50 protein-coding genes, 1 other RNA gene and 1 riboswitch (1 of these 52 running past the window's edge) are annotated in these 56,723 nt (G+C 58.5%); of the genes, 21 read left to right on the top strand and 30 right to left on the bottom strand.

What is annotated here, in order from left to right; genetic code table 11:
- Nucleotides 1-342: 342 nt before the first annotated feature.
- An RNA gene (gene rnpB / locus AB4P91_RS10805) (RNase P RNA component class A) lies at nucleotides 343-696 on the bottom strand.
- Between the two features lie 73 nt (nucleotides 697-769).
- Entirely contained in the window at nucleotides 770-1,675 is a 906-nt protein-coding gene (rsmI, locus tag AB4P91_RS10800) for a 16S rRNA (cytidine(1402)-2'-O)-methyltransferase (protein WP_150592668.1), read from the bottom strand.
- 178 nt (nucleotides 1,676-1,853) lie between these two features.
- Between rsmI and AB4P91_RS10795 the strand changes: the two genes are divergently transcribed.
- From AB4P91_RS10795 to AB4P91_RS10780, 4 genes are all read left to right on the top strand, one after another.
- Nucleotides 1,854-3,665 (top strand): penicillin-binding protein activator, encoded by a 1,812-nt coding sequence (locus tag AB4P91_RS10795; RefSeq protein WP_395604764.1) that lies wholly within the window; start codon nucleotides 1,854-1,856, stop codon nucleotides 3,663-3,665.
- A complete protein-coding gene (locus AB4P91_RS10790; RefSeq protein ID WP_150592666.1) occupies nucleotides 3,665-4,027 on the top strand; it encodes a YraN family protein in 363 nt (120 codons plus the stop codon). The genes AB4P91_RS10795 and AB4P91_RS10790 overlap by 1 nt, the downstream gene beginning before the upstream one ends.
- 104 nt (nucleotides 4,028-4,131) lie before the next feature.
- Nucleotides 4,132-4,725 (top strand): phosphoheptose isomerase, encoded by a 594-nt coding sequence (locus AB4P91_RS10785; protein WP_008082788.1) that lies wholly within the window; start codon nucleotides 4,132-4,134, stop codon nucleotides 4,723-4,725.
- Nucleotides 4,722-5,300: a BON domain-containing protein gene (locus AB4P91_RS10780; RefSeq protein WP_150592665.1), complete on the top strand. Its 579-nt coding sequence runs from the start codon at nucleotides 4,722-4,724 to the stop codon at nucleotides 5,298-5,300. The genes AB4P91_RS10785 and AB4P91_RS10780 overlap by 4 nt, the downstream gene beginning before the upstream one ends.
- A gap of 88 nt (nucleotides 5,301-5,388) precedes the next feature.
- Here the strand turns inward: AB4P91_RS10780 and AB4P91_RS10775 are convergent, their stop codons facing one another.
- The 7 genes from AB4P91_RS10775 to rplM all read right to left on the bottom strand — a co-directional run bounded on the left by AB4P91_RS10775 (nucleotide 5,389) and on the right by rplM (nucleotide 10,276).
- A complete protein-coding gene (locus AB4P91_RS10775; protein WP_150592664.1) occupies nucleotides 5,389-5,802 on the bottom strand; it encodes a ClpXP protease specificity-enhancing factor in 414 nt (137 codons plus the stop codon).
- Nucleotides 5,803-5,818: 16 nt separating this feature from the next.
- A complete protein-coding gene (locus AB4P91_RS10770; protein ID WP_047303097.1) occupies nucleotides 5,819-6,436 on the bottom strand; it encodes a glutathione S-transferase N-terminal domain-containing protein in 618 nt (205 codons plus the stop codon).
- A 146-nt stretch (nucleotides 6,437-6,582) separates the two neighbouring features.
- The gene (locus AB4P91_RS10765; RefSeq protein ID WP_395604763.1) at nucleotides 6,583-7,365 is read right to left on the bottom strand and encodes a cytochrome c1; all 783 of its coding nucleotides are present in this window, start codon (nucleotides 7,363-7,365) and stop codon (nucleotides 6,583-6,585) included.
- Nucleotides 7,365-8,576, bottom strand: coding sequence for a cytochrome bc complex cytochrome b subunit (locus tag AB4P91_RS10760; RefSeq protein ID WP_150592662.1), 1,212 nt, complete (start codon nucleotides 8,574-8,576; stop codon nucleotides 7,365-7,367). The genes AB4P91_RS10765 and AB4P91_RS10760 overlap by 1 nt, the downstream gene beginning before the upstream one ends.
- A complete protein-coding gene (petA, locus tag AB4P91_RS10755; RefSeq protein WP_007917031.1) occupies nucleotides 8,576-9,169 on the bottom strand; it encodes a ubiquinol-cytochrome c reductase iron-sulfur subunit in 594 nt (197 codons plus the stop codon). Before petA ends, AB4P91_RS10760 begins: the two co-directional genes overlap by 1 nt.
- Nucleotides 9,170-9,440: 271 nt before the next feature.
- The gene (gene rpsI / locus AB4P91_RS10750) at nucleotides 9,441-9,833 is read right to left on the bottom strand and encodes a 30S ribosomal protein S9 (RefSeq protein ID WP_008080273.1); all 393 of its coding nucleotides are present in this window, start codon (nucleotides 9,831-9,833) and stop codon (nucleotides 9,441-9,443) included.
- A gap of 14 nt (nucleotides 9,834-9,847) precedes the next feature.
- A complete protein-coding gene (gene rplM / locus AB4P91_RS10745; RefSeq protein ID WP_007917032.1) occupies nucleotides 9,848-10,276 on the bottom strand; it encodes a 50S ribosomal protein L13 in 429 nt (142 codons plus the stop codon).
- A 245-nt stretch (nucleotides 10,277-10,521) separates the two neighbouring features.
- On the opposite strand from rplM, the gene AB4P91_RS10740 reads away from it, so the two are divergent.
- Nucleotides 10,522-11,562 (top strand): NADP(H)-dependent aldo-keto reductase, encoded by a 1,041-nt coding sequence (locus AB4P91_RS10740; RefSeq protein WP_395604762.1) that lies wholly within the window; start codon nucleotides 10,522-10,524, stop codon nucleotides 11,560-11,562.
- 105 nt (nucleotides 11,563-11,667) lie between these two features.
- Here AB4P91_RS10740 and AB4P91_RS10735 read toward each other — a convergent pair whose 3' ends face one another.
- Complete coding sequence (locus AB4P91_RS10735) at nucleotides 11,668-12,804, bottom strand: acyl-CoA dehydrogenase family protein (protein ID WP_150595794.1); 1,137 nt, start codon at nucleotides 12,802-12,804, stop codon at nucleotides 11,668-11,670.
- 250 nt (nucleotides 12,805-13,054) lie between these two features.
- Here AB4P91_RS10735 and AB4P91_RS10730 point away from each other — a divergent pair, with 250 nt between their 5' ends.
- Nucleotides 13,055-13,951 carry a GlxA family transcriptional regulator gene (locus AB4P91_RS10730; protein ID WP_191624011.1) on the top strand — a complete coding sequence of 299 codons (897 nt, stop codon included), beginning with the start codon at nucleotides 13,055-13,057 and terminating at the stop codon, nucleotides 13,949-13,951.
- 245 nt (nucleotides 13,952-14,196) lie between these two features.
- On the opposite strand, the gene AB4P91_RS10725 is transcribed toward AB4P91_RS10730, so the two are convergent.
- On the bottom strand, nucleotides 14,197-14,427 hold the full coding sequence (locus AB4P91_RS10725) for a hypothetical protein (protein ID WP_395605013.1): 231 nt from the start codon (nucleotides 14,425-14,427) through the stop codon (nucleotides 14,197-14,199).
- On the opposite strand from AB4P91_RS10725, the gene AB4P91_RS10720 reads away from it, so the two are divergent.
- The 4 genes from AB4P91_RS10720 to AB4P91_RS10705 all read left to right on the top strand — a co-directional run bounded on the left by AB4P91_RS10720 (nucleotide 14,320) and on the right by AB4P91_RS10705 (nucleotide 19,438).
- Nucleotides 14,320-16,080 carry a flavin monoamine oxidase family protein gene (locus tag AB4P91_RS10720; RefSeq protein ID WP_395604953.1) on the top strand — a complete coding sequence of 587 codons (1,761 nt, stop codon included), beginning with the start codon at nucleotides 14,320-14,322 and terminating at the stop codon, nucleotides 16,078-16,080. The genes AB4P91_RS10725 and AB4P91_RS10720 overlap by 108 nt on opposite strands.
- A gap of 195 nt (nucleotides 16,081-16,275) precedes the next feature.
- Nucleotides 16,276-17,163, top strand: coding sequence for a nitrilase family protein (locus AB4P91_RS10715; protein ID WP_150592659.1), 888 nt, complete (start codon nucleotides 16,276-16,278; stop codon nucleotides 17,161-17,163).
- 126 nt (nucleotides 17,164-17,289) lie between these two features.
- On the top strand, nucleotides 17,290-18,387 hold the full coding sequence (locus AB4P91_RS10710; RefSeq protein ID WP_395604952.1) for a hypothetical protein: 1,098 nt from the start codon (nucleotides 17,290-17,292) through the stop codon (nucleotides 18,385-18,387).
- A 67-nt stretch (nucleotides 18,388-18,454) separates the two neighbouring features.
- Nucleotides 18,455-19,438 carry an asparaginase gene (locus tag AB4P91_RS10705; RefSeq protein ID WP_395604761.1) on the top strand — a complete coding sequence of 328 codons (984 nt, stop codon included), beginning with the start codon at nucleotides 18,455-18,457 and terminating at the stop codon, nucleotides 19,436-19,438.
- Nucleotides 19,439-19,498: 60 nt separating this feature from the next.
- Here the strand turns inward: AB4P91_RS10705 and zapE are convergent, their stop codons facing one another.
- The 3 genes from zapE to AB4P91_RS10690 form a co-directional block, all read right to left on the bottom strand.
- Nucleotides 19,499-20,593 (bottom strand): cell division protein ZapE, encoded by a 1,095-nt coding sequence (zapE, locus tag AB4P91_RS10700; protein ID WP_150592656.1) that lies wholly within the window; start codon nucleotides 20,591-20,593, stop codon nucleotides 19,499-19,501.
- Between the two features lie 90 nt (nucleotides 20,594-20,683).
- On the bottom strand, nucleotides 20,684-22,039 hold the full coding sequence (locus AB4P91_RS10695; protein WP_150592655.1) for a tryptophan--tRNA ligase: 1,356 nt from the start codon (nucleotides 22,037-22,039) through the stop codon (nucleotides 20,684-20,686).
- Nucleotides 22,040-22,063: 24 nt separating this feature from the next.
- Nucleotides 22,064-22,693, bottom strand: coding sequence for an alpha/beta hydrolase (locus AB4P91_RS10690; RefSeq protein ID WP_042562198.1), 630 nt, complete (start codon nucleotides 22,691-22,693; stop codon nucleotides 22,064-22,066).
- Nucleotides 22,694-22,837: 144 nt separating this feature from the next.
- On the opposite strand from AB4P91_RS10690, the gene AB4P91_RS10685 reads away from it, so the two are divergent.
- On the top strand, nucleotides 22,838-23,272 hold the full coding sequence (locus tag AB4P91_RS10685) for a YhcB family protein (RefSeq protein WP_042561009.1): 435 nt from the start codon (nucleotides 22,838-22,840) through the stop codon (nucleotides 23,270-23,272).
- Between the two features lie 252 nt (nucleotides 23,273-23,524).
- On the opposite strand, the gene AB4P91_RS10680 is transcribed toward AB4P91_RS10685, so the two are convergent.
- Nucleotides 23,525-24,256, bottom strand: coding sequence for an OmpA family protein (locus tag AB4P91_RS10680; protein ID WP_150592654.1), 732 nt, complete (start codon nucleotides 24,254-24,256; stop codon nucleotides 23,525-23,527).
- 114 nt (nucleotides 24,257-24,370) lie between these two features.
- The gene (locus AB4P91_RS10675; RefSeq protein ID WP_150592653.1) at nucleotides 24,371-25,015 is read right to left on the bottom strand and encodes an MBL fold metallo-hydrolase; all 645 of its coding nucleotides are present in this window, start codon (nucleotides 25,013-25,015) and stop codon (nucleotides 24,371-24,373) included.
- A 204-nt stretch (nucleotides 25,016-25,219) separates the two neighbouring features.
- Here AB4P91_RS10675 and AB4P91_RS10670 point away from each other — a divergent pair, with 204 nt between their 5' ends.
- The gene (locus AB4P91_RS10670) at nucleotides 25,220-32,491 is read left to right on the top strand and encodes a M10 family metallopeptidase C-terminal domain-containing protein (protein ID WP_395604760.1); all 7,272 of its coding nucleotides are present in this window, start codon (nucleotides 25,220-25,222) and stop codon (nucleotides 32,489-32,491) included.
- Between the two features lie 101 nt (nucleotides 32,492-32,592).
- Here the strand turns inward: AB4P91_RS10670 and AB4P91_RS10665 are convergent, their stop codons facing one another.
- The 5 genes from AB4P91_RS10665 to AB4P91_RS10645 form a co-directional block, all read right to left on the bottom strand.
- On the bottom strand, nucleotides 32,593-35,325 hold the full coding sequence (locus tag AB4P91_RS10665) for a LuxR C-terminal-related transcriptional regulator (protein WP_395604759.1): 2,733 nt from the start codon (nucleotides 35,323-35,325) through the stop codon (nucleotides 32,593-32,595).
- Nucleotides 35,326-35,636: 311 nt separating this feature from the next.
- The gene (locus tag AB4P91_RS10660; protein WP_150595802.1) at nucleotides 35,637-37,001 is read right to left on the bottom strand and encodes a DUF1329 domain-containing protein; all 1,365 of its coding nucleotides are present in this window, start codon (nucleotides 36,999-37,001) and stop codon (nucleotides 35,637-35,639) included.
- Nucleotides 37,002-37,028: 27 nt separating this feature from the next.
- Nucleotides 37,029-38,918 carry a DUF1302 domain-containing protein gene (locus tag AB4P91_RS10655; RefSeq protein WP_150592650.1) on the bottom strand — a complete coding sequence of 630 codons (1,890 nt, stop codon included), beginning with the start codon at nucleotides 38,916-38,918 and terminating at the stop codon, nucleotides 37,029-37,031.
- A gap of 337 nt (nucleotides 38,919-39,255) precedes the next feature.
- Entirely contained in the window at nucleotides 39,256-40,938 is a 1,683-nt protein-coding gene (locus AB4P91_RS10650; protein ID WP_395604758.1) for a fatty acid--CoA ligase, read from the bottom strand.
- A 144-nt stretch (nucleotides 40,939-41,082) separates the two neighbouring features.
- On the bottom strand, nucleotides 41,083-41,712 hold the full coding sequence (locus AB4P91_RS10645) for a LysE family translocator (protein WP_150592648.1): 630 nt from the start codon (nucleotides 41,710-41,712) through the stop codon (nucleotides 41,083-41,085).
- Between the two features lie 242 nt (nucleotides 41,713-41,954).
- On the opposite strand from AB4P91_RS10645, the gene AB4P91_RS10640 reads away from it, so the two are divergent.
- The 3 genes from AB4P91_RS10640 to AB4P91_RS10630 all read left to right on the top strand — a co-directional run bounded on the left by AB4P91_RS10640 (nucleotide 41,955) and on the right by AB4P91_RS10630 (nucleotide 44,788).
- Nucleotides 41,955-42,920, top strand: a complete 966-nt coding sequence (locus tag AB4P91_RS10640) for a 2-hydroxyacid dehydrogenase (RefSeq protein ID WP_395604757.1) — start codon at nucleotides 41,955-41,957, stop codon at nucleotides 42,918-42,920.
- A gap of 32 nt (nucleotides 42,921-42,952) precedes the next feature.
- Complete coding sequence (locus AB4P91_RS10635; RefSeq protein WP_150592646.1) at nucleotides 42,953-43,951, top strand: class I SAM-dependent methyltransferase; 999 nt, start codon at nucleotides 42,953-42,955, stop codon at nucleotides 43,949-43,951.
- A gap of 40 nt (nucleotides 43,952-43,991) precedes the next feature.
- A riboswitch (yybP-ykoY riboswitch) is annotated at nucleotides 43,992-44,114 on the top strand.
- An 89-nt stretch (nucleotides 44,115-44,203) separates the two neighbouring features.
- The gene (locus AB4P91_RS10630; RefSeq protein ID WP_115148164.1) at nucleotides 44,204-44,788 is read left to right on the top strand and encodes a TMEM165/GDT1 family protein; all 585 of its coding nucleotides are present in this window, start codon (nucleotides 44,204-44,206) and stop codon (nucleotides 44,786-44,788) included.
- 148 nt (nucleotides 44,789-44,936) lie between these two features.
- On the opposite strand, the gene AB4P91_RS10625 is transcribed toward AB4P91_RS10630, so the two are convergent.
- The 4 genes from AB4P91_RS10625 to AB4P91_RS10610 form a co-directional block, all read right to left on the bottom strand.
- Entirely contained in the window at nucleotides 44,937-45,755 is an 819-nt protein-coding gene (locus tag AB4P91_RS10625; RefSeq protein WP_150592645.1) for a M48 family metallopeptidase, read from the bottom strand.
- Between the two features lie 305 nt (nucleotides 45,756-46,060).
- Nucleotides 46,061-46,684, bottom strand: coding sequence for an SOS response-associated peptidase (locus AB4P91_RS10620; RefSeq protein WP_150595805.1), 624 nt, complete (start codon nucleotides 46,682-46,684; stop codon nucleotides 46,061-46,063).
- Between the two features lie 37 nt (nucleotides 46,685-46,721).
- Nucleotides 46,722-46,982 carry a putative signal transducing protein gene (locus AB4P91_RS10615; protein ID WP_047303124.1) on the bottom strand — a complete coding sequence of 87 codons (261 nt, stop codon included), beginning with the start codon at nucleotides 46,980-46,982 and terminating at the stop codon, nucleotides 46,722-46,724.
- Between the two features lie 9 nt (nucleotides 46,983-46,991).
- The gene (locus AB4P91_RS10610) at nucleotides 46,992-47,174 is read right to left on the bottom strand and encodes a CPXCG motif-containing cysteine-rich protein (protein ID WP_042561023.1); all 183 of its coding nucleotides are present in this window, start codon (nucleotides 47,172-47,174) and stop codon (nucleotides 46,992-46,994) included.
- Nucleotides 47,175-47,316: 142 nt separating this feature from the next.
- Here AB4P91_RS10610 and AB4P91_RS10605 point away from each other — a divergent pair, with 142 nt between their 5' ends.
- Nucleotides 47,317-48,480, top strand: coding sequence for a 1-acyl-sn-glycerol-3-phosphate acyltransferase (locus AB4P91_RS10605; protein ID WP_191623996.1), 1,164 nt, complete (start codon nucleotides 47,317-47,319; stop codon nucleotides 48,478-48,480).
- A gap of 90 nt (nucleotides 48,481-48,570) precedes the next feature.
- Here the strand turns inward: AB4P91_RS10605 and AB4P91_RS10600 are convergent, their stop codons facing one another.
- On the bottom strand, nucleotides 48,571-48,849 hold the full coding sequence (locus AB4P91_RS10600) for a hypothetical protein (protein WP_150592642.1): 279 nt from the start codon (nucleotides 48,847-48,849) through the stop codon (nucleotides 48,571-48,573).
- 191 nt (nucleotides 48,850-49,040) lie between these two features.
- Between AB4P91_RS10600 and AB4P91_RS10595 the strand changes: the two genes are divergently transcribed.
- Entirely contained in the window at nucleotides 49,041-49,247 is a 207-nt protein-coding gene (locus AB4P91_RS10595) for a hypothetical protein (RefSeq protein ID WP_150687033.1), read from the top strand.
- 280 nt (nucleotides 49,248-49,527) lie between these two features.
- Here AB4P91_RS10595 and AB4P91_RS10590 read toward each other — a convergent pair whose 3' ends face one another.
- The gene (locus tag AB4P91_RS10590) at nucleotides 49,528-50,112 is read right to left on the bottom strand and encodes a YajG family lipoprotein (RefSeq protein ID WP_007912832.1); all 585 of its coding nucleotides are present in this window, start codon (nucleotides 50,110-50,112) and stop codon (nucleotides 49,528-49,530) included.
- 205 nt (nucleotides 50,113-50,317) lie between these two features.
- Between AB4P91_RS10590 and AB4P91_RS10585 the strand changes: the two genes are divergently transcribed.
- A complete protein-coding gene (locus AB4P91_RS10585) occupies nucleotides 50,318-50,551 on the top strand; it encodes a hypothetical protein (protein ID WP_042561026.1) in 234 nt (77 codons plus the stop codon).
- A gap of 709 nt (nucleotides 50,552-51,260) precedes the next feature.
- Nucleotides 51,261-52,769: a malate dehydrogenase (quinone) gene (gene mqo / locus AB4P91_RS10580; protein ID WP_042561027.1), complete on the top strand. Its 1,509-nt coding sequence runs from the start codon at nucleotides 51,261-51,263 to the stop codon at nucleotides 52,767-52,769.
- A gap of 78 nt (nucleotides 52,770-52,847) precedes the next feature.
- Here mqo and AB4P91_RS10575 read toward each other — a convergent pair whose 3' ends face one another.
- Together AB4P91_RS10575 and AB4P91_RS10570 are read right to left on the bottom strand one after the other, a co-directional pair.
- Nucleotides 52,848-53,135: a PA4642 family protein gene (locus AB4P91_RS10575; protein WP_150592641.1), complete on the bottom strand. Its 288-nt coding sequence runs from the start codon at nucleotides 53,133-53,135 to the stop codon at nucleotides 52,848-52,850.
- Between the two features lie 359 nt (nucleotides 53,136-53,494).
- On the bottom strand, nucleotides 53,495-54,052 hold the full coding sequence (locus tag AB4P91_RS10570; RefSeq protein ID WP_042561030.1) for a hypoxanthine-guanine phosphoribosyltransferase: 558 nt from the start codon (nucleotides 54,050-54,052) through the stop codon (nucleotides 53,495-53,497).
- Between the two features lie 177 nt (nucleotides 54,053-54,229).
- Here AB4P91_RS10570 and upp point away from each other — a divergent pair, with 177 nt between their 5' ends.
- Both upp and AB4P91_RS10560 read left to right on the top strand, forming a co-directional pair.
- The gene (gene upp, locus AB4P91_RS10565; protein ID WP_395604756.1) at nucleotides 54,230-54,868 is read left to right on the top strand and encodes a uracil phosphoribosyltransferase; all 639 of its coding nucleotides are present in this window, start codon (nucleotides 54,230-54,232) and stop codon (nucleotides 54,866-54,868) included.
- A 2-nt stretch (nucleotides 54,869-54,870) separates the two neighbouring features.
- Nucleotides 54,871-56,145: a uracil-xanthine permease family protein gene (locus AB4P91_RS10560; RefSeq protein ID WP_150592640.1), complete on the top strand. Its 1,275-nt coding sequence runs from the start codon at nucleotides 54,871-54,873 to the stop codon at nucleotides 56,143-56,145.
- Between the two features lie 104 nt (nucleotides 56,146-56,249).
- Here the strand turns inward: AB4P91_RS10560 and hemH are convergent, their stop codons facing one another.
- Nucleotides 56,250-56,723: the final stretch of a ferrochelatase gene (gene hemH / locus AB4P91_RS10555; RefSeq protein WP_150595808.1), read on the bottom strand. The gene runs 552 nt beyond the window's last position; 474 of the gene's 1,026 nt are visible here — the last part of the coding sequence; its start codon lies off the right edge, out of view; the stop codon is at nucleotides 56,250-56,252.

Below are 56,723 nucleotides of genomic sequence, written 5' to 3'. Positions count from 1 at the left end.
CGCCACTTGTGCACACTATAGGAATGCGGCCACCACACCGTCAAGGCGCGGATTAAAGGAAAAGCCTTACAGAACGGAGATTTAGGAGCATAAAAGGAGGAGTAACGAGAATCTGACGGAGACTTTTGACCCATAACTTGATGCAGCACTGAAAGCTGCGCTCGAAAGTTAAAGTAATTTGTTAAGAGTAAGATTTTTTCGGTATTACAAAAGCGCTTCTGCTGTTGATTGAAGCAGGGTGGGAAAAGGCTATTACTGCAATTGCCGCTGCCGAACTTTCAGAGCAGGCCTGCTGATATTACACAGCCCCGATGCCATTGATTCAAGCAGGGAAAGAAAAAGGTGGAGAGTCGATCTGTAAGCCGGGTTCTGTCTTGAACAGTCATTCGTCTACGATGGCCATCACTGGACATCTTTAGCAACCTACCCGGTCCCAGCGCGGGCCACGCCTTGGGACCCTATTTGGTCTTGCTCCAAGTGGGGTTTACCTAGCCACGAACTGTTGCCAGACGTGCGGTGCGCTCTTACCGCACCTTTTCACCCTTACCGGCGCCGAAGCACTTAGGCGGTTATTTTCTGTGGCACTTTCCGTAGGCTCACGCCTCCCAGGCATTACCTGGCACTTCGCCCTATGGAGCCCGGACTTTCCTCCCCCCCCTAATTTTCATAGAGGGCAGCGACTGTCCGATCGACTCTCCGCCGCGAAGGTTAACGGCAGAGCGAGCGAAGAACAAGCGCTAAAAGCCTCAAGACCGCTATGGGCGACGGCTTACACGTCTTTCTGTTTATCCAGCGCGACCTGATACAGGACGTTTTTACGCTCACCGGTGATCTGCGCTGCCAGCGCGGCGGCACGCTTGAGCGGCATCTCTTCGAGCAACAGATTGAGGATGCGCATAGCTTCGCTGCTGACCGCGTCCTCGCTCTCAGGAGCGGTCCAGCCGGCGACCAGCACCACGCATTCGCCGCGCTGCTGATTGCTGTCGGACTCGACGAATGCGCGCAACTCAGCCAGCGGCAGCCCCTTGAGCGTTTCAAAAGTCTTGGTGATTTCACGGGCCAGCAGTGCCTGCCGCTCGCCACCGAACACTGCTTCCATGTCCTGCAGACATTCCAGAATGCGGTGCGGGGCTTCGTAGAAAATCAGCGTACGCGGCTCTTCCTTGACAGCTTCAAGTCGCGCCTTGCGCCCAACTGACTTGGCCGGCAGAAAACCTTCGAAGATGAATCGATCAGACGGCAGGCCCGCTGCCGACAATGCTGCGATCAAAGCGCAGGCACCCGGCACCGGCACCACATTGATCCCGGCAGCACGGGCCTGACGCACCAGGTGATAACCCGGATCGGAAATCAGCGGCGTGCCCGCGTCGGAAATCAGCGCGACGCTATCTCCCGCCAGCAGACGGGTGATAAAGCGGCTACCTTCATCTCGTTCGTTATGTTCGTGGCAAGCGGCCAACGGCGTCGAAATACCGAAGTGCTGCATCAGTCGTTGCGAGTGACGCGTATCTTCGGCAGCGATCAGCGCCACTTCACGGAGGATTTTCAGTGCCCGGGCGCTGATGTCGTCCAGGTTGCCGATGGGCGTCGCCACCACATAAAGCGAGCCGGCAGCGGAATTCAGGGAACCTGGAGCAGTCAAAGCGCACACCTCATGATCGGTAAAAACCGGCATTGTAACGCGTCACGAGGCTTGCGACGTCCTCTGCTGGCCTGCGGTTTTTGCGCGCAGTCATGCGACGCTGCAACATTTACTTCAGCTAAATTGACCGATTCACGCCAGCAACATCGCGCCCCGGCCAGTGCTTGGGTACAATTCCACGCTAATTTGATCGAGTATCAGGAACACTTACATGATCGCTTGCCTGCGGCTGTTCACTGCCCTCTGCCTCGCTGCCCTTTTGGCGGCTTGCGCCAGCTCCCCTTCCTCCAGCCTTGGCGAACTTCCACGGACTCCGGACGCCAGCATCGAGCAACTGCTCGAACAGGCTTCCCAGGCTAAAACCCCGGAAAAAGCTGCCCTGTTACGCTTGAGCGCAGCAGACCTGGCTTATCGCCAAGGCAATGCCGGGCAGTCTGCGCAGATCCTGCAACAAGTGCCGGTGGAGCAACTCAAGCCGGGCCAGCAGATTTTTGCCGTTACGCTGTCCGCCGAACTGGCGATGACGCGTAATCAGCCAAAAGCGGCGCTGACCGCCCTGAGCCATCCAAGCCTGCAGAAACTGGGTGAAATGCCGGAAGAGCAACAGGTCCGCACCGGCACCGTTCATGCCCGCGCCCTTGAAGCCGATGGCCAGACCCTGGCTGCCGCCCGCGAGCGCATCTTCATTGCGCCGATGCTGAAAGACGAAGCGGCGAGCAAGAACCATGAAGCGATCTGGACATTGATCGCCTCGCTGCCAACCGATCAACTGCAGCCGAACACCACAGATGACCTCGGCGGCTGGATGGGTCTGGCGCTGGCCGTGAAAACCGCCGGCACGCTCGAACAGCAACAAGCTGCAATCGATACCTGGCGCGCGCAGAATCCAAAGCACCCGGCTGCAATCAACTTGCCGCTGCCGCTGACCAAGCTCAAGGAACTGGCCAGCCAGCCGTTGAGCAAAATCGCCCTGCTTCTGCCACAGGACGGCCAACTGGCGTCGGTCGGCAAAGCACTGCGCGAAGGTTTCATGGCGGCGCACTATCAGGCCCAACAGGCCGGGCAGAAGCCACCAGCGATCGAGTTTTATGACAGCTCGAAACTGACCTCCATGGACGAGTTCTACCGCAAGGCTCAGGCAGACGGCGTGCAACTGGTCGTCGGCCCACTGGAAAAAACACTGGTCAAACAACTGAGCACCCGCCCGCAACTGCCGATCACCACCCTCGCGCTGAACTACAGCGAAGGCGATCAAGGTCCGGCGCAGCTGTTCCAGTTTGGCCTTGCCGCTGAAGACGAAGCCCGCGAAGTATCCCGCCGCGCCCGCGCCGACGGCCTGCACCGCGCCGCGATCATGGTGCCGAAAGGCGAATGGGGCGAACGCGTCCTGCGTGCGTTCAGCCAGGATTGGCAAGCCAATGGCGGCAGCATCGTCGCCACCGAGCGTGTCGACCAGCCAGTGCAACTGGCCCAGCAAATTGCCGACATGTTCCAGCTGCGCCAGAGCGAAGCCCGCGCCAAGAGCCTGCAAAATGCGGCAGGCACCAACGTCGCCGCTCAGCCATCGCGCCGCCAGGACATCGAGTTCATCTTCCTCGCCGCGACCCCGCAACAGGCGCAGCAGATCAAGCCGACCCTGAATTTCCAGTACGCCGGTGACGTCCCTGTCTATGCGACCTCGCACGTTTACAGCGCCAGCGGCGATGTGAACCAGTACAACGACATGAACGGCATCCGCTTCTGCGAAACGCCTTGGCTGCTGGAAACCAGCGATCCGCTGCGCCAGCAAGTCACTGCGCAGTGGCCACAAGCCGCCGGCAGCCTTGGGCGCCTGTACGCCATGGGCGTCGATGCTTATCGTCTGGCACCGCGCCTGGGCCAACTCAAAGCCTTGCCGGACAGCCGCATCGAAGGTCAGTCAGGCAGCCTCAGCATGACTCAGACTCAGCGTATTGTGCGCCAGTTGCCTTGGGCTCAGTTTGTCAGTGGTCAGATTCAGCGCCTGCCGGACACCCAGCGCTGATGCCTGACAGGTCACGCTCGCAAAGCGGTAAGGATGCCGAGCGCCAGGCGCTCGAACATCTACAAAATCAGGGCCTGCGCCTGCTGGCGCAGAACTGGTTATGTAAACGCGGCGAGCTTGATCTGGTCATGCTTGATGGCGATACAGTAGTATTCGTTGAAGTTCGCTACAGAAAAAACACTCAATGGGGTGGTGCGCTCGCTAGCATCGATGGGCGCAAGCAGCAGAAACTGATTTTCGCTGCGCAGTATTTTCTTCAGCGCGAGTCGCGTTGGGCCAATTCCCCCTGCCGCTTCGACGTGGTGGCCATCGATAGCCATCCGAGTCAGCTGAACTGGTTGCAGAATGCTTTCGACAGTTGATTGCTTGCCGCCAACCCGGATATCTCCACCCGACAACTTTTGCTCTTTGCTTTGCGGGCTGCACATTCATGTGCCGAACAGCCGCGCTACTTAAGGTCACACAGATGGACATGCAATCGCGAATTCGCCAGCTTTTTCAGGCCAGTATCGACACCAAGCAACAGGCGATGGACGTACTTGCACCGCACATCGAGCAAGCCAGCCAGATCATGGTCAACGCCCTGCTCAACGAAGGCAAAATGCTTTCGTGCGGCAACGGTGGCTCTGCCGGCGACGCCCAGCACTTCTCCTCGGAACTGCTCAACCGCTTCGAGCGCGAGCGCCCGAGCCTGCCGGCCATCGCCCTGACCACCGATACGTCGACGATCACCTCGATCGCCAACGACTACAGCTACAACGAAGTGTTCTCAAAGCAGATCCGTGCACTCGGTCAGCCAGGCGATGTTTTGCTGGCGATTTCGACCAGCGGTAACTCGGCGAACATTATTCAAGCGATCCAGGCCGCACATGATCGCGAAATGATTGTCGTAGCTTTGACCGGACGCGATGGCGGCGGCATGGCGTCACTGCTGTTGCCCGAGGACGTCGAGATTCGCGTACCGGCCAACGTCACTGCACGTATTCAAGAAGTCCACTTGCTGGCGATCCATTGCCTTTGCGATCTGATCGACAGCCAACTGTTCGGGAGTGAAGAATGACCCCTAATCGCCTTGGCCTTCTGGCCTTGACTCTGTGCCTCGGCATCAGCGGCTGCACTTCGGTGGTGAATGCCAGCCGTGAAGCGCCGATTGATGACGACCGCGGCACTCGCACCTTCGGCAGCAAGATCGATGACTCGCTGATCGAAACCAAAGTGGGCGTTAACGTGGCCAAGGCCGACCCGGCGCTGGACAACGACTCGCACGTGGTAGTCACCAGTTTCAACGGCGTCGTGCTGCTGGCTGGCCAGACACCGCGCGCAGACCTCAAGGCCAAGGCCGAACAGGCCGCTGCCAACGTTCAGCGCGTGAAGAAGGTGCACAACGAGCTGCAAGTGCTGCCACCCTCCTCCCTGCTGGCGCGGCAGAATGACACGTGGCTGACCACCAAGATCAAGACCCAGATGCTCACCGACGCCAGTATCCCCGGCTCGCGCATCAAGGTGGTGACCGAGAATGGCATCGTCTATCTGCTGGGCCTGCTGACCAAGCAGGAAGCCACTCAGGCGACCAATCTGGTGCAGGGCGTGTCGGGCGTGCAGAAGATTGTGAAGCTGTTCGAATACATCGACTGATTTCTTCCTCGCAGGAGCCGCCTTCGGCAGCCCCTACAGGTTTGAAGCAGGCAATAAAAAAGGCGATCCATCTGGATCGCCTTTTTTATTACTTCACCACCTTCAGACTTGGCCGGCCGCTTGGGCGCGGTGGCTCGCTGTCCGGTGGCGGCAGGTCATCGTCCTGCTCGATATCGTCTTCGTCACCCATCGGCGACTCGATATCGAACACCATGCCCTGACCGTTCTCCCGAGCGTAAATACCCAGGATGGCGCTGATCGGCACATACAGACTGTGCGGGACACCACCGAAGCGACCCTCGAAGGTCACCACGTCGTTGTCCATGTGCAGATGCCGCACAGCGCTTGGCGAGATGTTCAGAACAATCTGCCCGTCACTGGCGAAACCCTGCGGCACCTGCACGGCTGGGTACTCGGAATTAACCAGCATGTGCGGGGTGCAATCGTTATCCACAATCCACTCGTAGAGCGCGCGGACCAGATAAGGTCGACTGGAGTTCATAACGGCTCCTTAAGCCTTAGCGCATGTCGCGTTCGACACCAGACAGACTCGCCTGGAAAGCCTCACGCGCAAACGAGCGCTCCATGTAATCAAGCAACGGCTTGGCAGGCCGCGGCAGTTCAATACCCAGAATCGGCAAACGCCAGAGTATTGGCAATAGGCAGCAATCCACCAGACTTTGTTCCTCACTCAGGAAAAACGGCTTGTCGGCAAACAGCGGCGACACGCCAGTCAGGCTTTCGCGCAATTCCTTGCGCGCCACGACGCGCGCGGCCTCCTTGCTTTTAGGATCCAGAATCAGATCCACCAGACCACACCAGTCACGCTGAATGCGATGAATCAGCAGTCGGCTGTTGGCACGTGCCACCGGGTAAACCGGCAGCAACGGCGGGTGCGGGTAACGCTCATCCAGATACTCCATCACCACGGTCGACTCCCACAACGCCAGGTCACGATCGACCAGCGTCGGCAGACTTCCGTAAGGGTTCACCTCAATCAGTTTAGGCGGCTGACGACCAGCTTCCACATAAATGATCTCGGCGCTGACACCCTTCTCTGCAAGCACGATGCGCACTCGGTGGGAATAGTGGTCGGCGGGGTCGGAGTAGCAGGCCAACCGATTGGTCACGCCCATGGCGATCCTCCTCGCTTGTTGAAATTATCGGAACCGGAAAAACGCGCGCGCCCAGAGGGCGCCTCCCGCAACACCTGGCTTACCAGGCGCTACGTTGTCGGAGGCGCCCTTGGGCGCGCGCGATTAACAGCAATGCTTGAAGCGTATCAGTGCACGTCTTTCCAGTATTCACGCTTGAGCAAATAGGCGAACACAAAGAAGAACGCCAGGTACAGCAAAACGTAAGTACCGATGCGCTGATGTTGCAGCTTAACCGGGTTAGCCGAGTAAGCCAGGAAGGTTACCAGATTCTTGACCTTCTCATCGAACTGCTCTTCATTCAGAGCACCGGATTTCGGCACGATGGTCAGTTGATCGCACGCTTCATGAGTCAGAGGCGTACCGGTCAGCGGATCATATTGCTTCTTGCCGTTCTCGACGATCTGCACCTGTTTGCAACCTACGACCTGACGACCTTGCAGGCCGACCAGCACGTTAGGCATGCCAACGTTCGGGAAGACCTTGTTGTTCACGCCCCATGGACGTGCAGGGTCTTCGTAGAACGACTTCAGGTAACCGTAAAGCCAGTCAGTGCCACGAACGCGAGCCACCAACGTCAGATCCGGCGGCGCTGCGCCGAACCAGGTCTTGGCGTCGGCCGGCTGCATGCCGATGTTCATGTGGTCACCGATCTTGGCGCCAGTGAACACCAGCTTCTCCAGCATCAGTTCGTGGGGCACGCCAAGATCATCGGCAACCCGCTCGTAACGCTGGAACTTGGCACTGTGGCAACCCATGCAATAGTTGGCAAAGGTACGCGCACCATCCTGCAGCGCAGCCTTGTCGCCGACGTCAATGTCGACTGTTTCCAGCTCCGGACCACCGTGTGGTGCCGCGAAAGACAGAGCAGGCAAAGCAGCAAAAATCAGAGCAAAAAATAACTTTTTCATCAGCCAGTCACCCTATCCGGAACCGGTTTGGTCTTCTCGAGCCTGGTGTAGAACGGCATCAGAATGAAGTAGGCGAAGTACAGGAAGGTGCAGACCTGCGACAGCAACGTGCGACCCGGGGTTGGCGCCAAAACGCCGAGAATGCCGAGGATCACGAACGAAATGCAGAACACCACCAGCCAGATTTTGCTCAGCCAGCCTTTATAGCGCATCGACTTGACCGGACTGCGATCAAGCCACGGCAGGACAAACAGCACTGCAATGGCCGCGCCCATGGCGATAACGCCCATGAGTTTGTCCGGGATCGCCCGCAGGATCGCGTAGAACGGCGTGAAGTACCAAACCGGCGCAATATGCTCTGGCGTCTTGAACGGGTTGGCCGGTTCAAAGTTCGGCTTTTCGAGGAAATAGCCGCCCATTTCCGGGAAGAAGAACACGATAAAGCAGAAGATGAACAGGAACACCACAACGCCGACAATGTCTTTCACGGTGTAGTACGGATGGAAAGGAATGCCATCCAGCGGGATGCCGTTTTCGTCTTTGTGCTTCTTGATATCGACGCCGTCAGGGTTGTTCGACCCCACTTCATGCAGCGCCAGAATGTGCAGCACCACCAGACCGAGAATCACGATCGGCAAGGCCACAACGTGCAAGGCGAAGAAGCGGTTCAGGGTGATCCCGGAAATCAGGTAGTCACCACGAATCCATTGGGTCAGGTCGTCGCCGATCAGCGGAATCGCACCGAACAGCGAGATGATCACCTGCGCCCCCCAGTAGGACATCTGTCCCCACGGCAGCAAATAACCCATGAAGGCTTCGGCCATCAGCGCCAGATAGATCAGCATGCCGAACACCCAGACCAGCTCACGCGGTTTCTGGTACGAACCGTAGAGCAAGCCACGGAACATGTGCAGATAGACCACGATGAAGAACGCCGAAGCGCCAGTCGAGTGCAGCAGACGCAGGATCGAGCCGTACTCGACGTCGCGCATGATGTATTCAACGGAAGCGAACGCTTCTTCTGCCGACGGGGTATAGCTCATCGTCAGCCAGACACCGGTGACGATCTGATTAACCAGAACCAGCAGCGCCAGCGAGCCGAAAAAGTAGAAGAAGTTGAAGTTTTTTGGAGCGTAATACTTGCTGAGATGGTCTTCCCACATTTTTGTGGCGGGGAAGCGCGCATCAACCCAATCCATGAACTTGCTCATCACGCTTTCTCCGTATCGACGCCAATGACAATCAGGTCATCGGTCTCATAGGAATGCGGGGGAACTGGCAGGTTCAAAGGCGCAGGTTGCGACTTGTAGACGCGGCCAGCCAGATCGTAGTGGGAACCGTGGCAAGGGCAGAAATAACCGCCCACCCAGTCTTTACCCAGATCCGCAGGTGCCACTTCGGGACGGAAGGTCGGTGAGCAACCCAAGTGTGTGCAAATCCCGATCAGCAGGAGAATTTCCGGCTTGATCGAACGCACCTCAGGGTCGACATAGGTGGGTTGCGTGGAGTTTTTGGAGGTCGGATCGGAGAGTTGCCCCTCGATCTTTTTAAGATTCCCCAGGATTTCCTCGGTACGGCGGACAATGAACACCGGCTGGCCGCGCCATTCAGCAATCATCTGCTGTCCTGGCTCGATTTTGCTGACATTCACTTTCACCGGTGCACCAGCGGCTTTCGCCTTGGCACTGGGAAACCATGACCCCACGAACGGGACCGCAGCCCCCACCGCTCCTGCAGCACCCACCACGGATGTGGCTGCTACCAAGAAGCGACGCCGGCCTGCATTCACGCCGTCATTGCTCATTCAGTCCTCTCCCATCAGCTTTTGTGGCCTGTTAAATCAGGCGTCTACTAAATAAATCAATGTTACTTATAAAAATTTTGCCGAGATGGTAATGAAAAGCCCCAGTTCTGACAAGGGAATTACCCGGAGCTCTCCCCCTCAAGCCTTGCAGTATAGGGGTTCTACGAATGTGGCAAGTTGTCACAGCGCAATTCTTTTGATAAATCGCAGGCATAAAAAAAACGCCCGCTTCCGTGAGGAGGCGGGCGTTCTTTTGAACGCGGAAGCGGAATTAACGCTTCGAGTACTGCGGACGCTTACGCGCTTTACGCAGACCAACTTTCTTACGTTCAACTTCACGGGCGTCGCGAGTCACGAAGCCAGCTTTGCGCAGAGCGCCACGCAGGGTTTCGTCGTAGTCCATCAGAGCGCGAGTGATGCCGTGGCGGATTGCGCCAGCCTGACCACTTACACCACCACCGATCACGGTGACGTAGATGTCGAACTTCTCGACAGTCTCAGTCAGCTCCAGCGGCTGACGAACTACCATGCGGGCAGTTTCGCGGCCGAAGAAGTTTTCCAGCGAACGGTTGTTGATGGAGATATTACCAGTACCCGGACGCAGGAAAACGCGTGCGGTTGCGGTCTTGCGACGGCCAGTGCCGTAATTTTGAGTCGCCGACATAATGTACTATTCCGTTAAAACTTCAGTTCTTGGGGCTGCTGAGCAGTATGTGGGTGTGCAGCGCCCGCATAGACTTTCAGCTTACGGTACATGTCGCGACCCAGCGGGTTTTTAGGCAGCATGCCTTTAACCGCGGTCTCGATCACGCGCTCAGGGGCTTTAGCGATCAGCTTTTCAAAGTTGATCGACTTGATGCCGCCCGGGAAACCGGAGTGGGAGTAGTACATTTTGTCAGTGGTTTTAGCACCGGTAACACGAATCTGCTCAGCATTGATTACGACGATGTAGTCGCCGGTATCAACGTGAGGAGTGTACTCAGGCTTGTGCTTGCCACGCAGACGGCTCGCGATTTCGGTGGCCAGACGACCCAGGGTCTGACCAGCAGCGTCGACGACAAACCAGTCGCGCTTTACTGTTTCTGGTTTAGCAGTAAAAGTTTTCATTCTTTATAGCCTCAGGGGCCGCCCTGTAAATTAGACGGCGGATCTTACTGAATAGTGCGTACTTTGACAAGTCAAAGGCAGCCGGATACAGACGCTTTCGGGGGCTCGGGTCGGCGCGTCCGTTCAACGGCAAGATTCTTCGGCGGCGGCGCATCACTTCCACTGCAGAAAGAGGTCGGCAATTATGCAGATTGCGAAAAATATTTCAACCTGCTTTTATGATTGTTTTGCCCAAGGAGCACCCGATGGACTATCGCCAGCTAGGCCGTACCGACCTGAACGTGAGTGCAATCTGCCTCGGCACCATGACCTGGGGCGAGCAAAACACTGAAGCTGAAGCCTTCGCCCAGATCGAGCGGGCCAAAGAAGCGGGGATCAATTTCATCGACACCGCCGAAATGTATCCGGTGCCGCCGAAAGCCGAAACCTACGCCACCACCGAGCGTTACATCGGCAATTACTTCAAAAGCCGTGGTGATCGCGCCGACTGGATCCTGGCCAGCAAGATCGCCGGCCCCGGCAACACCATCGACTACATCCGCGACAAAAACCTGCGCCACAACCGCCAGCACATCACGGAAGCGGTGGATGCCAGCCTCAAGCGTCTGCAGACCGATTACATCGACCTCTACCAACTGCACTGGCCGGAGCGCAGCACCAACTTTTTTGGACAACTGGGCTACAAACACAAGATCGAAGCCAGCCTGACGCCACTTGAAGACACCCTCGAAGCACTCGACGAGCAAGTGAAGGCCGGCAAAATCCGCCACATCGGCCTGTCCAACGAAACGCCGTGGGGCACCATGCGCTTCCTCGCCCTGGCCGAAGCACGGGGCTGGCCACGCGCCGTGTCGATCCAGAACCCGTACAACCTGCTCAACCGCAGCTTCGAAATTGGCCTGGCAGAAATCGCCATCCGCGAACAATGCGGCTTGCTCGCCTATTCGCCGCTGGCGTTCGGTTTCCTGTCCGGCAAGTACGAAGGTGGCGCGCGCCCACCAAAAGGTCGTCTGAGCCTTTACAGCCGCTTCAGCCGCTATTTCAACGCGCAATCGGAGGCGGCGTGCAGCCGTTATGTCGCGCTGGCCCGTGAACATGGTCTGGATCCGGCGCAAATGGCCTTGGCGTTCGTGACTCAGCAGCCGTTCGTCACCAGCAACATCATTGGCGCGACGACGCTGGAACAGCTGGACAGCAACATCGCCAGTTTCGATCTGAAGCTGTCGGATGAACTGCTGGCGGGGATCGAGGCGATTCACAAGGATCATCCGAACCCTGCGCCGTGATCGTTTGATGCACTGCCTTCGCGAGCAAGCTCGCTTCCACGGGAGATCACCGTACCTGTGGGAGCGAGCTTGCTCGCGAAGGGGCCTGTCAATTCACTGCAAAACTCAAAGCGACCGCGCAATGATCTCCTTCATGATTTCATTGGTGCCGGCATAAATCCGCTGCACCCGCGCATCCGCCCACGCCCGAGCCACCGGGTATTCCCACATGAACCCGTAACCGCCGTGCAACTGCACGCATTCGTCGAGCACCTTGCATTGCAGGTCAGTGCCCCAGTACTTGGCCATCGCCGCCGTCGGCACGTCGAGTTTGCCTTGCAGATGCAACTCAAGACAGCGATCAACGAACACGCGACCGATCTGAATTTCCGTGGCCATTTCCGCCAGTTTGAAGCGGGTGTTCTGGAAATCGGCAATCGCCTTGCCGAATGCCTTGCGATCACGGGTGTAATCGATTGTCCACTGCAACGCGGCTTCTGCCGAAGCGAGACCGCCAATCGCTACGGTCAGGCGCTCTTGCGGCAATTCCTGCATCAGGTAAGCGAACCCTGCCCCGGCCTGCCCCAGTAAATTTTCCTTCGGCACGCGTACGTCCTGGAAGAACAATTCCGACGTATCCTGGGCCTTCATTCCGACCTTCTCCAGGCGTTTGCCCTTCTCGAAGCCCGGCGTATTCGCTTCCACCAGAAACAGGCTGGTGCCCTTGGCGCCGGCCTTTGGATCGGTCTTGGCGACGACAATCACCAGATCAGCGAGAAAGCCGTTGGTGATAAAGGTCTTGGAGCCATTGATCACGTACTCGTCACCGTCCAGCACGGCGGTGGTCTTGACGCCTTGCAGATCGGAACCCGCGCCGGGCTCAGTCATGGCAATGGCCGTGACCATCTCGCCGGACACCAGTTTCGGCAGGTATTTGTGCTTCAGCGCTTCGCTGCCGTAGTGCAGGATGTACGGCGCAACAATGTCCGAATGTAACGAGAAACCGATGCCGGTCAGACCCAATCGCCCAACCTCTTCGATCACCACCGCGCTGTAAAGAAAGTCCGCCCCCAAGCCTCCGTACTCTTCCGGCAGATGCGAGCAGAGCATCCCCGCCTCCCCTGCCTTGTTCCAGAGTTTACGGTCGATGTGGCCTTGTTTCTCCCATTCCCCGTGAAACGGCACCGCCTCTTTTTCGAGGAAGGTTCGTACGCTGTCGCGGAACAATTCGTGCTCGGAACTGAACAAGGTTCTGGGGATCATGCGGCACCTTTCATTCTTGTTGGAGGGCTGTGACCTTCAGAGACTAAGCCTACCCTCCGATAGAGGACACTGGACACATCCGACAAAAAATAAGACGATCCAGCCGTCTGGTGACCACTTTCCCTTATAAAAACAAAACAAAAGTTGAATTATGTCCAAGCACGTCTCCACGCCCTTGCGGCGCGTCAGCATCCTGGCGATCGACCAGGTTTTCGCCTACACACTCATGCAAGCCAAAGACTTCTTCCATGTGGCGAGCCTGCGTTACGGCAAACAACTGGGCCAAGGCCTGACTCCGGCGTTCGAAACCCGCCTGGTCAGCCCCGATGGCAAACCGGTGAAAAGCTTCAGTAATGTGGTCATGCCAGTGGACGGCGGCCTGGAAAATACCGATATCATCATCCTCCCGGCGTTCTGGGACGATTTCGACACGCTGTGCACCCGCTACCCGCAAATCCTGCCGTGGCTGCGTGAGCAACACGCTCGCGGTGCCGTCCTCTGCGGAGAAGCCACCGGGGTGTTCTGGCTGGCCGAGGCCGGCCTGCTCGATGGCAAGGAAGCTACGACCTACTGGCGCTTTTTCAACGCTTTCACCGAGCGCTTCCCGAAGGTCTACCTCAATCAGGACAAACACCTGACCGACGCGGACAATCTCTACTGTGCCGGCGGTACCACCTCGGCCTGCGACCTCTACATCTACTTGATCGAGCGCTTCTGCGGCGCCAACGTCGCACAGGCTGTAGCGCGCGACATCCTCTACGAAGTACAGCGCAGCTACTCGCCGGGCCGCATCGGTTTTGGCGGGCAGAAGCTGCATCAGGACGTGATCATCCTGCAGATCCAGCACTGGCTCGAAGAGCACTTCGCCGACAAGTTTCGCTTCGAGGATGTCGCGCGCGAGCACGGCATGAGCATCCGCAATTTCATGCGCCGCTTCCAGACCGCCACCGGGGACAAACCCCTGCACTATCTGCAACGCCTGCGCATCGAAACGGCCAAGGGATTGTTGTCCGCCAGCCGCAAGAGCATCAAGACCATCAGTTATGAAGTCGGTTATGACGATGCGAGCTTCTTCGCGCGGCTGTTCCGTCAGCACACCGAATTGTCGCCGAACCAGTATCGGCAGCAGTTTCAGCAGGCTGCATAAACACAATCAGACAGACGTCCATGTGCGAGTAGTGCTTTCACATGGACGGCTCCTGGCGTTTTTTTTCCCACATAAACCAGCGAAAACAGATCAGCTTCCCGCCCTCTTTTACGACTGTCCATACATGGCTTCGCCGCACAGACTCCTTCACATGCACACCGCATCAAGGAAGATGAACAGTGACCATCGGATCCAGTTACAACTACCCATCACAGGCCGCTGGCGTTGAGGTTCGCAAAAAACGCTCAACGCCATCCAAATGGAAGCCCCGCTTTCCCAATCCTCCCGACTTGTGCTTTGACTATCGCGCATTGGTCGAACAAAAAGCCGGCATCGCTCGCGCCACTGACCCACAACACCGGATCTGCATCATTGGCGCTGGCGTCACCGGGCTCACAGCCGCCCGAGAGTTGCTGCGCTGCGGCTTCAGGCATATCACGCTGATCGAACAATCCTCCCGCATAGGCGGCAGGCACCTGACCGTTCCGGGCAGCCCTCAATCCAGCGCGAGTCATACGCCGTTTGAAATGGGCGCGATGCGCATGCCGCTGTTCAACCGCGAAGGCGAGTTGCCGACTGAGGGTCGATCGCTGATGGCCTATTACGCGAAGACCTTTGACTTGTCGCTGTCGGACTTCGCCAACCCTGGCAGCCAGTGGGTCAAATCAACCGGCATTTACCTGCGCGAGGGCTGTCTGGCGGTCGAAGCGGCACCGCAAATGCTGATCTGGAAAAATACCGACGGCCAGACGCCGCCTCCCAGCGATGAACTGCAAGCGGTGTACGCCAAGTGGAGGGCTTTCGCCGACCGCATGACCCGGCATGTCGCCGAAATGTACGCGGGCGAGCACTGGGAGGCCGCTTGGGCCGCAATCGTCGAAAAATACCATGCCGTATCCTTCCGCGAGCTGGTTGGCATGCCTGCCTTGCAGCGCTGGAATCGCGACGCCCCCGGTGACTTTGGCGGGATGGGCATGTCGGCAAAGGAGTCGGCCATTTTCTATGCCATCGGGATTGGCGACGGTAGCTGGGGAGCCTTCTATGACGTGTGCGCGTTATATCCTCTGCGCACGGCCATATTTGGTTTCAGCAGCCAGTTGCAATTAGTGCATGGCCGAGTGGATGAACAAGGCGACCCGTTGCCTGACTCACCCCTTGTGAACAGCAATGCGGTGTTCGATTCGACTGGCCTGCCGTTTGATAAACCACGCTATCTGGGGCTCGCTGCGTTGAGTGAATGCCTGATGTTCATCAAGGCCGACGAGTCCACTCAATCGTTTTATGAGCACTGCCAGCAAAGCAGTGAAGGCCTGTTGACCGACTGCGCCGTCAGCAGATTGAAAAAACTCGGCAGTGGAAAAATCCGCGTCTACTTCAACCGCAAACATAGCCAGCCCGAGTTGACCCAGGAACACTTCAATGACTTTGATTCAGTGATCATGACGCTGCCCTCATGGTTGATCGAGACCCGAGTCAAGCTGGAAGACTTCACGCCTCAGATGCTGCCGTTCGAAACCATTAACGCGTACAAAACCGCGCACTGGGAAACCAGCTGCAAGGTCTACGCACCGCTGAAAAAATCCTTTTTGTCGGGCAATACCACCATTCCCCAAGTGATTGTCACGGACAGCTTTATCCATGACGTTTATACCTACCGCTACAACGAGAACTACAGCTACGACTGCATTCTTTTGAGTTACACCTGGGAGGACGATGCAACCAAACTTTCCTGCTTCAGCGATAAGGAACTGGTCGCAAAGTGCGCAGAAGAACTGGACAGAATCCTCATGAACTCCAGCAATATTCAACAACGTATTTCCCCGTACATTGGCCTGCAGCAAGCCGTCGTACAGCGCTGGATGACTGATAAAAATTCGTTGGGGTGCGCCAAGCTTTACCGTCCCGGGACTTACCACGATGCCGTCCGCTTGCTGAAATACAACCGAGACTATTCAAAGTCTTCGGGCCTGTATTTATCGGGGGAGTCATTTTCGGTCGATGCCGGTTGGACCGAGCCCTGCTTTCGCGGCGCAGTAGATGCAGTCATCCATATTTGCGACAAGACCGATGCGAGTTTCAACGGCGGCTTCACCATGAATGACTACCCGCATTTTCACCACACCACCTGATTTTCTGCGCACGCCATCCACTGTTCACGAACGTCCCGGCAGCAGGCCGAAGATTTTGTGTGAACGCAGGACTACGCGTCCTAGGAGAAAGACTACGACTTAACCGGAAACCGCCGACTTACGCTTTGCGCTCGACTCGACTCTTATGACCCCGCCATTCAACGGCGTGAAAACAATAATAAGAGGTCATGAAAAATGAGTGAATCCACAAGCCCTGTTCGTGTTGCGGTCGTGCAATTCGATCCGCAGGTCGGCACGCAAAACCGCGCGGCAAACTTGAGTACCAGTCTGGAGTTGGCGCTGGAAGCGGTTAACAACGGCGCAAACCTTATCGTTTTGCCCGAACTGACCAACACCGGTTATTTCTTTCAGAACCGGCAGGATGCGTTTGACCATGCCGAAGCGGTTCCAGAAGGGCCGAGTGTCGGCAGTTGGGAAGATTTCGCCCGTCATCATCAGGTTTATCTGGTAGCCGGGCTGACCGAGCGCGAGGGATCGAAGCTTTACAACACTGGCGTGCTAGTGGGGCCTGACGGGTTTATCGGCAAGTACCGCAAGGCTCATCTCTGGAACCTGGAAAAGCTCTGGTTTACTGCCGGCGACTCGGGCTTCCCGGTCTTCGACACGCCTATCGGTCGCATTGGATTGCTGATCTGCTGGGACATCTGGTTTCCCGAAGTCCCGAGGATTCTGAGTCAGCAAGGCGCAGACATCATTTGCAGCCTGAACAATTGGGTCTGGACTCCACCCCCGTTGTTCGATGACGCCGGCAAATGCATGGCCTCGTATCTGACCATGACCGCCGCGCATGTCAACAATGTGTTTATCGCGGCGGCGAGTCGAATCGGTGAAGAGCGCGGCGCTCGATACCTTGGATGTTCATTGATCGCCGGCACCAACGGCTGGCCGATCGGCCGCGTGGCATCTGCCGACCAGCAGGAAATTCTCTATGCCGATATTGACCTGACCAGCGCTCGCAGCGCGCCCATCTGGAACGACTTGAACGACCTCCATCGGGATCGTCGCTGCGATGTCTACGACCGAATGCTCGGCTACACCCAGCATCCGTGCCTTCCGCGCTAACCGGGGGGCCGAGCAATGGGAACTATCCACGCAAAACCACGGAAACAAATCGCCGCCAGAACAGTGCTCGACAGCATGATGATCGGATTGCTGCTGAGTGCTACAGCGCTGATTGTCTGGCTCTCAATGAACAATCACTCACTTTGGTCAGCACACTGGCCGGATTATGGCCACATGGTCTCGAGTCTTCCTGAACCGACCGCCTGGCTGCGCTGGGTGTTGGGAGATATCAGCGAGGTGGCATTTTATAAACACGAGTTCGCATCCATTGGCCTTTTGGCAGGTGCTTATCTGGGTTACTGGGCGAACCGAACGGGGAAATCCTGGCAAGGCTTTACCATCTGTTACGGCAGCGGACTATGGCCGTGGCTCGTCACCAGTTCGTTGCTGGGTCTGGTACTGAGCAATCTCCTGTGGGGCTGGACCGTCACCGCCACGAGCTGGCAACCCACGTTTGCGGCATTTGTGTCGTTGCCCGCGGCGATGGTTCTGATGTTTGGGGGTGGCTGGAAGGTCGCGATCAATGGCGCAATCATGGGAGCCCTTTTCGTGACGCCCATGTGCATGCTGATCGTGAATTACGTCTGCAATCCCCTCGGACTGCCCGTGGTGATCGGCAATGTATCGGGCATGGCAATCGCCAGCATCGGCGCCTTCATACTCTGCCGCTGCGTGCCGAGTCTGGTGACATCCGCGGCGCCCGAACAAGTCGCCGAGGAAGCCAGCAGCCCTGTGACCGCCAAGGCTCCCGATTATGGTGTGGTCTGGAGCATTCGTCGGGTCTTGGCGGACTTCTCCGAAGCGCCTTTTTTCGGCAATGAATGGGCCAGTCTGGGGCTGATCGTCGGCGCATTGCTGGCGTTTACCCTGAACCCGCTGAGCCCTGCCTATGGCACCGGTTTGCTGCCGCAACTACTGGCGGGCCAGGCATTGACCTCGGCACTGGGCGTGCTGATCTGGCGCAGACAATGGATAGCCCGAGGCTGGTACCCGACCTATGTGCCGCTGGTATCCGTCGTTCCGGCAGCGATTTTGACCTACGGCGGCGACTGGCAAGTGATTGCCTCAAGCGCATTGCTCGGCGCCCTGATCGCGCCACCGCTGGCTTGCGCCCTCGCGCAGCGAGTGCCGGGGCACATGCACGGTTTCATCGGGAATGTGTTGTCCATGGCCATCAGCACGCTGCTGATCCTTCCGCTCGTCGGCTGGCTGGCAAGCCGCTGACGTCCCCCTTCCCGGCTGGCGCTTGAATCCAATTCAGGAGCCGCCGGTTTCCTTTGCGAGGTATCACATGGACTTGCCCAAACTGGCCATTGCCGCACTCGGCGGTACTGTCAGCATGCAATCGCTACAAAGCGGCGAAGGTGTCGTTCCATCGGTGTCCGGCGAGGCGCTCCTGAACACGGTGCCGGAACTGAAAACGCTTGCGCAGTTGACGGTTGAGACGCTCGGACTGTTGCCCGGCGCCTCACTTGATTTCGAATATCTGCTGAACGTGTTGTGCTGGGCGAACTTTCAGATCAATCAAGGTGCGGCAGGCGTCATCATTGTTCAAGGCACGGACACGCTGGAGGAATCCGCCACTTTTTTTGATCATCTGTGGGAACACGACGAACCGCTGGTGCTGACGGGGGCCATGCGCTCGGCGGCCCAGGCGGGTGCCGATGGCCCGGCAAACCTGCTGGATGCCGGCCGCGTCGCACTGGCGCAAAGCAGTCGGAGACGCGGCGCCCAAGTGGTTATCCAAGGGCAGATTCACCGGGCGAGCGCCGTGCGCAAAGTCGACGCCATGGCGCTGCACGCGTTCGCATCGCCTGTGACCGGTCCTGCCGGCCTTCTAATGGAAGGTGTTGTGCGTTATTTGCAGCCGCCGTTTGCACGCCAGGTCTTGCCCGTGCCGCAAAACACCAACCAGACAATCGCCTTGCTGGAAGCGTCGCTTTCTGCGGACAGCCTGCTGCTGGAAAATGTCGTCGCGCTGGGCTATGACGGGCTGGTGATCGCCGGATTCGGTGCCGGACATGTGTCCGCACACTGGGCCAACGTCATCGAAACCATCGCCCGACACATTCCGGTGATCATCGCGACACGCACCGGCGGTGGCTCCACGGCACGGTCAACCTACGGCTTTGAGGGCAGCGAAATCGATTTGCAGCGCAAGGGTGCCCTGATGGCCGGGTTCGCCTGCCCGCGCAAAGCGAGGATTTTGCTCTGGCTGCTGGTCGGGTGCCGACAGCAACAGCATCTGGCGTCTTACCTCGATCAAACCGGTTGACCACACGCGCAAAAAAAAAGGCCTGCAATTGCAGGCCCTTTTTCTGAATTCGAGATCTACTTAAGGCTTGTGCGCCCGCGACAGGAATTCGTGCGACTGCATCTCCAGCAGGCGACTCAACGTGCGCTGGAACTCGAAGTTCAGGCGCCCGCCGGTGTACAGATCCTTCAACTCGACTTCAGCAGAGATGATCAGCTTCACGTTCCGGTCGTAGAACTCGTCAACCATGTTAATGAAGCGGCGAGCGATGTCGTCGGTGGTGACGCTCATCTGCTCGACACCGCTGAGCAGGACGGCGTGGAAGATTTTGCCCAGTTCGATGTAGTCGTTCTGGCTGCGCGGGCCGTCGCACAGTTCGCGGAAGTCGAACCAGGCCACGTCATCACACGTGCGCAGGGCGCGGATCTCACGATTTTCAATGATCAGCACGTCGTTTTCCACCGCCGCCGTGCATTCCGGTGTCAGTGCCTTGAAGCTCTTGCGCAGGCTTTCGTGAGCGGCTTCGTCGAGCGGATAGTGGAACAGCTCCGCTTGTTCGAGGTGACGCAAACGGTAGTCGACGCCGCTGTCGACGTTGACGATTTCAGTGTGCTGCTTGATCAGCGCAATGGCCGGCAGGAAGCGCGCGCGTTGCAGGCCGTCCTTGTACAGACCATCGGGAACGATGTTCGAGGTCGCGACCAGGGTCACGCCGTTCTTGAACAACTCTTCCATCAGCGTGCCGAGGATCATTGCGTCGGTGATGTCAGAGACAAAGAACTCATCGAAGCAGATGACCCGCGACTCAGTCGCGAAACGCTTGGCGATGATGGTCAGCGGGTTTTTCTCGCCGCCGAGGGTTTTCATCTCTTCGTGCACACGCTTCATGAAACGGTGGAAGTGCGTGCGGGTCTTTTCCTTGAACGGCAGCGCTTCGAAGAAGGTGTCGACCAGGTAAGTCTTGCCGCGACCCACGCCGCCCCAGAAATACAGACCCTTGACCGGCGTCTGATCCTTTTTGCCAAACAACTTGCTCAAAAGACCCGGCTTGCTCTGATCGGCGGCAATCAGATCCTCGTACAGGCGCTGCAAATGACGCACAGCAGTTTCCTGCGCGGCGTCATGGAAGAAGTCCGGGCGTTTCAGATCAGCTTGATATCGTTCTAGGGGCGTCATAATTCGTTAGCAAGGCAACAAAAACGGGCCGTCACTGTAGCGACGGCCCATGGGAATGGCAATCAGCCCTTGGTCGGGCCGAGCCGCTGATTATTCCTGTACCGGGGTCAACGCGATGCGCAGGGCCTCGATGGCCGCGTCCCGCGCCGTGCTGTCAGCGAATGCCGGGCTGTCGCCAATGCACTCGCCTTCCAGCCACACGCTGAAGCTCAAGTCTTCGCTGCGCACGTCCAGAGGCTGACCGGATTGCAGTTGCTTGGTCACCTGGCCAGCGGTTTTGCCATCAGCGAAGTTGCGCGACAGCAGCAATTGCTCGCCATCGGCCGCCAGCAGACGGAAACGGAAACTGCCGTCGTCTTCGCGGAAACTGACGAAGCGCGCGGCTTTTACGGCTTTCTTCTTGGTGGTCGCAGCCACCTGAACCTGATTGACAAACGAACGCAGGCCCACGGCTTCACGCAGTTCGTTGAGGAACGGCGTTGCCACGGCACGGGCCTTTTTCGCGCCTATCTGCAGGATGTCTTCCAGATCCGCGGGACGCTCGATCAACTGATGATACTTGTCGCGCGCCTCGCCCAGTTCGTTGTCAAGCAACTGGAACAGGCGGTTCTTCGCCTCGCCCCAACCCAGGCCACCGAGCAGTTGACTGCGGAATTCGTCAGCCTGTGCTGGCGTGGCGAAGGCCTGAAACAGAGTGAACAGGTGGGAGTTGTCCGGGTCCTTGGCTTCGCCTGGCGCTTTGGAGTCAGTGACGATCCGCGAGATCGCGTCCTTCATCTCTTTGGCGCTGGAGAACAATGGAATGGTGTTGTCGTAGCTCTTCGACATCTTGCGACCGTCGAGGCCAGGCAACGTCGCCACGCTTTCTTCGATCAGCGCTTCAGGCATGGTGAAGAATTCTTTGCCCTGACCAAACAAGTGGTTGAAGCGCTGGCCGATGTCGCGGGCCATTTCCACGTGCTGGATCTGGTCACGACCGACCGGCACCTTGTGCGCGTTGAACATCAGGATGTCCGCGGCCATCAGCACCGGGTAGCTGTAAAGCCCCATGGTGATGCCGGCATCCGGGTCTTCACCGGTTTCGACGTTCTTGTCCACCGAGGCCTTGTAGGCGTGCGCACGGTTGAGCAAGCCCTTGGCGGCGACGCAGGTCAGCAGCCAGGTCAGCTCGGGAATTTCCGGGATGTCCGACTGACGGTAGAAGGTCACGCGGTCGACATCCAGGCCACCGGCCAGCCAGGTCGCAGCGATTTCCAGTCGCGAGCGCTGGATGCGCAGCGGGTCATCGCATTTGATCAGGGCGTGGTAGTCGGCCAGAAAGTAGAACGAATCGGCATTGCTGTCGCGGCTGGCGAGGATCGCCGGACGGATGGCGCCGGCGTAGTTGCCAAGGTGTGGCGTGCCGGTGGTGGTGATGCCGGTGAGGATGCGGGTACGGTTCGTCATGGGTAATCGCTTGTCAGACTGCAATCAATTCGAGAGACGCGGCAGGATCAGATCCTTGAGATCGGTCAACTTGCCATGAAAAAAGTGTCCGCATTCTGCCACTTTCAGCAGCTCATGGGGGCGCTGGAGTTCGTCCGACCAGTCATAGACCAATTGCGGATCGATGACTTCGTCGGTTTCCGGCTGGATCACGGTCAACTCGACATGCGCTGGCAGTTGATCCTGCTCGCCCAGACGCATCACCGCCGGCGCAACCATGAACAGGTGCTTGAGTTGCACGCCCTGGGCTTCGAGACGGCCGCCGAGACTTGCTGCAACAAATCCGCCGAAGGAGAAACCGAACAGGGTCAGTGGCAGATTCGGGTGTTTTTCCAACAGCCATGCGGCGGCGGCTTGAGCGTCGTCGACCTCACCGGTGCCCATGTCGTGGCTACCTTCGCTGGCGCCGACGCCGCGATAATTGAAGCGCAGCGTTATCAGACCGGCGTCGCGGGCCGTGCGCTGCAGGGTCGAGACGACCTTGTTGAGCATGGTGCCGCCCTGCACCGGGTTCGGATGGCAGATCAGCGCGATGCCGCGCGGCTGCTCGTTATCCAGGTAAAGAGCTTCAATTTGGCCGACTGGGCCATCAATCACTACAGGGGTTTCACGCATCAGCAAGGAAGGAACTCCGTGACCTCGAATCGGGTCGACTCGTCTAGCAAATTGTCTGTGCCAATCTATTGCGAGTGAATCGCGGTATACAGCGCAGGTTCGAGCCGTTAACGTAAAGCAAAGCCGTTTATAGAGGAAGGACTCGTGGAACACTCGCTCTTAGTTTGGTTGTTACCGACTCTTGCCCTGGTTGTGGGTGTCGCCATTGGATTCCTGATCGCGCGCGTTGCGCCGAACGCTGCGCCGAGCCGTACGCAGCGTCAACTGGATGATATCCAGGAGCGTTTCGACAGTTATCAAAACGAAGTGGTCACCCACTTCAACAGCACCGCGATGCTGGTCAAGAAACTGACCCAAAGCTATCAGGAAGTGCAGGATCATCTCGCCGAGGGTGCCAATCGTCTGGCCCTGGACGAGCAGACTCGCCAGCGCTTGCTCGCCTCGTTGCACTCTGAATCGGTGCAGGCCCCACGCGAGCGTCTGACGCCACCGCGCGATCAGGAGCCGCCACGCGATTACGCGCCGAAGACTCCGAACGCGCCAGGCATGCTCGATGAGCATTATGGCTTGAAGAAGTAATCAGTCGCAGCGACAAGCAAAAGCCCCCGGACAATTCCGTTGTCCGGGGGCTTTTTTGTGCCTGAGGATTTTACGGTGAATGCACCGGCCCCATCGCGGGCAAGCCCGCTCCCACAGGTTCTTGGGTGTACCCAAAATCTGTGTCCCACGCATAACCCTGTGGGAGCGGGCTTGCCCGCGATGGCGCCAGCGCCGGCCACACAAAAAAATGCCCGATCACCGGATCGGGCATTTTTTCATTCAGGCAATCCGTTACGGATACTGCTGAACCGTGCCCGGCTGTTGCTGACTGCCATACTGCTGGCCCGGAATCGCCTTCAGGTTGACCTCAACGCGACGGTTCTGAGCCCGGCCATTGACGTCGCCGTTGCTGGCAATTGGATTATCCGGACCGGCGCCACGGGCCGACAGGTTGGCGCCGCTGACACCTTGCGACGTCAGGTAGGTCGCCACGCTCTGCGCACGACGCTGGGACAGGTCCATGTTGTGCTGGCGGCTGCCGGTGCTGTCGGTGTAGCCGACGATTTCGATCTGGTTCTGGCTGAACTCCTTCAGGGAGCCGGCGAGATTGTTCAATGGCTGATAGAAGCTGGAAGCGATGTTCGCCGAATCGGTGGCGAACGTGATGTTGCCCGGCATGATCAGCTTGATCTGATCGCCCTGGCGCTGCACTTCAACGCCAGTATTGGCCATGCTCGCGCGCAGTTTCTTCTCTTGCTGGTCGGCGTAGTAACCATAACCGGCCGCCGAAGCACCCACCACGGCAGCACCGATCAAGGCACCCTTGCCACGGTTATCGTGACCGATAGCGGCACCGGCCAGTGCACCGGCCAGAGCGCCGAGGCCGCCGTACTTGGCGGTTTTGCTCATGCCTTGGGAGCCGCCGTCGGCCTGGCCCTGATTGTCATAAGGGTTAGGCGAGGCGCAGCCGGACAACAAGGCCACGGCAGTAGCGACAATAATCAAACGACGCTTGGTGAACATGAAGAGCTCCTACTTTTCTGCATTCTGTGATGCAGCGGCCGGTTGGCAATAAACCTCTGCGGGCGTTGGATCATGACAATGGACAAAAATTCCGCCGCCCCCCATGACAAACATTTACGCCCGCACGAAAGGGTTTTCGCGCATTTCATCACCCAGACGCGTGTCCGGACCGTGCCCGGTAACCACCGTCGCATCTTCGTCCAGCGTGTACAGCCGCTGCTTGATCGATCGCACGATGGTCGCCTGATCGCCACCCCATAAATCCGTGCGCCCTACCCCGCGACGAAAAAGTGTGTCGCCGGCAATCAACAGCTTAGCCTCGGAAAACCAAAAGCTCATGGAACCGGGCGTATGACCCGGCGTATGCAGTGCCACCCCGCAACCGCAAGCCAGCTCCTCATCGTCGGACAACCAGCGATCCGGTGATGGCACCGGAACGTAGGGCACGCCGAACATCTGGCATTGCATCTCGAGATTGTCCCAGAGGAACTGATCTTCCTTATGCAGATGCAGCGTAGCGCCGGTTTTTTCTTTCATCTGCCCGGAGGCAAGGAAGTGATCGAGGTGCGCGTGGGTATGGATGATGCTGACCACTTTCAGGCCCAGCGCATCGAGGCGCGCCATGATCAGGTCGGGATTGCCACCGGGATCAACGACGATGGCCTTTTTCGTGATCGGATCACCCATTATCGTGCAGTTGCATTGCAATGGGCCGACGGGGAAGGTTTCGCGGATCAACGCGGGAGCTGTAACTGTCATGAAAGATCCTGAGCCGGTAATCGGAAGGGCACATATTGATTCAGGATTCTACGCCACTCGCCGATGAATTCACCGGAGGCGCTATTCGACGCCACCAGTCAGAAAGTGATGGCCAAATGCTGCTATTCGTAACCTTTCTGATGCAAAATTGCGCATCCGTAGCGGTCGCATCGGGAAGGACCGCAGCTCATTCAGGAAAATTTAATGCCTAGCCCAACCGGTATCACGTTCAGTCTTTCTTCCAAATTGACGGGCATCAGTGCGCTCGACAGCTTGCTTTCCGGCACCTACTGGGCAGGCGCCAATTGGCCACTCGATGGCCCGACCCAACTGACGTACAGCTTTATCGAACCCAACACCTCGTACTTCGCGACCAACTACAGTGCCGATAACGAGTACAACGCCATTTACACGCTGTCCGACAGCCAGAAGAGCGGCATCATTAATGCCCTGGCCTCCTGGAGCGCTGTCGCCAACATTACTTTCACTCAGACCACCGACGACATTTCAAACGTCGGCGACTTGCGTTTTGGTGGCTATGGCTTGATGGGCAATGAGGCGGCCGCCTGGGCTTACACCCCTTCCAACACCCCTCGCGGCGGTGACGTATGGATCGGCGATCCAACCACCGAGTACGCCACCAAGGGTACTTACGACTACATGACCTTTATCCACGAAATCGGTCATGCCCTGGGACTCAAGCACCCTTTTTCCGCCAGCAGCGCGAACACGACTATTCTTGATCCGGCGCTGGACGATGTCCAACTCACGGTGATGAGTTACAACAATAATTACTCATATCAGCCGATGACGCCGATGGTGTTGGACATCCTTGCCATACAAGCGCTTTACGGCGCCAACATGACCTGGCAAACCGGTGACAACGTTTACTCCTGGAAAGCCTATCAACCGATTTTCGAAACGATCTGGGATGCCGGCGGCAACGACACGATCGACGCAAGCTCTCAGGCTGATCGAGTCGACATCAACCTGAACGAAGGTGCCTATAGCAGCATTGGTTTACCCAATCTCACCGGAGGCTCCATTTTCCATAGCGGCCTGGCTATTGCCTATGGCGCCAAAATCGAAAATGCCATTGGCTCGAACTTCAACGACATACTGCGCGGGAATGACCTGGATAACGTCCTCAATGGCGGAACAGGTAACGACTCGATGTATGGCGGTGCCGGTAATGACACTTACTACGTCGACAGCCGCGACGACAATATTATTGAAACCAGCAACTCGCCCAGCGAGATCGACGCGGTATTCTCGACGGCCAGTTTCAGCCTGTTGTACAACGGCGAGAATGTGGAGAATCTGACGCTGTTGACCAATGCCAATATCAATGGCTATGGCAACGCATCGAATAACGTAATCACAGGCAACTCCGGCAACAATATTCTCGACGGTGACGCCGGCGTCGACACCCTGATCGGTGGCACTGGCAACGACACCTATGTGGTCGACAATGCAGCCGACGTCATCCGTGAGACCAGTACCCTCGCTAGTGAAATAGATACCGTACGCGCATCGATCAGCTGGACGCTGGGCGACAACCTGGAAAATCTCGAACTCAGCGGCAATGCCAACATCAATGCCTTCGGCAATGGTCAGAACAATGTGCTGACCGGCAACTCCGGCCACAACGTTCTTAATGGACTGGGCGGTCTGGATACCCTGATCGGTGGCGCCGGCAACGATGCCTATGTCATTGATCAGGCCGCTGAACTGGACTTGGTCAAGGAGAACGTCAACGAGGGCAACGATACGCTGGTTCTTGAATACGGCGTGCAAACCAGCACCCTGATCGACTTGAACAGCAATACGCTGAGCAATTTCGAAAACGTTACCGTGAACGGTACAGGCACTTTCAATGTGCTTGGCAACGACCGGGGCAACTCCCTCGTCGGCAATGCCTTCGCCAACAATCTGCAGGGCGGCGCCGGTAATGACATGCTCGACGGCGGCGCCGGTAGTGACACACTTATGGGTGGCACTGGCGATGACGTTTACATCATCAACAGCCTGGAAGACTCACTGGTCGAATTCGCGAACGAAGGCACGGATCTGGTTCGCACATCGGTCAGCTATACCCTCGGCGCCAACATCGAATACAGCGAACTGCTGGGCACCGCGTCGCTGAACCTCACCGGTAATGAACTGAACAACGCTCTGACCGGCAACGCTGGCAACAATATTCTCGACGGTGGACTGGGCGCCGACAGAATGATCGGCGGCGCAGGTAATGACATTTACATGGTCGACAATATCGGCGACGTTGTCGTGGAAAACGGCTTTGCCAACTACGACGAAGTGTATGCGTCCGTCAACTACACCCTGACGACCGATATCGAGTCCTTGTACCTGATGGGCTCAGACAACCTCAACGGTACGGGTAACTACAGCGATAACCGTATTGCCGGTAACAGCGGCAATAACGTTCTGGATGGTGGTTACGGTACGGACACGCTGATCGGCGGCCTGGGTAACGACACTTACATCGTCGACAATTCTGGCGATCAGATCATCGAGGAGACTAACGAAGGCTACGACGTCGTGCGTGCTTCGGTAAGTTACGCCCTGAGTGCCAACATCGAAGAAGCCGTACTGCTGGGCAATGCATCGGCAGTTCTTGCAGGTAACGACCTCAATAACGTGCTGACCGGCAACAGCGGCGACAACACCCTCAACGGTGGCATCGGTGCCGATACCATGACTGGCGGCGACGGCCTCGATACCTACTACGTCGACAACGTCGGCGACGTGGTGATTGAAACTGACGCTTCGCCGACTGCCCTTGATCGGGTTTTCTCGTCGATCAACTACGCCTTGGGCGCCAATGTCGAAAACCTGATCCTGATCGGCAACGCTGATCTCAAAGGCACCGGTAACGCCGCCAGCAACCGCATGACCGGTAACGATGGCAACAACGTTCTCGACGGCGGTCTCGGTGCCGACCTGATGATCGGCGGCCTGGGTTATGACACCTACATCGTCGACAACGTCGCCGATACCATCAGCGAAACCAGCACGGCTTCCTACGAGATCGACACCGTTTGGTCGTCGGTAACCTGGACCTTGGGCGCCAACCTGGAATACCTCTTTCTCGCCGGCACCGACAACCTGAACGCCACCGGCAACAGCCTGGACAACACGCTGACCGGCAACAGTGGCAACAACATTCTCGACGGCGGTGCCGGCAACGACACCCTCAACGGCGGAATCGGCGCCGACAGACTGGTCGGTGGCACCGGCTATGACACCTACATCGTCGACAACGTCGGCGATACCATCAGCGAAACCAGTACGGCTTACTACGAGATCGACACCGTTTGGTCGTCGGTCACCTGGGCCTTGGGCGCCAACCTGGAATACCTCTTTCTCGCCGGCACCGACAACCTGAACGCCACCGGCAACAGCCTTAACAACATGCTGACCGGCAACAGCGGCAATAACATCCTTGATGGCGGCCTCGGTGCCGACAGCATGGCCGGCGGCTTGGGCAACGACACTTACATCGTCGACAACATCGGCGACAGCGTCAGTGAAACCAGCACGCTGGCGAACGAGATCGACACGGTGCGTTCCTCGGTCGACTGGACCCTGAGCGCCAACCTGGAAAACCTGGTCCTGACTGGCAATGCAGTCAACGGCACCGGTAACGCACTGAACAACACTCTCACCGGCAACGCCGGCGCCAACACTCTGGATGGCGGCACCGGCGCTGACGTCATGACTGGCGGCGACGGCCTCGATACCTACTACGTCGACAACGTCGGCGACGTGGTGATTGAAACTGACGCTTCGCCGACTGCCCTTGATCGGGTTTTCTCGTCGATCAACTACGCCTTGGGCGCCAATGTCGAAAACCTGATCCTGATCGGCAACGCTGATCTTAAAGGCACCGGTAACGCCGCCAGCAACCGCATGACCGGTAACGATGGCAACAACGTTCTCGACGGCGGTCTCGGTGCCGACCTGATGATCGGCGGCCTGGGTTATGACACCTACATCGTCGACAACGTCGCCGATACCATCAGCGAAACCAGCACGGCTTCCTACGAGATCGACACCGTTTGGTCGTCGGTAACCTGGACCTTGGGCGCCAACCTGGAATACCTCTTTCTCGCCGGCACCGACAACCTGAACGCCACCGGCAACAGCCTGGACAACACGCTGACCGGCAACAGTGGCAACAACATTCTCGACGGCGGTGCCGGCAACGACACCCTCAACGGCGGAATCGGCGCCGACAGACTGGTCGGTGGCACCGGCTATGACACCTACATCGTCGACAACGTCGGCGATACCATCAGCGAAACCAGTACGGCTTACTACGAGATCGACACCGTTTGGTCGTCGGTCACCTGGGCCTTGGGCGCCAACCTGGAATACCTCTTTCTCGCCGGCACCGACAACCTGAACGCCACCGGCAACAGCCTTAACAACATGCTGACCGGCAACAGCGGCAATAACATCCTTGATGGCGGCCTCGGTGCCGACAGCATGGCCGGCGGCTTGGGCAACGACACTTACATCGTCGACAACATCGGCGACAGCGTCAATGAAACCAGCACGCTGGCGAACGAGATCGACACGGTGCGTTCCTCGGTCGACTGGACTCTGGGTGCCAACCTGGAAAACCTGGTCCTGATTGGCAATGCAGTCAACGGCACCGGTAACGCACTGAACAACACTCTCACCGGCAACGCCGGCGCCAACACTCTGGATGGCGGCACCGGTGCTGACGTCATGACTGGCGGCGACGGCCTCGACACCTATTACGTCGATAACGTCGGCGATGTGGTGATTGAAACTGACGCTTCGCCGACTGCCCTTGATCGGGTGTTCTCGTCGATCAACTACGCCTTGGGCGCCAATGTCGAAACCCTGATCCTGATCGGCAATGCCGACCTCAGAGGCACCGGTAACGCCGCCAGCAACCGCATGACCGGTAACGATGGCAACAACGTTCTCGACGGCGGTCTCGGTGCCGACCTGATGATCGGCGGCCTGGGTTATGACACCTACATCGTCGACAACGTCGGCGATACCATCAGCGAAACCAGTACGGCTTACTACGAGATCGACACCGTTTGGTCGTCGGTCACCTGGGCCTTGGGCGCCAACCTCGAAAACCTTTACCTGGCCGGCACCGACAACTTGAACGCCACCGGCAACAGCCTTAACAACATGCTGACCGGCAACAGCGGCAATAACATCCTTGATGGTGGCCTCGGTGCCGACAGCATGGCCGGTGGCTTGGGCAACGACACTTACATCGTCGACAAGATCGGCGACAGCGTCAGTGAAACCAGCACGCTGGCGAACGAGATCGACACGGTGCGTTCCTCGGTCGACTGGACGCTGGGTGCCAACCTGGAAAATCTGGTACTGACTGGCAATGCAGTCAACGGCACCGGTAACGCACTGAACAACACCCTCACCGGCAACGCCGGCGCCAACACTCTGGATGGCGGCACCGGCGCTGACGTCATGACTGGCGGCGACGGCATCGATACCTACTACGTCGACAACGCCGGCGATGTGGTGATTGAAACTGACGCCTCGTTGACTGCCCTTGATCGAGTGTTCTCATCCATTGATTACACGCTGGGCAGCAACGTCGAAAACCTGATCCTCATCGGCAACGCCGATCTCAAAGGCACCGGCAACGCCGTCAGCAACCGCATGACCGGTAACGCTGGCAACAACGTCCTCGACGGCGGCCTCGGGGCTGACGAGATGATCGGTGGGCTGGGCAACGATACCTACGTAGTCGACAACGCCGGCGACTCCGTAAGCGAGACCAGCAACCTGGCCAGCGAAATCGACTCTGTATGGTCGTCGATCAACTGGACTCTGGGCGCCAACTTCGAGAATCTCGTCCTTACCGGCCATGACAACCTCGTCGGCACCGGTAACGAACTGAACAACGAGTTGCACGGTAACAACGGCAACAGCACGCTCTACGGTGGTGCCGGTGACGACACTCTGATCGGTGGTTTGGGCAACGACATCATGATCGGTGGCGACGGCGCCGACCGTTACCACGTCAATAACACTGGCGATCAGGTGATCGAGACTGATGCGTCGCCAACGGCTATCGACGAAGTCATCGCGACGATCGATTACGCCCTTGGCGTCAACCTCGAAAACCTCACACTCGCCGGCAACGCCGACCTGAATGGCACGGGCAACGGCTATAACAACGTTATTACCGGCAATTCCGGCAACAACGTTCTCGATGGTGACCTGGGCACCGATACGCTGATCGGTGGTTTGGGCAATGACACTTACATTGTCGATAACGTCGGCGACACGATCGTTGAAAAAAGCACCTTGCGGAGTGAAATCGACACTGTGCGTTCATCGATCAACTGGATCCTTGGGGCCAATCTGGAAAACCTTGTGCTCACCGGCAGTGCAGTTAGAGGCACCGGCAACGATCTGAACAACATGCTGACTGGCAACAGTGAAAACAATACGCTCCAAGGAGGGGCCGGTGACGACATCCTCGACGGCGGCTCGGGTAGCGACCTGCTGATGGGCGGCGCTGGCTCAGACACCTACTACGTCGATGACGACTTTGACTTCGTCATGGACATGGGGGGCGAGGCGAACGATGTCGACCAGGTCATGTCTTCCGTCAACTACACCCTTGGCTCCGACCTCGAAAACCTGACACTTGTCGGTATCGCCGACCTAAACGGTACCGGTAACGAGAAGAACAACGTGCTGACTGGTAATGACGGCAACAACACCCTCAATGGTGGGGATGGCAACGATATCCTTAACGGTGGTGCCGGGATGGATACCATGATCGGTGGTAGCGGCGATGACACCTACATTCTTGATCAATCCATCGAATTGTCGCGGGTCAAAGAGGCGGCTGACAGTGGGCAGGATTGGGTGGTTATCGATTTTTCTACTGAAAATCAGAGCAGTTTTATAAACCTGGATACGCCTTATCTAAAATACGTGGAAAACCTGAAAATCAATGGCACAGGTGCTTTCACACTATGGGGCAATTTTTTTGACAACAAGCTGATCGGTAATGCCGACGACAACATAATGGACGGTGGCATCGGCGACGATTTGCTAGATGGGGGGGCTGGGGCCGATAGATTGGTCGGCGGACCCGGCAAGGACACGCTGATCGGTGGGACTGGCAGCGACCAGTTTGCCTTCATCCACTTGGAGCATATGGGGCTTGGCAGTTCGAGGGACGTCATCAACGACTTCAGTAGCCTTGAGGGTGACAAGATCGATTTCAGAATGCTTGATGCCAACCTGCTGCAAAATGGCGTCAACACGTTCTCCTTCATTGGTGCGGACACCTTCACGGGTGCGGGTCAATTGCGTTTCGTTGACCACATTTTGTCGGGCAACGTCAGCGGCAACGCCGGTGCGGACTTCGAAATCCAGTTGTTGGGGGTGAACTCCTTCAGTGCCAACGATCTGATGGCCTGACCTTCTTCTGCACGACCCGGCCGACAAAATCGACCGGGTCACCTTCAAAAAAAACGCCCCGATCAATCGGGGCGTTTTTTATCGACCGCCGTTTGTCGCGGCTAGCTCAAAACCCCCAACTCCTTCGCCCGCGCCACTGCCTGCGTCCGCCGCTCAACCCCCAACTTGCTGTTGATGTGGCTGGCATGGGTTTTCACCGTGTGCAGCGAAATGAACAACTGCTCGCTGATTTCCTGGTTCGAACAACCTTGCGCGATCAGCCGCAGTACCGCCAGTTCACGACTGCTGAGCTGTTCGGTCGTGCTCGATTCCACCGCCGGACGCGATGTCGCTGGCGGAAAGTGTTGCAGCAGTTGCTGTCCTGCCAACGTTGGCGACGTCAGCAATTGTCCGCGCAACCAGTCCACGTGTGCTTTGACCAAAGCCTCGAACGGCTGCAGCACGCCCCCCGCCGCTGCCTCCAGCGCCTGACTCAGCGCTTTGCGCGCCTCCGCTTCGCGCCCGCTCGCCAACAGCAACGCCACCTTCTGCGTCAACGCCATCACGCTGAGCAACTGACGCCCGGTTTGCTGGCCGTTTTCGTGCAATACGTTCAAGCGCCCTTCGGCGAGCATCGGTTGCCCTTGAATCACATCGAGCAGTGCCTGTTGCAGTTCGACATGCAAAGGCAGTTGTGGATGAAATTCCGGAGGCGCCGCCGCACGTTCGCCCGTATAGGTCTGTCCCAGCCGCGCGAGCCAGGCTTCGGCCAGATCGGTGCGGCCCTGCGCCAGCCACAGTTCACATTTGACCAGGGTGATCATCGCCAGATAGTAAATCGGCGGCACGTCCCAGATGTGCATCAGCCGCTCGGCTTCGGCGAGTTCGGCGAAGGCTTTGGCGAACTCACCGCTGGCGCCATCCAGACGCGCGATCACGCAGTGACCGATCAACACGCTGATATCACGACAGGCCCGCGCTTCACTGAGCCCGGCCAATAACCGCACGCGTGCGAGCTGCGGCTGCAAGCGCATCGCCAACAGAAAACCTTCGTACAGCGTCAGTCGCGCGCGCACGGCATAGAGGCGTTGCGGGGAAAGCCCGCGCAACCGTTCCAGACCCTGATGGACTTCATCGAGCGAGCGCAGAATTTCACCGCGAGCCTGCAAAACGCGGGCGCGATCGTAATGCGCCAGTGCTTCAAATAACGGGTTACCGACGCGTTGCGCCAACTCAAGGGACTCACGGTTCAATCCCCGCGCGCGCCACAGATCACCGTCGGCAATCGCCAGGTTGGATAACGTCGACAAGCACATCAACCGCTGGCCGTAGCGCTTGGCCGGCAGACTTTCGAGCGCTTCGCTGCAGTACTTGAGCGTCAACTCGCGATGCCCGCGTCCGCGCGCGATGATCCCCCTCAACGCCAGCCATTGCGCCAGCATCGACTTTTGCGCCGTAGCGGACGGCGCCGGCAGGAAGCGGCTCAGATGGCTGGACAATTCTTCAGCCGCGTCGAGCTGACACGCCAGCCCCAGCGCCCAGCTGTACAGCACGATCAAGCGCGGCGTGCTGATCAGCAAGCTGTCGGGCAAGTCCATCTTCCAGCGCAACAGCATGCCGACATTCTGCTCGGCCAGCAGTTGCTCCTCCGACAGGTTCTGCACCAGATTCGCCGCCACATCCAGATGGCCGGCACGTAATGCCTGCTCCACCGCTTCGTCGAGCAAACCCTGAGCGTTGAACCAGCGACAGGCGCGCAAATGCAGCGTTCCGGTGGGCACCAAGGCCTGAGCAACCGGGCGACTGCGCAACAGGTCGGAAAACAAGTGGTGATAGCGATACCAGTGACCATGCTCATCCAGCGGCACCAGGAATACCTGATGCGCCTGCAGGAAACGCAGGATCTCGGCACTGTCATGGGCTTCGCGGACGGCATCGCACAGCTCGCTGCAAAAGCGCTCCTGCGGTGCGGTGTCGTAGAGAAATGATTGCACTTCGATGGGCAGGCAATCGATGACTTCTTCAAGCAGATAGTCGCGGATCAGCCCTTCCCCGCCGTTCAGCGCTTGCGGCAATGCCGCTTCACTGCCGGCTTCGGAGGCTGCCAGCAGCCAGAAACGCAGCCCGGCGACCCAGCCTTCGCTGCGCTGGATGAGGTTTTCCAGCGCTTCGCCGCGCAGAGAAGTGCTGTGGCGATCGAGCAATGTCAGGGCTTCGTCGTGGGTCAGGCGTAAATCCTGCTCGTGCAGTTCCAGCAATTGCCGCGACAGTCGCAAGCGCGCCAGGTGCCAGTCAGGGCGCTGCCGACTGGTGACCATCACCAGCAAACCCTCGGGCAAGTGGTTGAGGAAAAACTGCAGGCAACGGTCGAGCACCGGGCCTTGGGCGAGATGATAATCGTCGAGCACCAGCAACAAGGGTGTCGCCGGATCAAGGTGCTGTGTCAGTTCGTCGAGCAGCCCGTCGAGCCATTCTTCAAAGGCAAACGGCTGGTGGCGTTGACGCATCTTCAGCAGGCCGAGCGCGCGGCTGCCCAGTTGGGGGAAATAGTCCTGCAGGCCTTCGAGCAAGCGCTCGAGAAAACGACCGGGATCGCTGTCCCGTGGGCTTAGACCCAGCCAGAGACTTTGCCAATGCGCCGGTAGACTCTGGCAAAACTCCACGGCCAGCGAACTCTTGCCGAAGCCTGCGGGGGCGCTGACCAGCAACAGCCGTCCACCGAGTCCTGCTTGCAGGCGCTGGCAAAGGCGTGGTCGCAAGACGTGTCCGTCAGGCAGCGGCGGGCGAAAAAAACGCCCGTCCAGTACCGCGACGGCAACGCTTGCGGGACCCGGAAGTGGGGACAGATCAGTCATGGCCGGCTCTTGTTCGAATTGCTGTTGGCGGCGTTGCAGATGTCCGCAGACTAGCCTTAAACGAACCGGTAATGAAGGTAGTTGCTACAAATGGCTACAAAAAGGCTACAAGGACCTGCACGCCAAATCCTGTAGGAGCTGCCAAAGGCTACGATCTTTTGACGTTGGAGTTTCAGAATCAACAGCAGGATCAAAAGATCGCAGCCTTCGGCAGCTCCTACACAAAGCGCTGCAAAAATGATCAGCAAAAAAAAACGCCCCGAACCAGTCGGGGCGTTTTCACGAGGATGCGGCCTCGGGTTTACAGCGGTTTAACGAACACCTTCCTGACGCAGAGCGGCCGGGGTGAAGTCGCTGGTGGTCGCGGTGAAGCCGAAGTCATACGCGCTCTTCTCTTCGTTCTTCATGCCCAGCGCCAGGTAGCGGCCGGACTGCAGGTCGTAGAGGGTTTCCAGGGCATACCACGGCACTTGTTTGTCGTAGTAGTTCTCGGCATGCGCCTCGGCCACACGCCACAGCTGACCACGACCGTCGTAATGGTCGATGACCGCTGCTTGCCAGGTGTCCTCGTCGATGTAGAAGTCACGCTTGGCGTAGATGTGGCGCTGACCTTCCTTCAGGGTCGCAACCACGTGCCAGACGCGGCGCAGCTCGTAACGCGCCAGATCCTGGTTGATGTGGCCGGCCTTGATGATGTCGGCGTATTTCAGTTTCGGATCGTCGAGCTTGTAGCTGTCGGAGGCGATGTACATCTCTTTCTTGCCTTCGAGCTTCCAGTCGTAGCGATCCGGCGCGCCGTTGAACATGTCCAGGTTGTCGGAAGTCCGCAGACCGTCTGCCGCAGTACCCGGGCCGTCATAGGACACTTGCGGTGCGCGGCGCACACGGCGCTGACCGGCGTTGTAGACCCACGCCGAACGTGGCTCTTTAACCTGGTCGAGGGTTTCGTGCACCAGCAGCACACCACCGGCCAGACGTGCCGGCGCGGTCACTTTCTGCTTGAAGTAGAACAGGATGTTGCCCGGGTTCGCCGGATCGTAGTCTTTCATCTTGTCGCGGAACACGAACTGATCCTGGAAATAAACCAGGCTGTACGAGCCGTTCGGTTGCGGCGTGGCCTGGGTCACCAGACGCGTCACGCTGCCGCCACGATAGCGGGTGATGTGGTTCCAGATGACTTCGACGCCGGTTTTCGGAATCGGGAACGGCACAGCCGTTTCGAAGTTTTCCAGACCGTTGCCGCCCGACACCAGCGTGGTGGTAGTGGCGTTTTTCTTGATGGAGGCGAACACCTCATCCGGCACGGTAGCGCCGCGATGCGATGGATAGACCGGCATCTTGAAGGTTTCCGGGTAGCGCTTGAACATCGCGTACTGGCCCGGCGCAAGTTTGTCCTTGTACTTGTCGACATCCTTGGCGGTGATGGTGAACAACGGTTGCTCACTGGCGTAAGGGTTGGACAGGAAACCACGCGCATCGACCGTACCGGCATTCTTCGGCAACGGCTTCCAGGCCGGGATCGAGCCATCGGCGTTACCCGCCATTTCTGCGCCCATCGGGGTCAGGCTCTTGCCCAGCTTGTCCGCTTCGCCAGCAGGCACTGCGGCCATGACGCCGGTCGCCAGCAGCGACAGCCCCAGAACACCGGCGTGGAACAGACTTTTTGTTATTTTCATAAATTCGTTCGTCCTGAAATGCAGTGCTTAGAAGTTCACGCCGAAGCTGAGCGCAACGAAGTCGCGGTCATCCACGGTGGTGTACTTGCCGTCGAAGAAGTTGGTGTAGGCCAGGCTCGCGGTGTAGGTGTTCTGGTACTCGGCATCGACGCCCAGACTGACCGCTTTGCGACCTTCCTCGAAGTTACCGCCAGGGCCAGGCGAGTAGCCGCTGACGTCATGGGACCAGGCTACGTTCGGCTTGAGGTTCACACCGGCGAAGACGTCGTTGTAATCCCAGATGGCCCGACCGCGGTAGCCCCACGACATCGAAGTGGTGAAGCCGTCGTTGTCGCAATTGCGGCTGCGGTTGTTCTGCGGTGAACCCGGCCCTGCGCCATTGATAGTGCTGGCGTTGAGAATGTTGGCGCAGGTATTGATACCGCCAGTGGCCGGCAACTCACCCGGACCAAAAACCGGATCCCGGCCATAACGCTTGTCGGAACGGCTTTCCAGCCCGCCGACGTAGGTCGCGCCGATTTCACCCACCAGTGTCATACGGCTGGCGCCCATGACCTGATCGAAGAAGTGCGTGAAGGTCGTCTGCAGTTGAGTGACTTCCTTGCGCTCATAGCCATGCAGGTCCTGGCCAGGAACGCCAGTGAGCAGCGAAGCGTTGGTCAGTGCGCCGCCCAGCGGGCGTACACCGGCGAAGAGGATGTCGGTGGAGTTCAGTTGCACCGGAGCATTCGGCCGGTAGCTGATTTCACCGCTCCACGCCGTACCGGTAGGCAGGGTGGTGGAGAAGCTCAGCCCGTACAGACGGATATCTTCCGGGTATTCGACGAAGTAGTTCGAGTTGCCCGCCACCAGCAACGGTGCGAGAGCAGCGAACGGCCCGGGCAGACCGGCGGCAGTGTTGTAGATCGACTGCGGTGCACCGGTAGCGCTGAAGATCGGCGCACGGCTGTGGTAGTTCATGAAGTACGCACCGAACTCGGTATCGAGCGGTTCGAACATGTATTTCAGAGACGCGCCCCACTGGCCGCTGTCGCGAGCATCACGATCCGGGCCACGACGGACCAGCACGCCTTCATTGTTGACGTCGACGCCGTTGGCAGCCAATGGCCCCAGGGCGATCGCTGGAATGGTCGAGCGCTTGTTCAACACGCGCAGGTTGTTTTCGCAACCGTCGGCGATGATGTCTGGCTGCGAGAAGAAGGTGCCGCAGTTATCGACGACGGTCTGGTCCCATTCGAGCTGGTAGAAGGCTTCGGCCGACAGGTTGTCGGTCAGGCTCTGAGACACGTAGAACATGTTGACCGGGATCAGGCCTTCCTTGATCTCGGCACCTGGGCGGCGGAATGCAGACACGTCGATCGGGTTGATCGAGTTGATACCGCCACCGATGAAGGTACTTTCACCCCAGCTCACTACCTGCTTGCCCAGACGCACCGAGCCCGGCTGATCGGCGATGGCGTAGTTGTGGTAGACGAAGGCGTCGAGGATCTGCCCGCCGGAAGACTTGGCGCCTTCCTTGCGATTGCTGTCGCTGATGTCCTTGAACTGACGGCTTTCGTCCTTGAGTTCGAAGTCGTACCAGTATTTGCCACGGACGAACACGCCGGTGTCGCCGTATTTCAATTCAAGGTCATGGATGCCCTTGAAGATCTTCGAAAAGGTTTCGCCGCTCTTGAAGTTGGCGTGGCCATCGTCAGAAGTCTGCGACAGACCGTGACCACCATTGTTGACGCCGATGAGGTTCTTGTTCGGGCTCTGGGTAGACCAACTTGCGCCGATCGACAGGGATGAATCGAACTGACCTTCGATTTCACCAACGTTGAAACTGACGCCGAATGCAGGCCCGGCGAGCGAAGAAGCAAGACTGACCGCCAGAGGCAGTTTCGCCCGGCGCCAGAACTGGTTTACTGAGGTCATCGACGCTACTCCATGTGCATTATTGTTATGGCAGTGAGTACTTTTAAAAACGTCTGGAGGACCGGATGCCAAAGGCTGTCCGACGTCACTCCAAAGATGCATCGCCCCGTCTTGTGCGTGTGCCACGTTCTTAAAAATCCTTAAGTGGACTATAGCCAGCAGGTTGTAGAGCTTGATCCCTCTAAAGTGTGATTTGCAGCTGCCGACCACTCTGGAACAGTCCTTTCGCCAGGCCAACACGTGTCGGCATGGCAAGGATGGCTGAAATTTTCGATTTCACAAGGCAAGCGCTTGCTTGGCGGGTCTGGCGCGCCGTTTTCGGCGCGCCAGCAGGCACTTAAAGGGTCGAGAGGAAGGTACTGTTATTGGCCTGCCATTCAGTGATGTCGAGACGGATGCGCTTCTTGTCGAGCTTGCCGACGCTGGTCTTGGGAATTTCCGTAACAAGCGCGATCTGACTCGGAATCGCCCACTTGCTCAGATGCCCCAACTCCACAAATGGCTTGAGGTGCTCCTTGAGCTCTCGTGCCCCGATTTCATGCCCTTCACGGATCACCAGCAGGGCAAACGGGCGCTCGCCCCACTGCGGATCGGCGATGCCCACCACTGCTACTTCGCGTACCGCGACGTGACGGCTGATCAGGTCTTCGAGGTCCAGTGAGGAAATCCATTCGCCACCGGTCTTGATCACGTCCTTGATCCGGTCACGAATGTCGATCACGCCCATGCTGTCGAGCGTCGCGACGTCGCCGGTATGCAGCCAGCCGCCGGCCCACAGTTCGGCGCCTTTTTGCGGTTCGTTGAAATACCCTTCGGTCAGCCACGGCGCACGCAGCACCAGTTCACCCTGGGTTTCGCCATCGGCCGGGAGGAAGTTGCCTTCGGCATCGACAATCGCGGCTTCCACCAGCGGGCCCGGCACACCGGCCTTGATTCGATAAGTGGTGCGTTCGTCCTCGGTGCCGGCCATCAGCTCGTCGTTGAGGTGCGCGCACGATACCAATGGTCCGGTCTCGGACATGCCATAGGCGGCGGTCAGTTGAATGCCGCGAGCCTTGGCGGTTTCGTACAAGGTACGGTTGAGTGCGCTGCCGCCAATGACGATTTTCCAGCCGCCGAAATCGGTGTTCTGCGCACCTTTGGCGTTGAGCAGCATTTGCAGAATGGTCGGCACGCAATGGGAGAACGTGACCTTCTCCTTGCGCCACAGCTCCACCAGAAACTCCGGATCGTAGCGCCCCGGATAAACCTGTTTGAGCCCGAGCATGGTCGCCACGTAGGGCAGGCCCCACGCATGGACATGGAACATCGGCGTGATTGGCATATAGACGTCGTTGGTGCCGAGCAGGCGCACGCTGTCGATGGAGCCCATGATCGTCGACACGCCCATGGTGTGCAGCACCAGTTGCCGATGGGTGAAGTACACACCTTTCGGGTTGCCGGTGGTGCCGGTTGTATAGAACGTGGTGGCGACCGAGTTTTCGTCGAAGTCCTCAAAGTCGTACTGCGGGCTGGCGGCGGCCAGCAGTTGCTCGTACTCGCCCACCAGATTCGGCAGCTCGGCGGTTTTTTCCGGCAGATCGGTCAGCAGCAGGGTGTTCTCGACCGTGGTCAGTTGCGGCGCAATCGCCTGGTACAGCGCGACGAACTCGCTGTTGACCAGCACAAAGCGGTCCTCGGCGTGGTTCATGGTGTAGAGGATCTGCTCCGGCGACAGGCGCACGTTGATGGTGTGGATCACCGCGCCGATCATCGGAACGGCAAACATGCATTCCAGGTAACGGTGACTGTCCCAGTCCATCACCGCCACGGTGTCACCGGCCTTGACGCCGGCAGCCGTCAACACGTTGGCCAGCCGCGCCACGCGTTCGATCAGGGTCGGGTAGCTGTACCGCAACTGGTCACGGTAGATGATCTCGCGGGTTTTCTCGTAACGGGCACCGGACATCAGCAGCCGCTTGATCAGTAATGGATACTGGTAGGCCCCATCGGCTGGGGGAATGACGCGAGTCTGCAACATAAGAATCCCTTTTCTGACGGCTCGGTGTTGGCGTAGAGATTTGTACTCTAAAACCCTTATACGCCAGCCAAATCAGCCAAAGGAATGATTTGCAGAGCCGTACAAATGCTAGCTTTGCGCCAGCATTTGCCGGTTTCTCATCGATCAATGCATTTCGGTGAACGCGATTTTCACACCGAGGGCGATCAGCACCGCGCCCATGGTGCGGTCGAACCAGTGGCCCATGCGGGCGAAACCGGCCCGTACGCGTTGCTGGCTGAACAACATCGCCACCAGGCAGAACCAGAAAGCGGTCGCGAAGGCGAGGTAAACGCCGTAGCCGGCCTGCATCGCCAGGGGCGTGTGCGGGTTGATCACCACGGTGAACAACGACAGGAAGAACAGTGTGGCTTTCGGATTCAGGCCGTTGGTGACGAAGCCCGAGGTGAACGCACCACGGGCGGTGCGCTCGCCCGCTTCCTTGTGCAGGTCATCACTGACGGCTTTTGCCGGTTGCGCACGCAAAGCCTTGAAGCCGATGTACAGCAAGTAAGCTGCAGCGGCCCATTTCAGCGCGTTGAACAGCACAATCGACTGCGACACGATCAAACCGATGCCCAGCAGCGAATAGCCCACATGCAGGAAAATCGCCGTGCCCACACCCAGCGCCGTCCAGGTACCGGCGCGTCTTCCATGGGTGACGCTCTCGCGCACCACCACGGCAAAGTCCGGGCCGGGGCTGGCGACGGCCAGCAGGTGGATCAGTGCAACGGTCAAGAACTCGGTCCAGTACATGGGGGCTCCTCTGGAGTTGATCAGTCAAATCGGACTCAGAGCGCGGATACTTTCCCCTGTGGGAGCGAGCTTGCTCGCGAAGGCCGTGTGTCAGACGACCACTGCTCGCCTGATACGCCCTCTTCGCGAGCAAGCTCGCTCCCACAGATTTTTCGAGTACCTCTGGCGCTGAGTAACCAATTGTTTCATCTGGTAGGCTCGGCAGATTACGCCTTCCGTTCACAGCACAAAAGGTACAGTTGATGACGAACCCGCGCCGCGCCGTATTCCTTGATCATCCTTCACTGGATCTTGGCGATCTCGACCTCAGCCCGTTGCGCGCCTGCTTCAGCGACTTGCAATTGTTCGCTCAGACCTTGCCTGAACAGGTTGCCCAACGCCTGCAAGGTGCCAGCGTGGCGATCAGCAACAAGATCCTGATCGACGCCGCCGCCATGGCCGCTAACCCTGACCTGAAACTGATCCTGATCAGCGCCACTGGCACCAACAACGTCGATCTGGTGGCCGCTCGCGCCCACGGCATTACGGTGTGCAACTGTCAGGGTTACGGCACGCCATCGGTGGCGCAACACACCATCATGCTGTTGCTCAACCTCGCCACCCGCCTGGCCGATTATCAAAAAGCCGTCGGTGAAGGGCGCTGGGAGCAGGCGAAACAGTTCTGCCTGCTCGACTACCCGATTGTCGAACTGCAAGGCAAAACCCTCGGCTTGCTCGGTCATGGCGAACTCGGCGGCGCCGTTGCGCGACTGGCCGAAGCCTTCGGCATGCGCGTATTGCTCGGGCAGATTCCAGGTCGCCCTGCCCGGGCGGATCGTTTGCCGCTGGATGAATTGCTCCCGCAGATCGACGCCCTGACGTTGCACTGCCCGCTCAACGAACACACTCGCCACTTCATCGGCGCTCGCGAACTGGCTTCGATGAAACCCCGCGCGTTCGTGGTGAACACCGCCCGCGGCGGGCTGATCGATGAACAAGCGCTGGCCGATGCCTTACGCGCCGGTCATCTGGGCGGCGCCGCCACTGACGTGCTGAGTGTCGAGCCGCCCACTCAGGGCAATCCGCTGCTGGCCGCCGACATTCCGCGTCTGATCGTCACGCCGCACAACGCCTGGGGTAGCCGTGAGGCCCGGCAGCGCATCGTCGGTCAATTGACCGAAAACGCCGAAGCGTTCTTCAGCGGTAAGGCGCTGCGGGTCGTCAGTTGATAAACTGCGGCACTTTTTTTTGAGGAGCAGATATGGATCCGCGCAGTGAAGTACTGCTTCGTCAGCCCGAGTTATTTCAGGGTTCGCTGTTGTTGGCCGGTTTGCCTGCCGACGATTTGCTCGGTCGCCTGCCCAACGCCTTTGGCTGGTGCTGGCATGCCGGTGATCAAAACGCCCTGGAGGCGCGCTTCGAAGGGCGTAGCCATTTCGGCGTGAGCATCCCCGAGCGCGAGTTCGACAGCGCCGTGGTGTTCCTGCCCAAGTCCAAGGATCTGACCGATTACATCCTTAATGCCGTGGCCGCGCGCCTGGCCGGGCGGGAAGTTTTTCTGGTCGGGGAGAAACGCAGCGGCATCGAAGGCGCTTCCAAGCAGCTCAACCCGTTCGGCAAGCCGCGCAAGCTCGACAGCGCGCGGCACTGCCAGCTCTGGCAAGTCACGGTCGCCAATGCCCCTGAAGTGAAGTCGCTGGAAAGCCTGGCACAAACCTATGAATTGCCGCTGGCCGAAGGTCCGCTGAAAGTCATCAGCCTGCCGGGCGTGTTCAGCCATGGTCGACTGGATCGCGGCAGCGCGCTGTTGCTGGAGCATCTGGACAAACTGCCGAGCGGCCACCTGCTGGATTTTGGCTGTGGCGCTGGCGTGTTGGGGGCTGCGGTAAAACGTCGCTACCCGCACAACCAGGTCACTTTGCTCGACGTCGATGCTTTTGCCGCCGCCAGCAGTCGTCTGACCCTTGCCGCCAACGGCCTCGAGGCTGAAGTACTGACCGGTGACGGTATCGATGCTGCACCGATGGGTCTGAGTGCGATTCTGAGCAATCCGCCGTTCCATGTCGGCGTCCATACCGATTATTTCGCCACCGAGAACTTGCTGCGAAAAGCGGCCAAACATCTGAAAAACGGTGGCGAACTTCGCCTGGTTGCGAATAGCTTCCTGAAGTATCAACCGCTGATTGAAGAGCACCTTGGGGTCTGTGCGATCAAGGCCGAGGGGAACGGTTTCCGGATTTACCGGGCTAAGCGCGGCTGAAAATTTGTTCTTGCTCTATCGGATTTGCGAAGGCAGAATCCGCTCCGTCCTAGGGGAGTAGTCTCCCACGAGCACCAAGCTCGTCCGGCATACGTCAACATACTTGATCCTCAGATCATGGCGTATGCGACCCAAGCGTCCGCATCAGACGGATTGCAGGGTTTGACAAGACCTATGACACGCACACCTTACCCGGGGCGGGAAGGCTGTACGTGTCATAGCCGTGTCGACCCGCCCCTTAGGAAAATCCTGATGCTGGACTCGTTACTCGTTCCCACCGCCATCGTTGCCTTGGCCGAAATCGGCGACAAGACGCAACTGCTCGCGCTGATTCTGGCCGCTCGCTTTCGCAAACCCTGGCCGATCATTGCCGGCATCGTCGCTGCGACCCTGGCCAACCACGCAGCAGCCGGTGCGGTAGGCGCCTGGTTTGGCAGCTTCTTCTCCGACTCCGTGTTGCACTGGATTCTCGCCGCAAGCTTCGCTGCCACTGCGCTGTGGACATTGGTCCCGGACAAAATGGATGACGATGAAGCCAGCACCGCGCGCAAGTTCGGGCCGTTCCTGACCACGCTTATCGCGTTCTTCCTCGCCGAGATGGGCGACAAAACCCAGGTCGCGACGGTGATGCTCGCCGCGCAATATCCGGAGTTGTGGCTGGTGATTATCGGCACCACGTTGGGCATGCTGATTGCCAACGTGCCGGTTGTACTGGCGGGTAATTTTGCCGCGGACAAACTGCCGCTGACCTTGATCCGACGCCTGGCAGCCTCGGCATTCCTGATTCTGGCGCTCGTGGCGGTGTACAAGGCGATGCAGAGCAGTGGCTGGATTTGACGGCGTAAGCCGATAGACCGAGTCATCGTTCGTCGCGAGCAAGCTCGCTCCCACAGGGGTTTGCGGCGCTCACAGATTATGTGGACACCACCCAACCTGTGGGAGCGAGCTTGCTCGCGAAGGGGCCATCAGCCTCGCGGAAAGATGATCAGGACTTCGGAGCTTTTTCGTAGAGCGGCATCACCTTCGGAATCGCCGCCTGCAACGAAGCGATCCGACTGGTCGACGCCGGGTGTGTGCTCATGAACTCTGGCGGCGAACCTTCCGACGCCTTGCTCATCTTGTTCCATAGGGTGATCGCGGCGTTCGGGTTGAAGCCGGCGCGAGCAGCCAGCTCCAGGCCGATCAGGTCGGCCTCGTTTTCGTTGGCGCGACTGTTGGGCAGCGTCATGCCGTAGTTGGCCACGGTGTCGGCCAGCGCCAGGCTGTCCTGGCCAAGACCGAGCAATGCGCCCGCGCCCTGTTTGGCCATTTCAATGCCATAGGCCTTGGACATCGCTTCACGACCATGCTCGCGCAGCGCGTGGGCAATTTCATGGCCGATGATTGCGGCGATTTCATCGTCGGTGAGTTTCAGTTTGTCGATCAGCCCGGTGTAGAAAATGATCTTGCCGCCGGGACCGCAGTTGGCGTTGAGCTCGTCGCTCTTGATCAGATTGACTTCCCACTTCCACTGCGCCGAATCAGGACGGAAATTCGGTGCCTGGGCGATCAGACGGCTGGAAATGGCCTGAACCCGCTTGGCGTCGTTGCTGGTTTTGTCCAGCACACCCTGGGTCGACGCCTCGCCCACGGTCTTCTGATAGGACTGGGCATACATCTGATCGACTTCTTGCGAGGACAGCATGCTGAACATGTATTGCTTGCGCTCCACACCCACGGCGCCGCCGCTGGTGGTGTTGACCGACTGACAACCGGCCAGCAACAGCGCTGCACTCAGCGCACTTACAACCAATGTCTTGTTCATTCAAAAGCTCCCTGAAAACCTGTCGCGTATCGTAGGTGGGTAATTGTATTGACGCCAGATACAACGGACGTGTTGCAGCGACTTTCAGACATATCCCGTCAGAGCAAAAGCCCCTCACCCTAACCCTCTCCCAGAGGGAGAGGGGACTGATTGGGGAATGCTTCAGAAATAAGATGACTTGAACGCTCTGCTTTGAATCCATAATCGCCTGGTTTTTTCAGGTCGATGTATAACGCAAAACACCTCGGTGGATCCCCTCTCCCTCCGGGAGAGGGCTAGGGTGAGGGGCTCTTGATCTACGCGGCCTAACCCGGCGTCAGACACTCCGGCCCATTGAGTTTCGGATCATTGACCATGTTCGCCAACACCCGCTCGCGCAACGCGGCCGGTTCACTGGCGAGCAAGGCTTGCAAGGCATGCAGCGGCGTCGCGGGATCAAGCCACGCCGCCTGCCCCGCTTCATCCAGAATCAACGGTCGACGCTGACTGGCCGCTGATTGCGTGATCACCGCCGTGCTCAACCACACCTGCTCCTGCACCGGGTACGCTTCCCAGATCGCCGCAAAAAACAGCGACGCCCCCTCGCCCGGCGTCAGCCAGTACGGGCGCTTGCGCTGGGTGCCGCGCCATTCATAAAAGCCGTTGGCCGGCAGCAGGCAGCGACGCAAACGCAGCGCCTCGCGAAACATCGGTTGCTCGGCCACGGTTTCGGCGCGGGCATGCGCCGGCGTGCGTGACAAGTCCGTCAGCCACGGCGGCGTCAGCCCCCAGCGGGCGCGGGCCAGCGTGCGCTCGCCGGCTTCACCGGCACGCAGCATCAACACCGAATCGTTGGGGGAAATGTTCCACTGCGCCAGTTGATCGGCAGGAAAACCTGGCAGGGCCGCGAAGTCGCGGTTCCAGCGAAACAGGGCATAACGTCCACACATGGGGCAACACGACTCAAAAAATAAAACGAACGCCAGCCTAACAGACCAGCGTACCGGGGAAGCTCTCCGGTTCGTCGCCGGGCAACGGCAGCGCGGCATTGTACGCGGTGATCAGTTCGAGGGCGTATTGGGCCTGATCGTTATCGACCGACAGCCCCAGCAACCCGAAAATCGGCAACTCGCCCGCGCCGCCGAGCAAATCCCGGCCCACCAGATGCGCCTCGATTCCTTCGCTGGCGAGCATGCCCTTGAGCATTTCGCCTTCCAACAGGTTTTCCGGCTCGTAGATTCGCTGCATGGGCGCCCCTCACTCGTTTTCGCTGAACACTTCCAGATGCCATTCCTCACCGTGAACCTGCAATACAAACGTGATCGGGCGACAACACACCTGGCAGTCCTCGATATAAGTCTGATCGCCGCCGGACAAGTCCACCGACGTCTCGACCTGCTCCCCACAATAAGGACATTCATACAGTGCGGCTTCCAGCATCGCGGTCTCCCAAGTGACTTGTGCGTATAATCGCCGGTCTATTTGCAGGGCTATTTTTGTCTGGCTATTTTTTCAGACCGTGCCCCGTTGGTTTTCGATCAAAACCTTTACTTACCCTAGCCGTTTCCAACAAGAGAGCATGATGGGCGAATTCGATGCCATCCGACCTTACGACGACAGCGAAGTACCCGTGGTACTGGCAAGACTGCTCGGCGACAAGGCGTTTCTAGATATCCTCACCCACTTCCGCTTCCCGCGTTTTGCCGGTCCATTCGGCTGGATGCTCAAACCCCTTATAGCCCATCGGCTGCGTCGTGAGTTCGCCGACGTGACATCGGTGGCAACTTTGCAGGACAAAATCGAAGCGTACGTCGACCACACCATCGAGCGCGCCACCGACGGCGTGACCTACACCGGGGTCGAACAATTCAAGTCCGGCAGCGCGTATCTGTTCATCGCCAACCACCGCGACATCGTTATGGACCCGGCGTTCGTCAACTACGCGGTGTACCACGCCGGCCTGCCGACGCCGCGTATCGCGATTGGTGACAACCTGTTGCAGAAGCCGTTTGTCAGCGACCTGATGCGTCTGAACAAGAGTTTCATCGTGCATCGTTCGATCACCGGTCGTCGCGAGAAAATGGCCGCGTATCAGTTGCTGTCGGCGTACATCAACCATTCGATCCGCAATGACTGCGCCTCGATCTGGATTGCCCAGGCCGAAGGGCGGGCGAAGGATGGCGACGACCGCACCGAGTCGGCGATTCTCAAGATGTTCCACATGAGCCGCAAGGACGAGCCGTTCGGCGAAGTGATTCAGTCGCTGAATGTCACCCCGGTGTCGATCAGTTACGAATACGATCCGTGCGACCAGGCCAAGGCCCGCGAGCTGTACATCCGCGCCACCACCGGCACCTACAGCAAAGTGTCGGGCGAAGATGACGTGAGCATTGCCAAGGGCATCACCGGCTATAAGGGCCGGGTGCACGTGAACTTTGCCGCGCCCATTACCGAGCTGTTTGAAGACACCAAGCAATTGGCTGTCGAAATGGACAAGCAGATTCTCGGCGGCTACCGGTTGTTCCCGGTGCATTACCTGGCGTATGCGCAGTGGGCCGACGCTGACCCGCAACTGAATGTGCCGAAAGCTGCCGAGGTGTTCCCGGCGGATGAGCTGGCCAAGGCGCAGGAAGAGTGGCAGTCACGGCTGGACGCTTGCCCTGAAGCGCATCGTCCGTATCTGGTGCTGCAATATGCAACGCCGGTGCGTAACCAGTATCGGGTCAAGGCTGGGTTGCCGTTGTAAGCGGCTTCGATCCGACGCAAAAACGGCGCCCTCGGGCGCCGTTTTTTTGCCTGACACCACATGACGGTGGCGAGGGGTTTTGCATTCAATTCAGAATTGGGTGCTGATCCAGGAAATGACCAGCGCCAAGCCCAGGCAGGCAAAACCGAAGCGATAGAAGAAGCGGTTCATGCGCAACGTCGACCAATCGAGAATCGGTTCGGCGTTCGGCTGAGCCTGGCGCTGTGCGGCGAGGCTGGCCGATGCGCGTTGTTCGCGGCGGCGGGTCGCGTGCAGCAGCCAACTGCCGGGGAACGCCAACAACAGCGCCAGCAGATTGATCAATTTGGCGGGATGGTTGGTAAACAGCGTCATCAAATGCAGCGACATCACAGACCTCAAACTTAATCAGTGTGGCAGACGCCAGACAGACGACCGCGCCAGGATTCTACCGAAACCTGTCCCCGACGCCTCTTCTTTACGACAAATAACCCGGCAATCGACCGATGGCTGTCCTGTGTCACGGCTTCGTCATGTGGATGCACCACCATGCGCGCCTCGAAACACACATGGAACGCGTCATGCTTCACGCTGAAAACCAGGATCGTCTGTACCTCATCACCCCCTACGACGAGCAGCAAAGTCTCGTTGGCGGCCTCGCCTTCAATGTTCAGGACCGTCATTGGCTGGTGTATTGCGCGCTGGGCGGGCATCAGCATGCGGATTTGCCCGAGACGGATTTGCTGACGGGGGTCAGCGTTCTCGATTTTTATTCGCAGGCTGCGTGAGTCAAGGGCCCTCACCCTAGCCCTCTCCCAGAGGGAGAGGGGACCGACTGAGGTGAATATTCGAGTGACCCCGACCTGAAAGTTCGACGGTGAATGCAGCTCCCGCAATCGACCCAAATCGGCCCCCTCTTCCCCTGGCCCCCTTGGGGGCGGTCCGACGTTTCGGGAGGGCTGGGGTGAGGAGGATGGATCTTCCCGACAACCCGAATTCAAAACCTGCACACATGAAAAAGCCCGGAACCATCACTGGTCCCGGGCTTTTTCACATCAGGCGATCCGCTTATTCAGCGAGAACCTGACCCACGGTCGGATCCTTGAACAAACGCGTCAGCGCATCGCTCAACACATCACTGACCAGTTTGGTATTGGTTTCCTGGTTCGGCGCCATGCCGAAGCGCTGGTCCAGCGAAGCGCCGTAACGGCCGCTGTAGCGACGGTTGGCGTTCTGCACGTCAGAGCGGAAGGTTGCGCCGATGGTCGCCTCAGTCACGTACATGCCTTCTTTGGGCGACTGATATTTCAGCTCGGCCAGGGTCACAGTCAGTTGCGGAGCGTTGGGCGCGTTGTTGGTCGGGGTGAACCCGAGCAAACGCACGGCGGCTTCAGCCTGAGCCTGCAACTTCGGCAGGATCTGCTCGCGCTGCACGGTAATGGCACTGGTCTCAGGGTAAAGACCGCCACGGGTGCCCAGCGTTGGCGACGGACGACCATCAACCACACGTACGACGACTGGCTGGCCACGGCCGACCGCAGGCAATTGCGTGGTCAGCTTCGGTTCCGGACTCAGTTGTTGCGGGCTGTGGGCGCAGCCGGCCAGAGTCAAACCGGCCACAGTGATCAAACCGAACAACAGGCGTTGCAACATGCTCTTCTCTCCAGAATCAGGCACTAACAGGCCGGCAGTATAGCGGTGGGCCACTGCGGGTAACCAGCGCCGCACAGTGAATACTGAAATGTCTGACAAACCCTGTCGAAAGCGGTTCCTGTCACAGATTCTTCACCCGCCATACATGTGCACGTCACGGCTCGCCGACATCCTTCAAATCAGTCCTCCAACAAGGTACTCGGCCATGCGTTATCTGATCTCGTTATTCGCGCCACGCCCGCTGCATCGCAGCTTTGCTTTGCTCGACCGCAACGGTCACTGCCAGGCCTTCAAGCAGTGCAGCCTGCAACCGATGGGCGATGGCTGGGTGGAAATAGAAGAAATCCGCCTTACCTGGTTGAACCAGCCGCTGCCCGCCAGCGCCCGGGTGGTACCGCGTCAAATGCGCGCACGGGCGCAGGTGCAGTTGAGCATCTGACCGGATGCCTAATAAAAGTCATTAAACTCGACCAACTCCGCGCATTTCTTCGATACAATCTCCCCCCGATTATAAGGACGTCTCCTGATCGGGCCCCGCAACACCGTCAATGCGCTTGCATTGGCATCCAAAATCGCCCACAGAGAGTCGCCCACACAGATCGAGTGAAGTTGGCGAGCTTGCCTGTTCTTCCGGCAAAACCCCCGCTTTTCGCGAATCTGCAGAGCTGTCATGACGCTCGGCCACCGCGTTGTTTTGCCTTTGCGGGCAGGGTGCCAGGCTTGGACAGCCCTTTTTTGAGGTTCACGTCTTCAAAAGAGCGTGAAAAAAACGGGTTTTCACAACTTCACAAGAGTGTGGCGAGCAAATGAATAGTTTTGCGTCTGAACATGCACCATTAGCGTCTGAAACAGCCCAACGACACAGGACCGGGTATACCTCGAATACCGGAGCCTGAAGCCTGTCCGCTACGGATTTGGTTGCACAAAAACGGATGTCTCGACCATAAGTCGAATTGCCAGCCGGGCGCTGAAATGAGTTCATGGAGCTCTGGAAGCCACGCCGCACGCATCCGTCAAAGTTGCGAAAAATTGCGAAGATTCGGACATGGCGAACCTGACCACGGATAACCGGGACACAACTGACCTGTCCCTGAATGCCTGGCAGCCATGCCGACAATTTGGTGCTGCAGATTTTGGAGACGCGTTAAATGGCGCATAACGAAGCAGTCGACGTAGTACTGGTTGGGGCCGGCATCATGAGTGCCACCCTTGCAGTGCTGCTCAAAGAGCTCGATCCGGCGATCAAACTGGAAGTTGTCGAGCTGATGGACTCCGGTGCTGCGGAGAGTTCCAACCCGTGGAACAACGCCGGTACCGGCCACGCGGGCCTGTGCGAGCTGAATTACACGCCGCAAGCGGCCGACGGCAGCGTCGATATCAAGAAAGCCGTGCACATCAATACCCAGTTCGAAGTGTCCAAGCAGTTCTGGTCGTACCTGACCAAAAAAGGCACCTTCGGCTCGTGCAAATCCTTCATCAGCCCGGTGCCGCACCTGAGTTTCGTGCAGGGCGACAGTGGCGTGTCCTTCCTCAAGTCACGCTTCGATGTGCTGAGCAAGCACCACGCCTTCGCCGACATGGAGTACACCGAAGACAAGGCCAAAATGGCCGAGTGGATGCCACTGATGATGCCGGGGCGTTCGCCGGACGAAGTGCTCGCCGCGACCCGCGTGATGAACGGCACCGACGTCAACTTCGGCGCCCTGACCAATCAGTTGCTCAAACACCTGACCAGCGCGCCCGACGCCCAGGTCAAGTACTGCAAGCGCGTCACCGGCCTCAAACGTAACGGCAGCGGCTGGACCGTCAGTATCAAGGACGTCAACAGCGGCAGCAGCCGTGAAGTCGATGCCAAGTTCGTCTTCCTCGGCGCCGGTGGCGCAGCCCTGCCATTGCTGCAGGCTTCGGGCATTGAAGAAAGCAAAGGTTTCGGCGGCTTCCCGATCAGCGGCCAGTGGCTGCGTTGCGACAACCCGCAAGTGGTCAAACAGCACCAGGCCAAGGTTTACAGCCAGGCTGCCGTAGGTTCGCCACCGATGTCGGTGCCGCACCTGGACACCCGCGTGGTCGATGGCAAGAAATCCCTGCTGTTCGGGCCATACGCCGGTTTCACCACCAAGTTCCTCAAGCACGGTTCCTTCATGGACCTGCCGCTGTCGGTTCGCGCCGGCAACATCGGGCCGATGCTGGCGGTGGCAAAAAACAACATGGACCTGACCAAGTACCTGGTCAGCGAAGTGATGCAGTCGATGGAACAGCGTCTGGATTCCCTGCGCCGTTTCTACCCGGAGGCGAAAGCCGAAGACTGGCGCCTGGAAGTGGCCGGCCAACGGGTACAGATCATCAAGAAAGACCCGAAAAAGGGCGGCATCCTGCAATTTGGTACCGAACTGGTTGCGGCCAAGGATGGTTCCCTGGCGGCCCTGCTCGGCGCATCGCCCGGTGCGTCGGTGACCGTTTCGATCATGCTGGAACTGATCGAGAAGTGCTTCCCGGGCAAAGCGTCCGGCGAGTGGGCTGGCAAACTGGCGGAAATCTTCCCGGCCCGTGAAAAGGTTCTGGAAACCGATGCTGCGCTGTATCGCAAGATCAACACGCAGAACAACATCGCGTTGGAACTGGTTGAAGAAAGCAGCGAGACGCCAAGCTACGCTTGATCGTGCCGCATAAAAAACGCCCCGCAGCTCAGTGAGTGCGGGGCGTTTTTTTATGCCTGATTGAAAAGTCTTTTGACTTTAACCACGAGCCTTGTCGATCAGCTCGATGTACTCCGGGGCGTTGCGCTGATCCTTGATCTGATCAACAAACGTCTGGCCCTGCTCGTCCTTGCCATCGACGTCGTACCCAGCCGCCACAAAGAATGTCAGAAACCGCTCGAAATCGTCGATTCGCAGACCACGGTAAGCCTTGATCAGTTTGTGCAACGACGGCGAAGTGGCGTCGACCGGTTCAAAATCGAGGAACAGCTTGATCTGCTCATCGCCGATCTCGTCACCAATCACTTGTTTCTTATCTTTACGCATTGCCGACTCCAGCTCGCAGACATGACACGGGGCGGGCAGTTTACCCCTGCCCTGCCGCTCGGCTCAACGCGCACGCACGCTGGCGGTGTGCAAATCGGCCCAGACACTGTGCATCGGCGCGGCGGACAGAGGCAGGCTGAGGGTGAGCAACAGGGCGGCAAGGCTGCGGATCAAGAGGCTCATGGCAGGCTCCGGAGGGCGGGGCCAAGCACTCCAGCATGGGTGTGCAAGCGCGGATCGTTGAACACAGATCCCTGTGGCAGCGTGGCTTGCCCGCGATAGCGTCGGCACATCCAACCTCAATGTGTCTGGTAGACCGACATCGCGGGCAAGCCCGTTCCCACAGTGATTCGGCGCGATTACATGCCTTTAACGGCAAAGATCCCGTTGGCGTTGCGCCAGTAGCCTTTGTAGTCCATGCCGTAACCGAAGATGTAACGGTCGATGCACGGCAGGCCGACGAAGTCTGCTTTCAGGTCAGGACGCGCCTTGCGGTCGTGATCCTTGTCGATCAGCACGGCGGTGTGCACTTTGCGCGCGCCGGCGTGTTTGCAGTAATCGATGATCGCGCCGAGGGTATGCCCTTCGTCGAGGATGTCGTCGATGATCAGCACGTCACGGTCAAGGAACGAAACTTCTGGCTTGGCCTTCCAGAACAGGTCGCCGCCGCTGGTTTCGTTGCGATAACGGGTCGCGTGCAGGTAGGACGCTTCCAGCGGGAAATGCAGATGAGTCAGCAGCTTGCCGGAAAAAATCAGCCCGCCGTTCATCACGCAGAACACCACCGGGTTGCTCTCGGCCAGTGTTTCGTTGATTTGTGCACCGACGCGGGCAATGGCGGCCTCGACTTCAGACTCGGTGTACAGGCAGTCAGCCTCTCGCATGATTTGACGGATATGCTCGAGATCAGCGGACATGGCGCTCTCCGGGGGGTGGTTGAAGGGGGGGATAGTCGCGAAAAGCGGGCAAAGGTACGCATCTCGCACGGCTGAATCAAGCCTTTATGGACTAACGTACTCTATGTCCTATAGGACATCACCCTCGGATAGATTAATCTAGGCCGGTTTTTTTGCCCGCCGCCGGAGCCTTTCCCCATGTCCATCCAAGAGATCCGCCATCCGCTGATCCGTCACAAACTTGGCCTTATGCGCCGCGCAGACATCAGCACCAAGAATTTCCGCGAGCTCGCTCAGGAAGTCGGTGCGTTGCTGACCTACGAAGCGACTAAAGACCTGCCGCTGGAAACCTACGATATCGAAGGTTGGTGCGGCACCGTGTCGGTCGAGAAAATCGCCGGCAAGAAGATCACTGTCGTGCCAATCCTGCGCGCCGGCATCGGCATGCTCGAAGGCGTGCTCAGCCTGATCCCGGGTGCCAAGGTCAGCGCTGTGGGCGTTGCCCGCAACGAAGAAACCCTGCAAGCCCACACCTATCTGGAAAAACTGGTACCGGAAATCGACGAACGTCTGGCGATGATCATCGACCCGATGCTCGCCACCGGCAGCTCGATGGTTGCGACCATCGACCTGCTGAAAAAGGCTGGCTGCAAGGAAATCCGCGCGATGGTGCTGGTTGCTGCGCCGGAAGGCATTGCCGCTGTAGAAAATGCTCACCCGGACGTGACCATCTACACCGCCTCGATTGACGAACGTTTGAACGAACACGGTTACATCATCCCAGGGCTTGGCGATGCCGGTGACAAGATCTTCGGCACCAAGCAGAAGGACGCGTGACCATGCAACAAGAGTTCAACGATCCGCTCTGGCGCACGGTGCTGTCCGGCGCCCAGATGCTGTTCGTGGCTTTCGGCGCTTTGGTGCTGATGCCGCTGATCACGGGCCTCGACCCGAACGTGGCACTGTTTACCGCAGGTCTGGGGACGATTCTGTTCCAGATCGTCACTGGCCGTCAGGTGCCGGTGTTCCTGGCGTCGAGCTTTGCGTTCATCACTCCGATCATTCTCGCCAAGGGCCAGTTCGGCCTGGCCGCGACCATGGGCGGCGTGATGGCGGCCGGTTTCGTCTACACCTTTCTTGGTCTGGCCGTGAAGATCAAAGGCACCGGTTTTATCGACCGTCTGCTGCCGCCGGTGGTTATCGGTCCGGTGATCATCTCCATCGGCCTGGCCATGGCGCCGATTGCCGCGAACATGGCGATGGGCAAGGCTGGCGACGGTTCCGAACTGATCCATTACCAGACCGCGATGATGATCTCGATGCCAGCGCTGCTGACCACGTTGATCGTGGCAGTGTTCGGCAAAGGCATTTTCCGCCTGGTGCCGATCATTTCCGGCGTACTGGTCGGATTCGCCATGGCGTTCTATTTCGGTGTGGTCGATACCGCGAAAATTGCCGCAGCACCGTGGTTCGCGATCCCGCATTTCACCGCGCCGGAGTTCAACTGGCAGGCGATTCTGTTCATCGTTCCAGTGGCATTGGCCCCGGCGATTGAACACATCGGCGGCGTGATTGCAGTCGGTAGCGTGACCGGTCGTGACTATCTGAAGAAGCCGGGCCTGCATCGCACTCTTCTCGGTGACGGCATCGCCACCACCGCAGCCGGGATGTTCGGCGGCCCGCCTAACACCACTTATGCCGAAGTGACTGGCGCCGTGATGCTGACCAAGAACTACAACCCGAAAATCATGACCTGGGCGGCGATCTTCGCCATCAGCCTGGCGTTTGTCGGCAAGTTCGGGGCGCTGCTGCAAAGCATCCCGGTACCGGTGATGGGCGGGATTCTGTGCTTGTTGTTTGGTTCGATCGCGGCGGTGGGCATGAACACCCTGATCCGCCACAAGATCGATCTGGGCGAGGCACGCAATCTGGTGATTGTTTCGGTCACGTTGGTGTTCGGGATTGGCGGTGTGCTGGTTGGCACTGGCACCGGTCCGGACGACTTCGGCCTCAAAGGCATCGCGCTGTGCGCGGTGGTGGCGATTGCGCTGAACCTGCTGCTGCCGGGCAATGATGGCTGGAAGAACAAGAAGCCGGATGAGCCGCTGCTCTAATCAAGTTGTAAGTTTTTGGTTGTTTGTGCAAATGTCATCGCGGGCAAGCCCGCTCCCATAGGAATTGCACTGAACCTGTGGGAGCGGGCTTGCCCGCGATGCTTTTAGAGGGCCAGAGGCGCTCTTTCGCACAAGGTAGCCAACGCCTTCGCCCATTGCGGGTCGTCATTCAGGCACGGCACCAGCACCAGCTCCTCGCCCCCCGCTTCGCGGAACTGCTCCTTGCCGCGATCACCGATCTCTTCCAGCGTCTCGATGCAATCGGCCACAAACGCCGGGCACATCACCAGAAGCTTCTTCACACCGCTTTTCGCCAACTCGTCCAGCCGCGCTTCGGTGTACGGCTCGATCCATTTGGCACGACCCAATCGCGACTGAAACGACACCGACCATTTGCCGTCCGCCAGCCCCATGCGCTCGGCGAACAGTGCCGCCGTGCGCAGGCATTGCGCGCGATAGCAGGTAGCCAGAACCGCAGGGGATGCGTTCTTGCAGCAATCTTCGTTCTTGAAACAGTGCTGCCCGGTCGGATCAAGCTTGGTCAGATGCCGCTCCGGCAAACCATGGAAGCTCAGCAG

This window comes from Pseudomonas sp. B21128 (genome assembly GCF_044218865.1).
GTDB classification, from domain to species: Bacteria; Pseudomonadota; Gammaproteobacteria; order Pseudomonadales; family Pseudomonadaceae; genus Aquipseudomonas; species Aquipseudomonas iridis.
Note: the sequence above shows the minus strand (reverse complement) of the source record. Positions and strands in the feature narration are given on the sequence as shown.

What these genes read in the sequence shown, in the direction of transcription:
- rsmI (WP_150592668.1), bottom strand. Translation starts at nt 1,675, where the DNA reads ATGCCGGTTTTTACCGATCATGAGGTGTGCGCTTTGACTGCTCCAGGT.
- AB4P91_RS10795 (WP_395604764.1), top strand. Translation starts at nt 1,854, where the DNA reads ATGATCGCTTGCCTGCGGCTGTTCACTGCCCTCTGCCTCGCTGCCCTT.
- AB4P91_RS10790 (WP_150592666.1), top strand. Translation starts at nt 3,665, where the DNA reads ATGCCTGACAGGTCACGCTCGCAAAGCGGTAAGGATGCCGAGCGCCAG.
- AB4P91_RS10785 (WP_008082788.1), top strand. Translation starts at nt 4,132, where the DNA reads ATGGACATGCAATCGCGAATTCGCCAGCTTTTTCAGGCCAGTATCGAC.
- AB4P91_RS10780 (WP_150592665.1), top strand. Translation starts at nt 4,722, where the DNA reads ATGACCCCTAATCGCCTTGGCCTTCTGGCCTTGACTCTGTGCCTCGGC.
- AB4P91_RS10775 (WP_150592664.1), bottom strand. Translation starts at nt 5,802, where the DNA reads ATGAACTCCAGTCGACCTTATCTGGTCCGCGCGCTCTACGAGTGGATT.
- AB4P91_RS10770 (WP_047303097.1), bottom strand. Translation starts at nt 6,436, where the DNA reads ATGGGCGTGACCAATCGGTTGGCCTGCTACTCCGACCCCGCCGACCAC.
- AB4P91_RS10765 (WP_395604763.1), bottom strand. Translation starts at nt 7,365, where the DNA reads ATGAAAAAGTTATTTTTTGCTCTGATTTTTGCTGCTTTGCCTGCTCTG.
- AB4P91_RS10760 (WP_150592662.1), bottom strand. Translation starts at nt 8,576, where the DNA reads ATGAGCAAGTTCATGGATTGGGTTGATGCGCGCTTCCCCGCCACAAAA.
- petA (WP_007917031.1), bottom strand. Translation starts at nt 9,169, where the DNA reads ATGAGCAATGACGGCGTGAATGCAGGCCGGCGTCGCTTCTTGGTAGCA.
- rpsI (WP_008080273.1), bottom strand. Translation starts at nt 9,833, where the DNA reads ATGTCGGCGACTCAAAATTACGGCACTGGCCGTCGCAAGACCGCAACC.
- rplM (WP_007917032.1), bottom strand. Translation starts at nt 10,276, where the DNA reads ATGAAAACTTTTACTGCTAAACCAGAAACAGTAAAGCGCGACTGGTTT.
- AB4P91_RS10740 (WP_395604762.1), top strand. Translation starts at nt 10,522, where the DNA reads ATGGACTATCGCCAGCTAGGCCGTACCGACCTGAACGTGAGTGCAATC.
- AB4P91_RS10735 (WP_150595794.1), bottom strand. Translation starts at nt 12,804, where the DNA reads ATGATCCCCAGAACCTTGTTCAGTTCCGAGCACGAATTGTTCCGCGAC.
- AB4P91_RS10715 (WP_150592659.1), top strand. Translation starts at nt 16,276, where the DNA reads ATGAGTGAATCCACAAGCCCTGTTCGTGTTGCGGTCGTGCAATTCGAT.
- AB4P91_RS10710 (WP_395604952.1), top strand. Translation starts at nt 17,290, where the DNA reads ATGAACAATCACTCACTTTGGTCAGCACACTGGCCGGATTATGGCCAC.
- AB4P91_RS10705 (WP_395604761.1), top strand. Translation starts at nt 18,455, where the DNA reads ATGGACTTGCCCAAACTGGCCATTGCCGCACTCGGCGGTACTGTCAGC.
- zapE (WP_150592656.1), bottom strand. Translation starts at nt 20,593, where the DNA reads ATGACGCCCCTAGAACGATATCAAGCTGATCTGAAACGCCCGGACTTC.
- AB4P91_RS10695 (WP_150592655.1), bottom strand. Translation starts at nt 22,039, where the DNA reads ATGACGAACCGTACCCGCATCCTCACCGGCATCACCACCACCGGCACG.
- AB4P91_RS10690 (WP_042562198.1), bottom strand. Translation starts at nt 22,693, where the DNA reads ATGCGTGAAACCCCTGTAGTGATTGATGGCCCAGTCGGCCAAATTGAA.
- AB4P91_RS10680 (WP_150592654.1), bottom strand. Translation starts at nt 24,256, where the DNA reads ATGTTCACCAAGCGTCGTTTGATTATTGTCGCTACTGCCGTGGCCTTG.
- AB4P91_RS10675 (WP_150592653.1), bottom strand. Translation starts at nt 25,015, where the DNA reads ATGACAGTTACAGCTCCCGCGTTGATCCGCGAAACCTTCCCCGTCGGC.
- AB4P91_RS10670 (WP_395604760.1), top strand. Translation starts at nt 25,220, where the DNA reads ATGCCTAGCCCAACCGGTATCACGTTCAGTCTTTCTTCCAAATTGACG.
- AB4P91_RS10665 (WP_395604759.1), bottom strand. Translation starts at nt 35,325, where the DNA reads ATGACTGATCTGTCCCCACTTCCGGGTCCCGCAAGCGTTGCCGTCGCG.
- AB4P91_RS10660 (WP_150595802.1), bottom strand. Translation starts at nt 37,001, where the DNA reads ATGAAAATAACAAAAAGTCTGTTCCACGCCGGTGTTCTGGGGCTGTCG.
- AB4P91_RS10655 (WP_150592650.1), bottom strand. Translation starts at nt 38,918, where the DNA reads ATGACCTCAGTAAACCAGTTCTGGCGCCGGGCGAAACTGCCTCTGGCG.
- AB4P91_RS10650 (WP_395604758.1), bottom strand. Translation starts at nt 40,938, where the DNA reads ATGTTGCAGACTCGCGTCATTCCCCCAGCCGATGGGGCCTACCAGTAT.
- AB4P91_RS10645 (WP_150592648.1), bottom strand. Translation starts at nt 41,712, where the DNA reads ATGTACTGGACCGAGTTCTTGACCGTTGCACTGATCCACCTGCTGGCC.
- AB4P91_RS10640 (WP_395604757.1), top strand. Translation starts at nt 41,955, where the DNA reads ATGACGAACCCGCGCCGCGCCGTATTCCTTGATCATCCTTCACTGGAT.
- AB4P91_RS10635 (WP_150592646.1), top strand. Translation starts at nt 42,953, where the DNA reads ATGGATCCGCGCAGTGAAGTACTGCTTCGTCAGCCCGAGTTATTTCAG.
- AB4P91_RS10630 (WP_115148164.1), top strand. Translation starts at nt 44,204, where the DNA reads ATGCTGGACTCGTTACTCGTTCCCACCGCCATCGTTGCCTTGGCCGAA.
- AB4P91_RS10625 (WP_150592645.1), bottom strand. Translation starts at nt 45,755, where the DNA reads ATGAACAAGACATTGGTTGTAAGTGCGCTGAGTGCAGCGCTGTTGCTG.
- AB4P91_RS10620 (WP_150595805.1), bottom strand. Translation starts at nt 46,684, where the DNA reads ATGTGTGGACGTTATGCCCTGTTTCGCTGGAACCGCGACTTCGCGGCC.
- AB4P91_RS10615 (WP_047303124.1), bottom strand. Translation starts at nt 46,982, where the DNA reads ATGCAGCGAATCTACGAGCCGGAAAACCTGTTGGAAGGCGAAATGCTC.
- AB4P91_RS10610 (WP_042561023.1), bottom strand. Translation starts at nt 47,174, where the DNA reads ATGCTGGAAGCCGCACTGTATGAATGTCCTTATTGTGGGGAGCAGGTC.
- AB4P91_RS10605 (WP_191623996.1), top strand. Translation starts at nt 47,317, where the DNA reads ATGGGCGAATTCGATGCCATCCGACCTTACGACGACAGCGAAGTACCC.
- AB4P91_RS10600 (WP_150592642.1), bottom strand. Translation starts at nt 48,849, where the DNA reads ATGTCGCTGCATTTGATGACGCTGTTTACCAACCATCCCGCCAAATTG.
- AB4P91_RS10595 (WP_150687033.1), top strand. Translation starts at nt 49,041, where the DNA reads ATGCTTCACGCTGAAAACCAGGATCGTCTGTACCTCATCACCCCCTAC.
- AB4P91_RS10590 (WP_007912832.1), bottom strand. Translation starts at nt 50,112, where the DNA reads ATGTTGCAACGCCTGTTGTTCGGTTTGATCACTGTGGCCGGTTTGACT.
- AB4P91_RS10585 (WP_042561026.1), top strand. Translation starts at nt 50,318, where the DNA reads ATGCGTTATCTGATCTCGTTATTCGCGCCACGCCCGCTGCATCGCAGC.
- mqo (WP_042561027.1), top strand. Translation starts at nt 51,261, where the DNA reads ATGGCGCATAACGAAGCAGTCGACGTAGTACTGGTTGGGGCCGGCATC.
- AB4P91_RS10575 (WP_150592641.1), bottom strand. Translation starts at nt 53,135, where the DNA reads ATGCGTAAAGATAAGAAACAAGTGATTGGTGACGAGATCGGCGATGAG.
- AB4P91_RS10570 (WP_042561030.1), bottom strand. Translation starts at nt 54,052, where the DNA reads ATGTCCGCTGATCTCGAGCATATCCGTCAAATCATGCGAGAGGCTGAC.
- upp (WP_395604756.1), top strand. Translation starts at nt 54,230, where the DNA reads ATGTCCATCCAAGAGATCCGCCATCCGCTGATCCGTCACAAACTTGGC.
- AB4P91_RS10560 (WP_150592640.1), top strand. Translation starts at nt 54,871, where the DNA reads ATGCAACAAGAGTTCAACGATCCGCTCTGGCGCACGGTGCTGTCCGGC.